The 53,651-nt window shown below is 63.5% G+C and carries 55 protein-coding genes, 1 tRNA gene and 1 pseudogene (1 of these 57 only partly in view); 29 read left to right on the top strand and 28 right to left on the bottom strand.

All coding sequences use genetic code 11. The annotated features are described in order from the left end of the window. Positions 1-617 precede the first annotated feature (617 nt). The 3 genes from BraRD5C2_RS31690 (at position 618) to gyrA (ending at position 4,710) form a co-directional block, all read left to right on the top strand. Entirely contained in the window at positions 618-1,112 is a 495-nt protein-coding gene (locus BraRD5C2_RS31690) for a single-stranded DNA-binding protein (RefSeq protein ID WP_097672149.1), read from the top strand. 257 nt (positions 1,113-1,369) lie between these two features. Continuing rightward, on the top strand, positions 1,370-1,768 hold the full coding sequence (locus tag BraRD5C2_RS31685) for a DUF2306 domain-containing protein (RefSeq protein WP_223975210.1): 399 nt from the start codon (positions 1,370-1,372) through the stop codon (positions 1,766-1,768). A 212-nt stretch (positions 1,769-1,980) separates the two neighbouring features. Then, the gene (gyrA, locus tag BraRD5C2_RS31680; RefSeq protein WP_223975208.1) at positions 1,981-4,710 is read left to right on the top strand and encodes a DNA gyrase subunit A; all 2,730 of its coding nucleotides are present in this window, start codon (positions 1,981-1,983) and stop codon (positions 4,708-4,710) included. 408 nt (positions 4,711-5,118) lie between these two features. On the opposite strand, the gene BraRD5C2_RS31675 is transcribed toward gyrA, so the two are convergent. After that, positions 5,119-5,298 (bottom strand): hypothetical protein, encoded by a 180-nt coding sequence (locus BraRD5C2_RS31675; protein ID WP_092114072.1) that lies wholly within the window; start codon positions 5,296-5,298, stop codon positions 5,119-5,121. A gap of 259 nt (positions 5,299-5,557) precedes the next feature. On the opposite strand from BraRD5C2_RS31675, the gene BraRD5C2_RS31670 reads away from it, so the two are divergent. After that, on the top strand, positions 5,558-6,367 hold the full coding sequence (locus BraRD5C2_RS31670) for a transglutaminase-like domain-containing protein (protein ID WP_223975206.1): 810 nt from the start codon (positions 5,558-5,560) through the stop codon (positions 6,365-6,367). Then, positions 6,364-6,555: a hypothetical protein gene (locus BraRD5C2_RS31665; RefSeq protein ID WP_223975205.1), complete on the top strand. Its 192-nt coding sequence runs from the start codon at positions 6,364-6,366 to the stop codon at positions 6,553-6,555. Before BraRD5C2_RS31670 ends, BraRD5C2_RS31665 begins: the two co-directional genes overlap by 4 nt. 46 nt (positions 6,556-6,601) lie before the next feature. On the opposite strand, the gene BraRD5C2_RS31660 is transcribed toward BraRD5C2_RS31665, so the two are convergent. The 3 genes from BraRD5C2_RS31660 to BraRD5C2_RS31650 form a co-directional block, all read right to left on the bottom strand. Further along, complete coding sequence (locus BraRD5C2_RS31660) at positions 6,602-7,579, bottom strand: phosphotransferase family protein (RefSeq protein ID WP_223975203.1); 978 nt, start codon at positions 7,577-7,579, stop codon at positions 6,602-6,604. Positions 7,580-7,690: 111 nt separating this feature from the next. Continuing rightward, on the bottom strand, positions 7,691-9,589 hold the full coding sequence (locus BraRD5C2_RS31655; protein ID WP_374708069.1) for a potassium transporter Kup: 1,899 nt from the start codon (positions 9,587-9,589) through the stop codon (positions 7,691-7,693). Between the two features lie 154 nt (positions 9,590-9,743). Next, a complete protein-coding gene (locus BraRD5C2_RS31650; RefSeq protein ID WP_223975201.1) occupies positions 9,744-10,001 on the bottom strand; it encodes a hypothetical protein in 258 nt (85 codons plus the stop codon). Between the two features lie 266 nt (positions 10,002-10,267). On the opposite strand from BraRD5C2_RS31650, the gene coaD reads away from it, so the two are divergent. From coaD to queA, 5 genes are all read left to right on the top strand, one after another. Beyond that, positions 10,268-10,765: a pantetheine-phosphate adenylyltransferase gene (gene coaD, locus BraRD5C2_RS31645; RefSeq protein ID WP_092114077.1), complete on the top strand. Its 498-nt coding sequence runs from the start codon at positions 10,268-10,270 to the stop codon at positions 10,763-10,765. A gap of 47 nt (positions 10,766-10,812) precedes the next feature. Beyond that, positions 10,813-11,376, top strand: a complete 564-nt coding sequence (locus BraRD5C2_RS31640; RefSeq protein WP_173643492.1) for a peptidylprolyl isomerase — start codon at positions 10,813-10,815, stop codon at positions 11,374-11,376. A gap of 6 nt (positions 11,377-11,382) precedes the next feature. Beyond that, complete coding sequence (locus BraRD5C2_RS31635) at positions 11,383-11,823, top strand: TonB C-terminal domain-containing protein (RefSeq protein WP_223975199.1); 441 nt, start codon at positions 11,383-11,385, stop codon at positions 11,821-11,823. Further along, positions 11,799-12,263, top strand: a complete 465-nt coding sequence (locus tag BraRD5C2_RS31630) for a peptidylprolyl isomerase (RefSeq protein ID WP_223975197.1) — start codon at positions 11,799-11,801, stop codon at positions 12,261-12,263. The genes BraRD5C2_RS31635 and BraRD5C2_RS31630 overlap by 25 nt, the downstream gene beginning before the upstream one ends. A gap of 112 nt (positions 12,264-12,375) precedes the next feature. Further along, the gene (gene queA, locus BraRD5C2_RS31625) at positions 12,376-13,452 is read left to right on the top strand and encodes a tRNA preQ1(34) S-adenosylmethionine ribosyltransferase-isomerase QueA (RefSeq protein WP_223975195.1); all 1,077 of its coding nucleotides are present in this window, start codon (positions 12,376-12,378) and stop codon (positions 13,450-13,452) included. Positions 13,453-13,455: 3 nt separating this feature from the next. On the opposite strand, the gene BraRD5C2_RS31620 is transcribed toward queA, so the two are convergent. The 6 genes from BraRD5C2_RS31620 to BraRD5C2_RS31595 form a co-directional block, all read right to left on the bottom strand. Beyond that, on the bottom strand, positions 13,456-13,968 hold the full coding sequence (locus BraRD5C2_RS31620; RefSeq protein WP_223975193.1) for a GNAT family N-acetyltransferase: 513 nt from the start codon (positions 13,966-13,968) through the stop codon (positions 13,456-13,458). Between the two features lie 91 nt (positions 13,969-14,059). After that, complete coding sequence (locus BraRD5C2_RS31615) at positions 14,060-14,392, bottom strand: tautomerase family protein (RefSeq protein ID WP_223975191.1); 333 nt, start codon at positions 14,390-14,392, stop codon at positions 14,060-14,062. Between the two features lie 139 nt (positions 14,393-14,531). After that, the gene (locus BraRD5C2_RS31610; RefSeq protein WP_223975189.1) at positions 14,532-15,569 is read right to left on the bottom strand and encodes an aspartate-semialdehyde dehydrogenase; all 1,038 of its coding nucleotides are present in this window, start codon (positions 15,567-15,569) and stop codon (positions 14,532-14,534) included. 249 nt (positions 15,570-15,818) lie between these two features. Then, complete coding sequence (locus BraRD5C2_RS31605; RefSeq protein WP_223975187.1) at positions 15,819-16,421, bottom strand: PepSY domain-containing protein; 603 nt, start codon at positions 16,419-16,421, stop codon at positions 15,819-15,821. Positions 16,422-16,729: 308 nt separating this feature from the next. Further along, the gene (locus BraRD5C2_RS31600) at positions 16,730-17,467 is read right to left on the bottom strand and encodes a TetR/AcrR family transcriptional regulator (protein WP_223975185.1); all 738 of its coding nucleotides are present in this window, start codon (positions 17,465-17,467) and stop codon (positions 16,730-16,732) included. Between the two features lie 98 nt (positions 17,468-17,565). Further along, the gene (locus BraRD5C2_RS31595; RefSeq protein ID WP_223975183.1) at positions 17,566-18,699 is read right to left on the bottom strand and encodes a patatin-like phospholipase family protein; all 1,134 of its coding nucleotides are present in this window, start codon (positions 18,697-18,699) and stop codon (positions 17,566-17,568) included. A gap of 255 nt (positions 18,700-18,954) precedes the next feature. Here BraRD5C2_RS31595 and tgt point away from each other — a divergent pair, with 255 nt between their 5' ends. Further along, positions 18,955-20,088 carry a tRNA guanosine(34) transglycosylase Tgt gene (tgt, locus tag BraRD5C2_RS31590; protein WP_223975181.1) on the top strand — a complete coding sequence of 378 codons (1,134 nt, stop codon included), beginning with the start codon at positions 18,955-18,957 and terminating at the stop codon, positions 20,086-20,088. Positions 20,089-20,098: 10 nt separating this feature from the next. Here tgt and BraRD5C2_RS31585 read toward each other — a convergent pair whose 3' ends face one another. Further along, positions 20,099-20,314, bottom strand: coding sequence for a hypothetical protein (locus BraRD5C2_RS31585; RefSeq protein ID WP_223975179.1), 216 nt, complete (start codon positions 20,312-20,314; stop codon positions 20,099-20,101). A gap of 229 nt (positions 20,315-20,543) precedes the next feature. Here BraRD5C2_RS31585 and cysK point away from each other — a divergent pair, with 229 nt between their 5' ends. Beyond that, a complete protein-coding gene (gene cysK, locus BraRD5C2_RS31580; protein WP_223975177.1) occupies positions 20,544-21,518 on the top strand; it encodes a cysteine synthase A in 975 nt (324 codons plus the stop codon). A gap of 3 nt (positions 21,519-21,521) precedes the next feature. After that, positions 21,522-21,767 (top strand): BrnA antitoxin family protein, encoded by a 246-nt coding sequence (locus BraRD5C2_RS31575; protein WP_092114100.1) that lies wholly within the window; start codon positions 21,522-21,524, stop codon positions 21,765-21,767. Between the two features lie 79 nt (positions 21,768-21,846). On the opposite strand, the gene BraRD5C2_RS31570 is transcribed toward BraRD5C2_RS31575, so the two are convergent. Next, positions 21,847-22,722, bottom strand: coding sequence for a DMT family transporter (locus BraRD5C2_RS31570; protein WP_223975175.1), 876 nt, complete (start codon positions 22,720-22,722; stop codon positions 21,847-21,849). A gap of 141 nt (positions 22,723-22,863) precedes the next feature. Between BraRD5C2_RS31570 and BraRD5C2_RS31565 the strand changes: the two genes are divergently transcribed. Together BraRD5C2_RS31565 and BraRD5C2_RS31560 are read left to right on the top strand one after the other, a co-directional pair. Beyond that, positions 22,864-23,262 carry a RidA family protein gene (locus BraRD5C2_RS31565; RefSeq protein ID WP_223975173.1) on the top strand — a complete coding sequence of 133 codons (399 nt, stop codon included), beginning with the start codon at positions 22,864-22,866 and terminating at the stop codon, positions 23,260-23,262. Between the two features lie 11 nt (positions 23,263-23,273). After that, on the top strand, positions 23,274-23,480 hold the full coding sequence (locus BraRD5C2_RS31560; RefSeq protein WP_223975171.1) for a hypothetical protein: 207 nt from the start codon (positions 23,274-23,276) through the stop codon (positions 23,478-23,480). Positions 23,481-23,548: 68 nt separating this feature from the next. Here BraRD5C2_RS31560 and BraRD5C2_RS31555 read toward each other — a convergent pair whose 3' ends face one another. The 6 genes from BraRD5C2_RS31555 to BraRD5C2_RS31530 all read right to left on the bottom strand — a co-directional run bounded on the left by BraRD5C2_RS31555 (position 23,549) and on the right by BraRD5C2_RS31530 (position 27,394). Further along, on the bottom strand, positions 23,549-24,103 hold the full coding sequence (locus tag BraRD5C2_RS31555) for a hypothetical protein (RefSeq protein WP_223975169.1): 555 nt from the start codon (positions 24,101-24,103) through the stop codon (positions 23,549-23,551). After that, entirely contained in the window at positions 24,048-24,407 is a 360-nt protein-coding gene (locus BraRD5C2_RS31550) for a hypothetical protein (protein WP_223975167.1), read from the bottom strand. Before BraRD5C2_RS31550 ends, BraRD5C2_RS31555 begins: the two co-directional genes overlap by 56 nt. A gap of 194 nt (positions 24,408-24,601) precedes the next feature. Beyond that, entirely contained in the window at positions 24,602-25,201 is a 600-nt protein-coding gene (locus BraRD5C2_RS31545; RefSeq protein ID WP_223975165.1) for a formyltransferase family protein, read from the bottom strand. 119 nt (positions 25,202-25,320) lie between these two features. Continuing rightward, positions 25,321-26,610, bottom strand: coding sequence for a hemolysin family protein (locus BraRD5C2_RS31540; protein ID WP_223975163.1), 1,290 nt, complete (start codon positions 26,608-26,610; stop codon positions 25,321-25,323). A gap of 206 nt (positions 26,611-26,816) precedes the next feature. After that, entirely contained in the window at positions 26,817-27,074 is a 258-nt protein-coding gene (locus tag BraRD5C2_RS31535; protein WP_223975162.1) for a hypothetical protein, read from the bottom strand. Between the two features lie 104 nt (positions 27,075-27,178). Continuing rightward, positions 27,179-27,394, bottom strand: coding sequence for a hypothetical protein (locus BraRD5C2_RS31530; RefSeq protein WP_223975160.1), 216 nt, complete (start codon positions 27,392-27,394; stop codon positions 27,179-27,181). Positions 27,395-27,930: 536 nt separating this feature from the next. On the opposite strand from BraRD5C2_RS31530, the gene BraRD5C2_RS31525 reads away from it, so the two are divergent. The 6 genes and pseudogenes from BraRD5C2_RS31525 (at position 27,931) to BraRD5C2_RS31500 (ending at position 31,231) form a co-directional block, all read left to right on the top strand. Beyond that, positions 27,931-28,122, top strand: a complete 192-nt coding sequence (locus BraRD5C2_RS31525) for a hypothetical protein (protein WP_223975158.1) — start codon at positions 27,931-27,933, stop codon at positions 28,120-28,122. Between the two features lie 120 nt (positions 28,123-28,242). Next, positions 28,243-29,115 (top strand): annotated as a pseudogene (locus BraRD5C2_RS31520) (3-hydroxybutyryl-CoA dehydrogenase); the annotation flags it as partial. A 287-nt stretch (positions 29,116-29,402) separates the two neighbouring features. Continuing rightward, a complete protein-coding gene (locus BraRD5C2_RS31515) occupies positions 29,403-29,666 on the top strand; it encodes a DUF3551 domain-containing protein (protein ID WP_223975155.1) in 264 nt (87 codons plus the stop codon). An 87-nt stretch (positions 29,667-29,753) separates the two neighbouring features. Beyond that, entirely contained in the window at positions 29,754-29,918 is a 165-nt protein-coding gene (locus BraRD5C2_RS31510) for a hypothetical protein (protein ID WP_223975154.1), read from the top strand. Positions 29,919-29,948: 30 nt separating this feature from the next. Beyond that, positions 29,949-30,431, top strand: a complete 483-nt coding sequence (locus tag BraRD5C2_RS31505) for a hypothetical protein (RefSeq protein ID WP_223975153.1) — start codon at positions 29,949-29,951, stop codon at positions 30,429-30,431. A gap of 605 nt (positions 30,432-31,036) precedes the next feature. Continuing rightward, on the top strand, positions 31,037-31,231 hold the full coding sequence (locus BraRD5C2_RS31500; RefSeq protein WP_223975152.1) for a hypothetical protein: 195 nt from the start codon (positions 31,037-31,039) through the stop codon (positions 31,229-31,231). Between the two features lies 1 nt (position 31,232). Here BraRD5C2_RS31500 and BraRD5C2_RS31495 read toward each other — a convergent pair whose 3' ends face one another. Beyond that, positions 31,233-31,682 (bottom strand): BLUF domain-containing protein, encoded by a 450-nt coding sequence (locus tag BraRD5C2_RS31495; protein WP_223975151.1) that lies wholly within the window; start codon positions 31,680-31,682, stop codon positions 31,233-31,235. A gap of 366 nt (positions 31,683-32,048) precedes the next feature. On the opposite strand from BraRD5C2_RS31495, the gene BraRD5C2_RS31490 reads away from it, so the two are divergent. Beyond that, positions 32,049-32,294 carry a hypothetical protein gene (locus BraRD5C2_RS31490; protein WP_223975150.1) on the top strand — a complete coding sequence of 82 codons (246 nt, stop codon included), beginning with the start codon at positions 32,049-32,051 and terminating at the stop codon, positions 32,292-32,294. Between the two features lie 221 nt (positions 32,295-32,515). Beyond that, positions 32,516-32,887: a hypothetical protein gene (locus tag BraRD5C2_RS31485; protein WP_223975148.1), complete on the top strand. Its 372-nt coding sequence runs from the start codon at positions 32,516-32,518 to the stop codon at positions 32,885-32,887. Positions 32,888-34,024: 1,137 nt separating this feature from the next. Here the strand turns inward: BraRD5C2_RS31485 and BraRD5C2_RS31480 are convergent. The 3 genes from BraRD5C2_RS31480 to BraRD5C2_RS31470 form a co-directional block, all read right to left on the bottom strand. Further along, a tRNA-Lys gene (locus BraRD5C2_RS31480) sits at positions 34,025-34,100 on the bottom strand. A 177-nt stretch (positions 34,101-34,277) separates the two neighbouring features. Beyond that, a complete protein-coding gene (locus BraRD5C2_RS31475) occupies positions 34,278-37,151 on the bottom strand; it encodes a glycosyltransferase (RefSeq protein WP_223975146.1) in 2,874 nt (957 codons plus the stop codon). A 194-nt stretch (positions 37,152-37,345) separates the two neighbouring features. Continuing rightward, positions 37,346-37,957: a beta-1-3, beta-1-6-glucan biosynthesis protein gene (locus tag BraRD5C2_RS31470; RefSeq protein ID WP_223975144.1), complete on the bottom strand. Its 612-nt coding sequence runs from the start codon at positions 37,955-37,957 to the stop codon at positions 37,346-37,348. A 244-nt stretch (positions 37,958-38,201) separates the two neighbouring features. On the opposite strand from BraRD5C2_RS31470, the gene BraRD5C2_RS31465 reads away from it, so the two are divergent. After that, a complete protein-coding gene (locus BraRD5C2_RS31465) occupies positions 38,202-39,830 on the top strand; it encodes a glycoside hydrolase family 17 protein (protein ID WP_223975142.1) in 1,629 nt (542 codons plus the stop codon). Here BraRD5C2_RS31465 and BraRD5C2_RS31460 read toward each other — a convergent pair. After that, positions 39,790-40,170 (bottom strand): hypothetical protein, encoded by a 381-nt coding sequence (locus BraRD5C2_RS31460; protein WP_018271584.1) that lies wholly within the window; start codon positions 40,168-40,170, stop codon positions 39,790-39,792. The genes BraRD5C2_RS31465 and BraRD5C2_RS31460 overlap by 41 nt on opposite strands. 96 nt (positions 40,171-40,266) lie before the next feature. After that, on the bottom strand, positions 40,267-41,658 hold the full coding sequence (locus tag BraRD5C2_RS31455; protein WP_223975140.1) for a hypothetical protein: 1,392 nt from the start codon (positions 41,656-41,658) through the stop codon (positions 40,267-40,269). A 183-nt stretch (positions 41,659-41,841) separates the two neighbouring features. On the opposite strand from BraRD5C2_RS31455, the gene glmU reads away from it, so the two are divergent. After that, entirely contained in the window at positions 41,842-43,200 is a 1,359-nt protein-coding gene (gene glmU / locus BraRD5C2_RS31450) for a bifunctional UDP-N-acetylglucosamine diphosphorylase/glucosamine-1-phosphate N-acetyltransferase GlmU (RefSeq protein ID WP_223975138.1), read from the top strand. Positions 43,201-43,479: 279 nt separating this feature from the next. On the opposite strand, the gene BraRD5C2_RS31445 is transcribed toward glmU, so the two are convergent. From BraRD5C2_RS31445 to BraRD5C2_RS31435, 3 genes are all read right to left on the bottom strand, one after another. Next, positions 43,480-45,063 (bottom strand): solute symporter family protein, encoded by a 1,584-nt coding sequence (locus BraRD5C2_RS31445; RefSeq protein WP_223975136.1) that lies wholly within the window; start codon positions 45,061-45,063, stop codon positions 43,480-43,482. A 14-nt stretch (positions 45,064-45,077) separates the two neighbouring features. Then, entirely contained in the window at positions 45,078-45,368 is a 291-nt protein-coding gene (locus BraRD5C2_RS31440) for a DUF485 domain-containing protein (protein ID WP_223975134.1), read from the bottom strand. A 77-nt stretch (positions 45,369-45,445) separates the two neighbouring features. After that, positions 45,446-46,396, bottom strand: a complete 951-nt coding sequence (locus BraRD5C2_RS31435; protein ID WP_223975133.1) for a LysR family transcriptional regulator — start codon at positions 46,394-46,396, stop codon at positions 45,446-45,448. A gap of 262 nt (positions 46,397-46,658) precedes the next feature. Here BraRD5C2_RS31435 and BraRD5C2_RS31430 point away from each other — a divergent pair, with 262 nt between their 5' ends. Next, the gene (locus tag BraRD5C2_RS31430; RefSeq protein ID WP_223975132.1) at positions 46,659-47,723 is read left to right on the top strand and encodes a carbon-nitrogen hydrolase family protein; all 1,065 of its coding nucleotides are present in this window, start codon (positions 46,659-46,661) and stop codon (positions 47,721-47,723) included. 140 nt (positions 47,724-47,863) lie between these two features. Then, the gene (locus BraRD5C2_RS31425; RefSeq protein ID WP_223975131.1) at positions 47,864-48,658 is read left to right on the top strand and encodes an adenylate/guanylate cyclase domain-containing protein; all 795 of its coding nucleotides are present in this window, start codon (positions 47,864-47,866) and stop codon (positions 48,656-48,658) included. A gap of 131 nt (positions 48,659-48,789) precedes the next feature. Here the strand turns inward: BraRD5C2_RS31425 and BraRD5C2_RS31420 are convergent, their stop codons facing one another. After that, positions 48,790-50,004 (bottom strand): sensor domain-containing diguanylate cyclase, encoded by a 1,215-nt coding sequence (locus tag BraRD5C2_RS31420; RefSeq protein ID WP_223975130.1) that lies wholly within the window; start codon positions 50,002-50,004, stop codon positions 48,790-48,792. Between the two features lie 261 nt (positions 50,005-50,265). Between BraRD5C2_RS31420 and BraRD5C2_RS31415 the strand changes: the two genes are divergently transcribed. Both BraRD5C2_RS31415 and glmS read left to right on the top strand, forming a co-directional pair. Next, entirely contained in the window at positions 50,266-53,286 is a 3,021-nt protein-coding gene (locus BraRD5C2_RS31415; protein WP_223975129.1) for an SIR2 family protein, read from the top strand. 207 nt (positions 53,287-53,493) lie between these two features. Next, positions 53,494-53,651, top strand: partial view of a glutamine--fructose-6-phosphate transaminase (isomerizing) gene (glmS, locus tag BraRD5C2_RS31410; RefSeq protein ID WP_223975128.1) — the 5' portion only. The gene runs 1,669 nt beyond the window's last position; the window shows 158 of its 1,827 coding nt (coding positions 1-158); its start codon is at positions 53,494-53,496; its stop codon lies off the right edge, out of view.

Below are 53,651 nucleotides of genomic sequence, written 5' to 3'. Positions count from 1 at the left end.
ATTTGGGCCCCGACCCCCAGCCGCCGTTGGCGCCGATGTAGAAGCCGCTCCAGTCATAGACGGCGGCGATCATCGGCGGCGCCTTGGTGTAGGGGCGCGCAGCGAGATCGGCAGCCGCGGCAGGCGCAGCGAACGCAATCAGGCCAACCGTAGCGAGCAAAAACTTCTTCATAATCAAACCCCCAGCTTCCCAATCGGCTTCCAACGGTCCCGAAGCGCGACTTCAGACGCGAGCGCCCGTCTGATGGGTGGTAGCTATACGCTGATTCAACCTGAAGCGCCGTCTCCCAAATGCAACACTCGCAGAAGAAGTATCGACAAGGCAAGGCATTGATTTAACTTACATTTGTGTAGGGCGTCAGAGCCCGCTGGTGGTCGGGCCGAAATCGGCGGCCACTCCATCACCACCGGCTGCTTCTACGGCTGGTTGTGGCGAACAAAACTGGAACATTGTCGGCTGCGATGCTATATCCTGAATATCGTGGATAACCGCGCGACGGCGAGGGCATCGAGCCGGTACCGGCCGTATAGGTCATTCGCGACGCCTGCGAGTAAGTGGCGATGGTTGAGAGTGGCGGCCGATGTCCGGTGCCCGGTTCTTGAGCGGAGATGATGCGATGGCGGGAAGCGTGAACAAGGTGATCCTGGTTGGAAACCTCGGCAAGGATCCGGAAATCCGGCGGACGCAGGACGGCCGACCGATCGCAAATCTTTCCATCGCCACCTCGGAAACCTGGCGCGACAAGGGCACCGGCGAGCGCAAGGAAAAGACCGAGTGGCACCGCGTCGTGATCTTCAACGAGGGCCTCTGCAAGGTCGCCGAGCAGTATCTGAAGAAGGGCGCCAAGGTGTACATCGAGGGTCAATTGCAGACCCGCAAATGGACCGACCAGAGCGGCGTCGAGAAGTACTCGACCGAGGTCGTGCTGCAGGGCTTCAACTCCAACCTCACCATGCTCGACGGGCGGGGCGGTGGAGGCGGCAGCTTCGCCGATGATGGCGGCGGCAGCGATTTCGGCTCGTCCGGTCCGGTCAGCTCGGCGCCGCGCCGTGCGGTCGCCGCCGGCGGCGGCAGCCGCAACAGCGACATGGACGACGACATCCCGTTCTGATCGCAGGTCAGGCTTTCCGAGATTCCGTCAGACGCCGTTCCGTGACGATCATTATCCCGGAGCGGCGCTGAGATTTGTCGCGGAAGTTTCCTCGTGTGGATTATGAGGATAACTCTCTAAACGCCTGCATGACCTTGTCTAACCGAGGGCGACCAGCGCGAGTTCCCCGGACTTTGACACAGACCAATGTGAATGATATTTACATTGGCCTGCGGCGAGCGACGTCTGGCCGCGAGCTTCACTCGAGGGCTGCCATCATGAGCCTCGCGCCATTGCTCGACGCTGCGCCTGCGATCCCGCTCCATGCCTTCGCCGCGATGGCCGCCTTCGTGCTCGGCTCCATCCAGTTCGCCGCACCGAAGGGCACGCTGCCGCACCGGACGCTGGGCTGGATCTGGGTGATCCTGATGCTGGTGGTCGCCGGGAGCTCGTTCTGGATCCATCAGATCAAGCTGGTGGGCCCGTGGAGCCCGATCCATCTGCTGTCGATCTTCTCGCTGGGTATGCTGGTGCTCGGCGTGACGGCCGCGCGGAGCCACAATGTCCGCCGCCACAAGTTCACGATGATGGGCATTTTCTTCGGCGCGCTGGTCATTGCCGGGATATTCACTTTCGTGCCCGGGCGGATCATGCACGCGGTGATTTTCGGCCAATAATCGGATGATCGGGGCGTTGCGAAGGCCGGTTCCACCAGGTCTTCGCGACCTTGCAACCGCCGGGCTAAGCAGGCGCGTCGCAAACCTGCAATGCGGCTGGTAAGTGCATGAAAAAACGAAGGGAAAAACGGCTTGCCGGAGCCGTGCAAGGGTGGTTATCAGGCCCTCGATGGTCTATATGATTCTCCAGCAGAACTGACCGGATTTCCCCTTTGTCCGAACCCGAAGACGACAAGCCCGGCGAGCCGCCGGTGCCCTCAGATATTCGTCCCGTTTCCATTCTCGACGAGATGAAGAAGTCCTACCTCGATTACGCGATGAGCGTGATCGTGTCGCGTGCGTTGCCCGATGCGCGCGATGGGCTCAAGCCGGTGCACCGGCGCATCCTCTATTCGATGCATGAGCAGGGACACACCCCGGACAAGAAATACGTTAAGTCCGCGCGCGTCGTCGGCGACGTGATCGGTAAGTATCACCCGCATGGCGACCAGTCGATTTACGACGCGATGGTCCGCATGGCGCAGGACTTCTCGCTGCGGGTGCCGCTGATCGACGGCCAAGGCAATTTCGGCTCAGTCGACGGCGATCCGCCGGCGGCCTACCGATATACCGAGGCTCGGCTGACGAAGGCGGCGCTTGCCGTCCTCGCCGACATCGACATGGACACCGTCGATTTCCAGCCGAACTACGACAACTCGGAGAAAGAGCCGGCGGTTCTGCCGGCCCGGTTCCCGAACCTCCTGGTCAATGGCGCCGGCGGCATCGCCGTCGGCATGGCGACCAACATCCCGCCGCACAACCTCGGCGAGGTCGTCGACGCCTGCGTGGCGCTGATCGACAATCCGGCGCTCACGATCGACGAGTTGATCGACATCATTCCCGGACCGGACTTCCCGACCGGCGGCATCATCCTGGGCCGCCAGGGCATCCGCTCGGCCTACCATCTGGGCCGCGGCTCGATCGTGATGCGCGGCAAGGTGGCGATCGACACCATCAGGAAAGATCGCGAAGCGATCATCATCACCGAGATTCCCTATCAGGTGAACAAGGCGACGATGGTCGAGCGCATCGCCGATCTCGTCAAAGAGAAGAAGATCGAGGGCATCGGCGACCTGCGCGACGAGTCCGACCGCGACGGCTATCGCGTCGTCATCGAGCTGAAGCGCGAAGCGGTGCCCGACGTGGTGCTGAACCAGCTCTACCGGTTCACGCCGCTGCAGACGAATTTCCCGGCCAACATCCTGGCGCTGGATTCCGGCCGTCCGCAGACGATGAATCTGAAGGACCTGCTCACCATCTTCGTCGCGTTCCGCGAACAGGTGGTCACCCGGCGGACCAAGTTCCTGCTCGGCAAGGCCCGCGATCGCGCCCACATCTTGGTCGGCCTCGCGATCGCGGTCGCCAACATCGATGAGATGATCCGTGTCATTCGAACCTCGCCCGATCCGAACACCGCGCGCGAGGCCCTGATGTCGCGCGACTGGCCGGCACGCGACGTCGAGGCGATGATCACGCTGATCGACGATCCCCGGCATCGCATCAACGATGACGGCACGCTCCGGCTGTCGATGGAGCAGGCCAGGGCCATCCTCGATCTCCGGCTGCAGCGCCTGACCGCACTGGGGCGGGACGAAATATCCGAGGAGCTCGACAAGCTCGCGGCCGAGATCGCCGACTATCTCGACATCCTGCGCTCGCGCGCGCGCGTGCAGGGCATCGTCAAGACCGAGCTCGCCGAGGTGAAGCAGCAGTTCGCCACCCCGCGCAAGACCGTGATCATCGAGCATGAAGGCGAGGTCGAGGACGAGGACCTGATCCAGCGCGAGGACATGGTCGTCACCGTGTCGCATGCGGGCTACGTCAAGCGCGTGCCGCTGTCGACCTACCGGGCGCAGCGCCGCGGCGGCAAGGGCCGCGCCGGCATGCAGACCCGCGACGAGGATTTCGTCGCGCGCCTGTTCGTGGCCTCGACCCACACGCCGGTGCTGTTCTTCTCGTCACGCGGCCAAGTCTACAAGGAGAAGGTCTGGCGGCTGCCGATGGCGGCGCCAAACGCGCGCGGCAAGGCGCTGATCAACATCCTGCCGCTGGAGCAGGGCGAGCGCATCACCACGATCATGCCGCTGCCGGAGGATGAATCCTCCTGGGGCAATCTCGACGTGATGTTCGCGACCACCAGCGGCACTGTTCGCCGCAACAAGCTGTCCGATTTCGTCGACGTCCGCCGCTCCGGCATCATCGCCATGAAGCTCGGCGAGGGCGAGGCGATCGTCGACGTGCAGATCTGCACCGAGCGCGACGACGTGCTGCTGACCGCCGCCGGCGGGCAATGCATCCGCTTCCCGGTCACCGATGTGCGCGTCTTCACCGGCCGCACCTCGATGGGCGTGCGCGGCATTGCGCTGGCCGAGGCGGACAAGCTGATTTCGCTGTCGATCCTACGCCATGTCGAGACCACTTCGGACGAGCGCTCGGCCTACCTGAAGATGCGCCGCGCGGTGGCCGGCGAGGCCACGACCGAAGAACCGGTCGAGGCAGAGGGCGAGGAGCCTGCGAACGATGCGATCCAGCTGTCGCAGGAGCGCTATGCCGAGCTGTCGGCGGCCGAGCAGGTGGTGCTGACCGTCTCCGTCAACGGCTTCGGCAAGCGGACCTCGTCTTACGAGTACCGCACCACCGGCCGCGGCGGCAAAGGCATCGTCGCGATGAGCGTCAACAACCGCAACGGCAATCTGGTGGCGTCGTTCCCGGTCGAGGACGCCGACCAGATCATGCTGGTCACCGACAAGGGCCAGCTGATCCGCTGCCCGGTGGCCGACATCCGCGTCGCCGGCCGCTCGACCCAGGGCGTGATCGTGTTCGACACCGCCGAGGACGAGCATGTCGTCTCGGTCGAGCACATTCCGGAGGAAGAGAACGGCGCGAATGGGAACGGCGAGTAGGGCCGTTCCCGAACGTGGTTCGTTGCAGGCGGCTCAAGGTCGGGGCGCCACGCCAGGTTGACTGATGCCTGATTGCTTGGGCGCGCAGGGCTGCGCCCATACGTCGTTTCGCCGGGCTTCGCGAACGTGCGTCTCTGTTCGTCGAAGGGCGCCCCGCTCAGGGCGTCTGGGGCGCGGATAGCATTGTGAACAGAACGCTATCGCCGTCCCGTTGCGCTGTTTCGCGTGACGTCGCGTAGCCGTGCACGAGCTCCAAACCGCCTTCGGAGACATGCCATTTCCAGCGAGTGGGCTCTTTCTGCGCACTCACGACAACCTCGAGAAGACGAACGCGGGTTTGTTTGGCCATCTTGCCGACATGCGTCTGAGTTGGCATTTGCCGATGCGCCCAATCCGGTCGCGCCGGAGCTATTTCTTCTTCCTCGGCGGTGGAGGATTGATCTCGGCGATCTTGCGCAGGCAATCGGCTTCGGTGTCATGCGGGCCGGTCACGAATGTCCCGCTGACCTTTGTGGAATACCAACCGGACGTCACGCCGAGGCGCACGGACTCTTCAGTCTTGACGTGACGAGGCGAGAGATTTTGCATGAAGCTCTTTCGGTGAGTGCGTTCGAATCTTTCTCGAACGCACGGAGGAGGCTTTCGACCATCCGACTGGAACTTCGTCGGGTTCGCCTCGCGCTGGAAAGCCGCGCCAGTCGGCAAGCGTCGTCGTTCCTGCGCGCGATTGCAGCAAATAGCCAGCACTTTCTCGCGCGATACGGGTATTTGTCCGATCAGGCAGATCGTACCTTGTATTCGACCGCATCGTCGCCATGTCGGTAGGACATAGAGGAACGTATTTCGAATGAAGCTTCGCGTCGGATTCGAAATGCACTACGAGTTCCCGCAGCCAACGCCCATGATCATGGTGCTGGGCACGCATTTCACGCGCGCATCCGATATCATCGTCCCCGACCACCTGACCACCAGCCCGGCGGTGCCGATCACGCCGTACCGCGATGGATTCGGCAATTGGTGCAGCCGTATCGTTGCGCCGGCCGGTCCAATGCGCCTGGCGGCCGATGGCGTCGTGCGCGACAGCGGCGAGCCTGATCCGGTGTTTGCTTCGGCCGGTCAGCACGCGGTCGAGGACTTGCCGGCGGACACGCTGGTCTATCTGCTGGGCAGCCGCTATTGCGAGACTGACCGGCTTTCGGAAATTGCATGGAAGTTGTTCGAGGGCACGCCGCCGGGCTGGCCGCGGGTCCAGGCCATTTGCGATTTCGTCCATCGCCACATCGCTTTCGGCTACGAGCACGCCCGCGCCACCAAGACGGCGCGGGAGGTCTTCGACGAAGGCAAGGGCGTGTGCCGCGACTACGCGCATCTGGCTATTGCGTTCTGCCGCTGCATGAACATTCCGGCGCGCTATTGCACCGGCTATCTCAGCGACATCGGCACCCCGCTGCCTTGGGCGGCTGGTGATTTCGCCGGCTGGTTCGAGGCCTATATCGGCGGCCGCTGGCATATGTTCGATCCGCGGAACAACGTGCCGAGGATTGGACGGGTTTTGATCGCACAGGGACGGGATGCCTCCGACGTTCCGATCACCCAGACGTTTGGGCCAAACACGCTGGTTTCGTTCAAGGTCTGGACCGACGAGGTCGCGTCATGACGGATGATCCCCAAGTCCTCAGTTCGGACGAGTTCGCCTCCCTGGTCGAGGTCGGCAAGGGTGAAGGGCAACGGGAGATTCCTCAGTTGCACGGGGAGCGACTTGTCGGTCTCGGTTACGCAGTCAGACGGCTCGGTGAACTCGGCCTGACCGCATCCGGCGTGCGTCGTCTCGCGGCGGGCGAATAGGCCGTCCGGCCTTTGCCAGGCCTTCGATGCCCGCGTCCGATTTCGGTCAATAAGCCACGGCCTGACTGGTCGAATTCTCGAGCTCTCTGGTGAGGCCGGCCAGCGCATCCGCTTTGCCGATCTGCGCGAACCAGCACCACAGCTCTAACATGGAGGCGAGCCGGTAGAGCGCGATCGTCGCTTTCCAGTCTGGGCGATCGAGCGCGCCATAGCCGGCGAGCAATCCTTCACGCCGCGCCGCATCCTTCGGGGTGAAGTAGTACAGCGCCTTGGCGATATCCATCAGGGGATCGCCGGCCGTCGCGTTCTCGAAATCGACGATGCAGCAGAGTTGCGACTTTCCTTCCGGCGTCACCAGCACGTTGCCGGCATGGAGATCGTAGTGGCAGAGGCGGGGCCTGTCGGCGGCGTCGAGCAGGTGCGCACGGGCGGCGATGCCGGTCCGGAGCCGCTCGGCCAGCGCCCTGTCGCCGCCGCGGGTACAAAACTCGGTCAGCTTGCGGTCGAACTGCGCGGACATGTAGGCGCGGTTGGTGGGGTGGGGCGTCCAGACCCCGCTTGGGCCGATATAGCCGAAACTGTCGAGCGTGATTTCGTTGATCCTGCGCAGCGCCGCGCCCATCTCGGCGAAGATCGCAAACTGCTCCTGATGGCTCAGCTCCGGATCGCGCCGGCTGAGCTCGACGCCGTCGAGTTTGCTCATCAGCACGAAGCTGAGATCGATCACCGAACGGGTGTCGTCGGCGAGCAGAATGCGCGGGACGGGGATATCGGCGTCGCGCAACAGCCCGTGGACATAGACCTCCTTCGCCATCTTCCAATGCAGCTGGGCGGGGTAGACCTTGAGGATGCGGTTCGGTGCATCCGCCAGCACGATCTCGAGGATCGTGCTGATCTCGCCGCCGCGCAGCTCAGTGATGCCTGCCACGCGCCTGCGTGGCGCAACACGATCAATGATCGCCTGCGCCTGGTCGATCGAAATCGCCAGCCGCGGCTTCAGCTGAAGAGGCGGATCGTCTGACATTGCCGGTTATCGTAGCCCGGATGCAGCGCAGCGAAATCCGGGGTCCTTGCGATGTGGTTTTGTTTGTCCCGGATTGCGCTGCGCTGCATCCGGGCTACGCAAGCCGCTCGATCAAATCTCGATCTCGGTGCCGAACTCCACGACCTGACCGGTCGGCACGCCAAAGAAGGCCGCGGAACGCTCGGCGTTGCGCTGCAGGAAGGCGAACAGCGATTCACGCCACACCCACATGCCCGGGATATCCTCGCTTGGAATGATGGTTTCGCGGCCGATATAGTAGGTCACGTCGGAGAGATCGATGCCGGGTAGCTTGGCCTGCAGGCAGGCGGTCTTCAGCCCCTCATAGATCGTCGGATACTGCATGAAGCCGTAATGCAGGACGATGCGGGTGATGCCGGGGCTGATCTCGAGCACATTGGCGCGTTCCTCGTCCGAGATCCGCGGGCGCTCCTCGATCAGCACGGTGACCAATAGCACGCGCTGATGCAGCACGTGATTGTGCTTGACGAACTGGGTCAGCGCGAGCGGCACGCCATTGGGGGCCGAGGCCAGGAACACCGCGGTGCCGGGCAGGCGGGCGCTGCATTTGTTGACCGCGGTCTCGATCAGATCCTCTTCCGGCTGACGCAACTTGCCGCGCGCCTTTTCGACCAGCTTGACGCCGCTGCGCCAGGTCAGCATCAGGAACGCCACCGCGGCCGCCAGCAGCAGCGGGAACCAGCCGCCCTCGAACAGTTTCTCGGTGTTCGCCGCAAAGAAGATCGCGTCGATGATGAAGAAGAAGCCGTTCACCGCGATCACGATGATCGGCGAATAGCCCCACTGGATCGCGACCAGGGCTGCGAGCAGCGTGGTGATCGCCATCAACAGCGACACGGCGATGCCGTAGGCGCCGGCCAGCGCGTCCGAGGTGCCGAAGGCGAGCACGGCGCCGAGCGTTCCCGCCGCAAGCAGCCAGTTCACCAGCGGCACGTAGATCTGTCCGATCGCATCGCTCGTGGTGTGGCGGATATGCATCCGCGGCAGGAAGCCGAGCTGGATCGACTGCTGGGTCAGCGAGAACACACCGGAGATGATGGCCTGCGAGGCGATCACGGTGGCAACGGTCGCGAGCAGGACGAGCGGGTAATGCGCCCAGTCAGGAGCGAGCTGGAAGAACGGGTTATCGATCGAGCTCGGATCGTTGATCAGCTCGCCGGCCTGGCCGAAATAGTTCAGTACCAGCGCGGGCAGGCAGATCGCGAACCAGGCGAGCCGGATCGGAAAGCGGCCGAAATGCCCCATGTCGGCATACATGGCCTCACCGCCGGTCACCGCGAGGAACGCGGCGCCGAGGATGGCAAAGCTGACGTGAAAATCCTGATGGATCAGGAAATCGAACGCATAGAACGGGCTCAGCGCGACCAGCACGCCGGGCGCCTTGACGATGCCGTGAATGCCGAGCGCTGCGAGCACGGCGAACCAGAACAGCATCACCGGGCCGAAGATCTTGCCGATGAAGCCCGTGCCCTGCTTCTGCATGAAGAACAGGCCGATCAGGATCACGACGGTGAGCGGTACCACGGCCGGCGTCAGCGACGGCGCATCGACCTTGAGGCCTTCGATCGCCGACAGCACGGAAATGGCCGGCGTGATCGCGCCGTCGCCATAGAGCAGGGCGGCGCCGATGAGGCCAACGACCAGCAGATGGGCGCGCCAGGTGCCGGGCGCCGCGTTGCGTGCGGAGAGCAGCGCCAGCAGCGCGACGATGCCGCCTTCGCCGCGGTTGTCCGCGCGCAGGATCAGCATGGCGTATTTGACGGAAATGATCAGGATCAGTGCCCACAGGATCAGCGACACCGTGCCCAGCACGGCAGCTTGGCTGAGTGGCCCACCATGCGCGGCGGCCTTGGCGGCTTCCTTCAGGGCGTAGAGGGGGCTGGTACCGATGTCGCCGTAGACAACACCCAGGGCACCGAGCGTGACGGCAAACGGGATCGGGCTGGTTGGAGGATGGCCAGAAGAAACGATGGCGGGCGTACTGGTCACGGCAATCCCCCGATGGCTTGCGCCCGCCGGGTGATCCGGTCGGGCGCCTTAGACGATAGTCTGCGACGGGACGTCGCAAATTACCATTGGGTTTTGTGTGACGGACGGAAGTGACGCCTTTACGGGTCAGAAGTGACTACGGGGTCCGATCGGCGGTGACGAGGCGGGCTTCGCGAACCACCGTCTTGTTGCCGGCACTGCGCAGGCAGGAGGCTTCGAAATTCGGCCACGCCTGCTGCGAGCACTCCTTGCCGACCGAGTGGACGTCGAGACGGTCGCTCTTGGCCAGCGGCTGCGGGGTGGAGGCTGCGACCTGAGGCGCAAAGCCCGGCAGAACGGTGAGCGCGGCGGCAATGAACGCGGCAACGGCGATAGCGGAAAGTGCCTTGATCATGACGGTCCCCATATGATCGGACCCCCCGGGCCCGTCGTTTCGTTGTCCAATCTCTACCGGCCGCAGGTTTCCTGGTGTCTTCGCCAGGGTGGAAAATGGTTTCATCGCCGGCCGGTTTTGTTTCGTCCGCCAACGGCCGACGAAACATTCACCACGTAGACGCTGGCATCCCAGGACTCGTTCACTGGGCGAGCAGGTATTTATTTCGCGCGACGGGTGGAACCCGGGCGGCTTGCCGGGACGAGCCGGGCGGGTTAGGAGGGACGATGTCCCGTATCGCGCTCTATCCCGGCTCCTTCGATCCCGTCACCAACGGCCATCTGGACGTGGTCCGGCAAGCCGTCGGCCTGTGCGACCGCCTGGTCGTCGCCGTCGCCATCCATGCCGGCAAAAAGCCGCTGTTCTCGACCGAGGAACGGCTGGACATGCTGCGCGAGGTGTGCGGCCCGATTGCCCAACAGGCGGGCTGCGCCTTCGATTGCACCACCTATGACAATCTGACCGTGACGGCGGCGCGCAAGCTCGGCGCGACCATCATGATTCGCGGCCTGCGCGACGGCACCGATCTCGACTACGAGATGCAGTTGGCCGGTATGAACGAGGCGATGGCGCCCGAGGTGCATACTGTGTTCGTTCCGGCGTCGGTCGCGGTCCGCCCGATCACCGCCACACTGGTGCGCCAAATCGCCCAGATGGGCGGCGACTTCTCTGCATTCGTGCCGTCATCAGTCGCCGCTAGCCTGAAGGCCAAGTTCGCCGGCTGATGCCGGCGGCCTGCCACATCCAGAACGCCCAGAGGTCCGGAGTTTCCATGATCCGCATTCTTGCATTCGTTGCCGCGCTGCTCTGCGTCGTGCCTGCGGTCGCGCAGCCACTGCCTGCCAATCTCGACAAGGCCAATGCGATCGTGATCGACACCACCAAGGGCCGCATCGTCATCAAGCTGCGCACCGACATCGCGCCCCAGCATGCCGAGCGCATCAAGCAGCTGGCGCGCGAGGGCTTCTACAACAACGTTCCGTTCCATCGCGTGATGGATGGCTTCATGGCGCAGACCGGCGACGGCCAGAACTTCAACGGCACCGGCGGCTCGAAATATCCGAACCTGAAGCAGGAATTCTCGCAGGTCCCGTTCAAGCGCGGCATCGTCGGCATGGCCCGGCGCGGCGACAGTGTCGACAGCGCCAATTCGCAGTTCTTCATCATGTTCGCCGACGGATCGAGCCTCAACGGCCAGTACACCGTGGTCGGCGAGGTGGTGTCGGGCATGGACGTGGTCGACAAGCTGAAGAAGGCTCCCGCGGGCTCTCCCGGCGGCGCCGTCACCGATCCCGACAAGATGGTGAAGGTGCAGGTCGCATCCGACATCAAGTGATCGGCGATGGCGGCGCGCAGCAAGCCACTTGCCTGGTTCGCCGCGCCGCTGGTGCTGTGGCTCGCGCTGACCGGATCGGCGGCGGCCGAGCCGGAGCAACTCAATACGATCCGGGACGTTGTTCTGGCGATCCATCGCTGCTGGCGGCCGCCGGCGGCGGACAAGGCCGCTCCGATCGACATTACCGTCATTGTCAGCTTCAACCGTGAGGGCGCGATCCTCGGGCATCCCAGGATCAGCTATGAATCGCAGGAAGCGACCGACAACGACCGGATCGCGTACCGGGTCGCGGTGATGGAGGCGTTGCAACGCTGCACGCCGATGCCATTTACCGAGAGCCTGGGCGGCGCGGTTGCGGGCCGTCCATTCGCGATCCCGTTCCGGAATAAGAAATATCCACCCCGAAGCCAGGAGAAGCGAGCATGGCTGCTACCGAAAATACTCTGATCCTCGAAACCACCCAGGGCCCGGTCACGATCGAGATGCGCCCGGATCTTGCGCCCGGTCACGTCGCGCGGATCAAGGAGTTGGTGCGCGAAGGCTTCTACGACGGCATCGTGTTCCATCGCGTGATCGACGGCTTCATGGCGCAGACCGGCTGCCCGCAGGGCACCGGCATGGGCGGTTCCGGCAAGAAGCTGAAGGCCGAGTTCAACAAGGAGCCGCATGTCCGCGGCACCACCTCGATGGCGCGCGCCGCCAGTCCGGATTCCGGCGACAGCCAGTTCTTCATCTGCTTCGACGACGCCTCCTTCCTCAACGGCCAGTACACGGTCTGGGGCAAGGTCACCGAGGGCATGGAGAACGTCGACAAGATCAAGCGCGGCGAGCCGGTGAAGGATCCGGACAAGATCGTCAAGGCGCGCATGGCCGCCGACGCGGCTTGAGCTATTCGCTGTCATTCCGGGGCGATGCGCAGCATCGAACCCGGAATCTCGAGATTCCGGGTTCACGCTTCGCGCGCCCCGGAATGACGGCGCTGAAGTAATAGTCACCGCCATGCGCACCGATCTCTTCGATTTCGAACTGCCGCCCGAGAGCATCGCGCTTCGCCCCGCGAGCCCGCGCGATTCCGCGCGGATGCTGGTGGTGCATCCGGACGGCGTGCTGCGCGACGCCACGATTGCCGACCTGCCGCATTGGCTGGAGGCGGGTGATCAGATCGTCGTCAACGACACCAAGGTGATCGCGGCCCAGCTCAGGGGCCGCCGCATCGGGCGCGAGACCGAGCCGAAGATCGAGGCGACCTTGATCAAACGGCTCGACGGCTCGCGCTGGCAGGCGCTGGTGAAGCCGGCGAAGAAGCTTGCGCCCGGCGACACCATCCGCTTCGGCAATGAGGGCAAGGTCTGCCTGCTCGGCAATCTCGATGCAGAGGTCGAGGCCAAGGGGCAGGAGGGCGAGGTGACGCTGTCATTCTCGTTCCATGGTCCGGTGCTCGACCAGGCCATCGCCGATGTCGGCGCCACGCCGCTGCCGCCCTACATCGCCTCCAAGCGCACGCCTGACGACCAGGACGTCAGCGACTACCAGACCATGTTCGCCACCAATGAAGGCGCAGTTGCCGCGCCGACGGCGGGGCTGCATTTCACGCCGGCGCTGGAAGCCACGCTGAAGAGCCGCGGGGTCGCGCTGCATCGCCTGACGCTGCATGTCGGGGCAGGGACATTCCTGCCGGTCAAGGCAGATGAGACTTCCGAACACAAGATGCATGCCGAATGGGGCTGCATCAGCGCCGAGACCGCGTCTGCCCTGAATGCAGCACGCGCAAAGGGTGGCCGGATCGTCGCTATCGGCACCACGTCGCTGCGGCTGCTGGAGAGTGCCGCAAATGCTGACGGCACCATCCAGCCGTTCGCGGCGGAAACCTCGATCTTCATCACGCCGGGCTATCGCTTCCGCGCGGTCGATATCCTGCTGACGAACTTCCATTTGCCGCGCTCGACGCTGTTCATGCTGGTCTCAGCATTCTCCGGCCTCGAGACGATGCAGCCCGCTTACGCGCACGCGATCAAGGACGGCTACCGGTTCTATTCGTACGGCGATGCCTGCCTGCTGTTCCGCGCAGGCGACTGAAGGTCACGCGCGAGGCTCAAGCTTCGCGCAGAGATAGCGCACCGTCTTCGCGCCGCCGTCGATCGTGGCCCGGCCGACTTCCTCGAAGCCGAGCGAACTGTGGAATGCGTCCGACGTCGGGTTCGGCGGTTCGACGTTGACCTCGCAGACGACGCGGCCGAGGTCGCGCTGTGCAGTCTGCTGGAACACCTCGCGGTAGAGCATGCGCGCCAGTCCGTACCGCCGCCACGCTGCCCCAACGACGATGCGATCGACGTAGATGAACCGGTCCATCCGGCGGCGAAACCAGCCGAAATGCGTGCCGTCGTACTCGTCGCAATGCGCAAACGCCAACAGCAGTGCGGCGGAAGGCGGCACGAACAGCGCGATCGATGCGGTATCGATCAATTGCGCGAAACGCTGCGCCGTCAGCAGCGAAGTCTCCCGCGCGCTGGCGTTGTTCAGGTGCAGGAGGTCGTCGCGCTCAGAATGAGTGTGAAGATCTCTGATCTCGAACTGTTCGGATGAGGAATGCATATCGAGAAGGGGTCCATCGGCAACGCATCGAAGTGGGTTACGGCAGCTCGCCCGATGGTGTGACTTGAGCGAGTTTCACCGGGCATGCCCGTCAGACGTCAACCTTGAACCCGAGGTCAATTTCGGACGCGGGCAAACCTCCGCGTAAACCCCAATTGTCGGATGGAACCTCGATCAGAACGGTCTTGATCTCATTGGCGGGCACCCCGAGGGCGGCGAGGTTTGCCACCACGGCGCTGTAGAGCGCTCTCTTGGCCGCCAGCGATCGTCCGGAAAACAGCAAGATCTCGATCCGTGTGTAGCGCTCCGATCGGCCGGTGGGCACGATCCGGGCGGCGTCGTCATAGAGGTCGAGCACGACATAGCGGTCGTAGTCAGGGATTTTCAGCGCCGCGAGCAGGGCGTCCTGGACGGCTTCAATCACCTCGGTCTCGATGCCGCGGGCCCAAATGCCGGTCGTGATCCGAGTGCTTGGCATGATACGTCCTGCTCTGTCTGTCGCCGAACGATGCGGCGGATCGCGGGGTGGGCTACGCTTTGCCCACCCTGCGCAGTTCATCACATCACGCCATTGCGCGTTCGGGCAATAACTCAGCGATCTGCACCGCGTTCAATGCAGCGCCCTTGAGCAGCTGATCGGCCGCGACGAACATCGAGATCGAGTGCCCGCTGGGATCGCTGAGATCCTTGCGGATGCGGCCGACCAGCACGTCGTCCTGGCCGGAGGCGTCGATCGGCATCGGGAAGTAGTTCTTCGCGCGATCGTCGACGATCTTGACGCCCGGCGCCTGCGCCATGATCGCGCGCACCTGGTCCTCGGTGATCGGCTTCTCGCACTCGAAGGTGATCGCCTCACAATGCGCGCGCAGCACCGGCACCCGCACGCAGGTGACGCCGACGGCGATCTTGTCGTCCTCGAAGATCTTGTGGGTCTCCTTGATGACCTTGGTCTCTTCGTCGTTGTAGCCGGTCTCCGGATCGATCGCCGTGTTGTGGTTGAACAGGTTGAAGGCGTAGGGGTGCGGCATCACCTTCGGGGTGTAGACCTGTCCGTTGAGATTGGCGCGGGTGGATTCGACGAGCTCCTCCATCGCGGCTGCTCCCGCGCCGCTCGCGGCCTGGTAGGTCGAGATGATCACGCGCTTGATGCGGTTCTTCTGATGGATCGGCCACAGCGGCACCAGCGCGGTGATGGCGGCGCAATTCGGGTTGGCAATGATGCCCTTGTGGTCGCGGATGCGGTTGGCGTTGATCTCGGGGATCACCAGCGGCACGTTCGGATCCATCCGGAAGGCCGACGAATTGTCGACCACGACGGCGCCCGACTTCACGGCAACCGGCGCGAACTTCTTCGAGATGCCGCTGCCGGCCGAGAACAGCGCGATGTTGACGCCCTCGAAGGCGCGCTCGGTCAGCTCCTCGATCACGACCGGCTTGCCGCGGAAGCTGACGGTCTTGCCGGCCGAGCGGGCGCTCGCCAGCGCCTTCAGCTTGCCGACGCGGAAGCCGCGCTTGTCCATGGTGGCGATGAATTCGGCGCCGACTGCGCCGGTGACGCCGACAATCGCGACGACGGGATCGTTACTCACTTTGTCCTCCATTCGAATTTGAGCATGACGCAGGCAACAAAAAAGCCCCGGACCTTCATCAGGCGGGGCTTCGGGTAGAGATGATGCTGTACGACCGACTACGCGCGCACGCCTCCCGAGGCCCCAGAGGGCTTGGTGGTTTTGGTCGTGCGTTTGGTCGCGGTGATCATGATGCGGACTTATGCGGCAGAGATCGGCGTCCGTCAACGGCTTTTGGGCGAAAACTTGGCAAGGGAGAACCGGGTATCGCCTGCGCCGCTCTCAGCGCTTGCGCGCGCCGGGCGGTTCGAGGATCACCTCTTTCAGATCGCTGCCCGTCAGCACCACGATGACGAAATTGAGCTTGCCGCGTTCGCGCATCAAGCCGCCGCTGATCGCCTTGCCCGAGGTCGTATGCTCGGCGACACGCACCGCATCGGCGAGGCGATGCCGGAGCGCCCTGAGCACGACAAGGTTGTCGCGGTCTTCAGCGCCGAGGGAGGCCAGCGGCGAAGGCGGCTCGCCGCCGATCACTTGGCCGGTCGAGGCGTCGATCGCATGCTGCCAGATCCGGTTCTGCTGCATGGTCTTGACCCGGTAGACCGCGGGTTCCGATGCGCCGTCGAAGCTGATGTCGGCGGTGATCGAGCCTGAGTGCAGCGCTTCCGCAATTGCCATCGCCTTGCGCAGCGAGATCTGGGCGGACTGGAAGCTGTCGAGCTCGCGGCGAACCGCATGCACGTCGAGCCCGCTGTCACTGTCCTGCGGGGAGAGCGCGGCGGCAGCCGAGCTCGAGATCGCATAGGCCGGCGACGCGAAGGGCAGGGCCAGCAGCGCGGTTGCAAGCAGCCGTGTTCCCAATGCCAAATGCCTCAGTGCGTGCAATCGTCCTGTCCTCATCGTCGAACCTGTATCGAATATGTGCACGCGCATGACCCGCGTTCGCAGCGCGACGGGGCGGGTCGAGAAAGATGCGGCCGACCCTTGTTAGTCAGAGGTCGGCCGCCGAACGTTCAGGCGGAGCGATGGCGGCAGCTCCGTCGTGACGGTCGAAGTTACAAGGCGACGCAGAACCCTTTGGGGGGCGATCTGGGTTCGGCGTCTCTTTGCAACTAAACAATACGGTTTCGTTCTGTTTATTCAAGGTTCATCACGGCAACGTGTAAGACGACGAAACGATCCTCTAAAAGCGGTCAGCGGGTCGGCCGGCGACGTGCCTTGGCGGCGTCGCGCAGCCGGTCCCGCGGTCCCACGGCACCGGCAAGGAACAGCCGGATCGAGACTTCCATCCGTGTCACGGCGGCCTTCATGTCGATTACAATCCCGAATGTCGCCATCCGGTGGGTGTGGCCCACCACCATGTTGAGGAAGGTCTCGGCCGCGATCGTCGTGTCCTCGAGGTCGAGGGCGCCGTTGTCGACCAGATGGTCGAAGAAATCCGCCGTGGTCGACACCGCTTTCGACCAGCCTTCGTCGACGGCAAGCTTGGCGACCTCGGGGAAATTGATCGCCTGCGCGGTCAGGATCCGGCTGAAGGCGATCGAGTCGGCGCTGCAGTTCAGCACCAGCAGCTGGCGCCCGAGCTCGATCAGCCGTTCCTCGACCGAACCATCGCAGCTGCCGCCGGCCTGCGCTTCGGCCGCCGCGGCGGCGAGCGGGGCAAGCCAGCGGGCGATCTCGCGCCGGAGCACTGCGGTGAACAGGCCGCGTTTGTCGCCGTACTGTCCGTAGACGGTCGGCTTGCTGACGCGGGCGGCCTCGGCCACGGCGTCGATCGATGTCGCATCGAAGCCGCGCTCGAGGAACAGGCGCGTGGCGACCTCGATCAGCCGCTGGTCGCGCTCGATCGCAGCATCCCGGGTCGGCCGGCCGCCGCGTGACTTGATCACGCCGCGCTTGGCCGCCTTGGCCTTGGTTGCCGTCAATCCCATTGCCCATTCATCTCGTTGTGCGTTCGGACGGGTCTGTCCGGTCTATAACCCGCGCGATGCGGATTCGTCCATTCGGCGGTACCGGGAGCTGGCCCGCTTTAGGGCGGCGTCGCGGTCCAGGCCTGCCCCGCGGCGGCCTTCTCGTAGCCGTGCTGGTAGAGCGCGCGCATATAGGCGGTGTCGAAGCCCTGGGTTTCCGGCGCCGGATAGTCGCGCTCGATGTAGGACAGATGGAAGCCGAGCCGGTTGCGGCGGGCGAAATCATAGGTCGAGAGAATGAGCGAACGCGTCTGCGCCTGGGTGATCGCGGAAATGCTGCGCGAGGCGACGTCGATCGTCGAGTTCGACACCAGCTCGAAATTGCCCTCGAGCTTCTTGTTGACGAGGATGTAGATGTTCATGTGGCCATTGGCGGGCCAGGCACGCTCGCGGAACATCAACGCGTCCGGCAGCGTCAGGACCGGCGCGGTCACGCCGCCGTCGACATGCATCTCCTGGAACCGGCGGCCCTGGCCCTCGGCGTCGATCATGATCGGCGGAAACACCAGCGGGATGCTGGCGGAGGCCGCCATCACGTCGCGAAACAGCTGCAGCGCCTCGGGCGTTCCGACGGCGGCGATCCGTCCCATGTCCCAGATCACCGTGCGCTGGGTGTCGAGATCGGTGGTGACGATCAGGAGCTTTCGGCCCTTTGCGTTTTCGCGCGCCACCTCGCTCAGGATGTCCTGGCCGACGTAACGCGCCACCAGCTCGCGCAGCCGCTTGTTGCCGAACAGGCCGGAGCCGAACAGCACCCGCATCAGGCTCGGGTCCTGCAGCAGGCTTTCGGCGATGCCGGACGTGTAGACCTCCCTCAGCGTGTCGTCATAGCGCGGGCCGAGGAATGCAAAGGGCGCGATCAGTCCGCCGGTGCTGACACCGGAAACGACCGAAAAGCTCGGGCGGTTGCCGGCCGCGGTCCAGCCGTTGAGAACGCCGACGCCATAGGCGCCGTCGGCGCCGCCGCCGGAGAGGGCGAGATAAGTCTTGATCGGGGCAACGGTGTTCTTCTCGAGCTGGAATTTGGACGCCGGCTCGTCGGCGTAACGGCGCAGCCCGTCGAGATCGAGCACCCGCGAATTGGCGGCGTCGGCAGCCGTGTAAGGCATGCGCGGCAGCGAGCTGCAGGCCGCCAGTGCGAAGGCGAGCCCGCACAGCAGCACCGCTTGCCGGATTGCATGAGCGGGTGTCATCCGATGGCGGACGCCGTCAGGCCGGGCGCTGGAGGATGGGAACATCTCGGCCAGTCAGGTTTTCGCGCGGATTGCATTCACGGGCGGGAGGATCCGCTGCCTTATTCTCGACATAAAACGATACGGTTTCGTTTTGTTTAGCGAAAGGACCGTTCCGGGGCAAGCATCGGTCCGGCCGTTGGCGTTCACGAAGTCGCGCGAAGACCGTTACCCGACGGGTTGATCGGGCATCGGCGACACGCAATAAGCAGCCGCATGACTCTTCCCAATCATTTCGAGTTGCTGGCAACTGACGGCGCCGCCCGCACCGGGCGCCTGACCACGCCCCATGGCGTCGTCCGAACGCCCGCATTCATGCCGGTCGGTACCGCCGGGGCGATGAAGGGCATGCATTGGCGCGAGGTGCGCGATGCCGGCGCGGATATCGTGCTCGGCAATACCTATCACCTGATGCTGCGGCCGGGCGCCGAGCGGATCGCAGGGCTTGGAGGCCTGCAGCGCTTTACCGGCTGGGGCGGCCCGATGCTGACGGATTCCGGCGGCTTCCAGGTGATGTCGCTCTCCGAGCTGCGCAAGGTGACCGAGAAGGCCGTGACCTTCCGCTCGCATATCGACGGCGCCAAGGTCGAACTGTCGCCGGAGCGCTCGATCGAGGTGCAGCGGCTGCTCGGCTCAGATATCGCGATGCAGATGGACGAGTGCGTGCGGTTGCCGGTCGAGCGCGCCGACATCGAGCGGGCGATGCAGTTGTCGCTGCGCTGGGCCGAACGCTCCAAGCGTGCCTTCGCGAGCGCGCCGGACGGCTACATGCTGTTCGGCATCGTCCAGGGCGGCGACATCCCTGATCTCCGTCACGCCAGCGCGCGCGGGCTGACCGACATTGGCTTTCACGGCTACGCGATCGGCGGGCTGGCGGTCGGCGAGCCGCAGGCGGTGATGCTGTCGATGATCGAGGAGACCGTGCCGGCGCTGCCGTCTGATCGGCCGCGCTATCTGATGGGCGTCGGAACGCCCGAGGACATTCTGGAGGCGGTGGCGCGCGGCGTCGACATGTTCGACTGTGTGATGCCGACACGGAATGGGCGCCACGGCATGGCATTCACCCGGTTCGGGCAGATCAACCTGCGCAACGCGCGGCACATCGACGATCCGCGTCCGCTCGATGAGGAGAGTTCGTGGCCCGCCGCGTGCAACACTTCGCGCGCCTATCTGCACCATCTGGTGCGTGCCGGCGAGACACTTGGGGCAATGCTGCTGTCCGAAATCAACGTCGCCTATTACCAGGAGCTGATGCAGGGCATCCGCGATGCGGTGGCAAACGGCACTTTCGAGGATTTCAAAACGAAAACGCGCGCCGGTTGGGCGCGCGGTGACATCGCTCCGAGGTGAGCTTAAGTGATCAGTTGCACACGATCGGTTTCACCGTGTGCTTGGTCACGAATCCGTAACCGCAATTGTCGCAGGTCCAGAGATAGCTGATCAAATTGTCGAACAGGTACGCGGACGCTTCCGCCGCTACCATGGAGTCAGCACACACAGGACAGGTCGGCAAATCGCTGCCGCGCGGATCGGGCCTGGACGCTACGGTCGACAGAACTTCAGCAAGTGCCGGCATGCGCGTCTCCCTTTACGTTCTGAGCTACACCTGACGAAAGTATATAGACGCACTTGTTTGACCTTGTCGCAACACAAATGCGTAGGTTTTACGTTATTTGCGCAGGTTCTAGTTTTTGCAATGCAACGAATCTGCACCTCGGCGGTTTCTCACTTGCGCGTCATGATGCGCTGCTTCTAATGAGAGAAGACCGCATATTTCCAGCATATCCCGCAACAGGAGCCGTTTGATGGACGCGCCGTCGACAACGAGTGCAGTGCAACCCGGACGCGGCCGCGTCTTTGACTCCATCGTTGATGCGATCGGCTCGACGCCGATCGTGCGGCTGCGCAGACTGCCGCAGGCCAGTGGCGTCAACGCGGCGATCCTCGCCAAGCTGGAATACTTCAACCCGGCGGCCAGCGTGAAGGATCGCATCGGCGCGGCGATGATCGTGGCGATGGAGAAGGCCGGCATCATCAACGCCGACACCGTGCTGATCGAACCGACCTCGGGCAATACCGGCATTGCGCTTGCCTATGTCGCGGCGTCGCGCGGCTATCGGCTGAAGCTCGTGATGCCGGAATCGATGTCGATCGAACGGCGGCGGATGCTCGCCTTCCTCGGCGCCGAGATCGTGCTGACGCCGGCGGCGCAGGGCATGAAGGGCTCGATCGCGACCGCGGAAGAACTCGTGCGCACGACCCCCAACGCCGTCATGCCGCAGCAGTTCAAGAACCTCGCCAATCCCGAAATCCATCGCCGCACCACGGCGGAGGAGATCTGGAACGACACCGGCGGCAATATCGATTATTTCGTCGCCGGTGTCGGCACCGGCGGCACCATCACCGGCGTCGGGCAGGTGCTGAAGCCGCGCAAGCCGTCATTGCGCGTTGTCGCGGTGGAGCCGGAGGAGAGCCCGGTGCTGTCGGGCGGCCAGCATACGCCGCACAAGATTCAGGGCATCGGCGCGGGCTTCATCCCTGACATCCTCGACCGCTCGGTGATCGACGAGATCGTCAAGGTCAACAGCGCCACCGCGATCGAGACCGCGCGCGCGCTGGCGCGCAACGAAGGAATTCCCGGCGGCATCTCGTCAGGGGCGGCGATCGCGGCCGCCTTGCAGATCGGCAAGCGGCCGGAGGCTGCGGGCAAGACCATCCTGGCGATTGTGCCGTCATTCTCGGAGCGCTATCTCTCGACGGTGCTGTTTGAAGGAATCTAGGACATGGCCGACCAGCCGAGACGACCGCGAACCCTGAACGATGCCCGTAGCGAAGCCGAGGCGGCGTTCAAACGGGCCACCACCAAGGTCGCGGATGCACTGCCAAAGACTGCGGCCGTCCCGGTCCCCGGCGTCCGGGAGCAGGTCACGCTGCGGATCGATCAGGACGTGCTGGCATATTTCCAGGAGGGCGGCCCTGGCTGGCAGGACCGCATCAACGCGGCGCTGCGCAAGGCCGCCGGGAAGTAACGTACTTTCGAAGCAACGAAGCCCGGGATGATCCCCGGGCTTTGTGGTCGAGCGGCAGCGGTGTAGCACTGCGCGGCGGTCATCTTGCACGCGCCGGCAGCTTTGCCCCGGGCTTCAGGTTCAGGAGGTTGCCGGCCAGAATCATGGCGGCGCCAAGCACCGTGTAGGCGTCGAGCTGCTCGGCATAAATCAGCCACCCGACGATCGCGGTGAGCGGCACCCGGACGAAATCCATCGGGATCACGACGGTCGCATCGGCATGGAGCAGGGCGCGCGCCATGCAGTAATGCGAGAAGGTGCCGCAGAATGCGATTACCGCAAGCCAGCCCCAGGTGGATAGCGGCGGCCAGGTCCAGACATAGAGCGCAGGCCCGATGCTGGCGAGCGACTGCACCACCAGCATCCAGAAGATGATCGTCAGCGCCTGCTCGGTTCGCGTCAGCGATTTGACCACGACGATCGAGACTCCGAAGCCCATGGCCGCGCCGAGCGCGATCAGCTGGCCCGGATTGATCGCACCGGTCGCCGGCCGCACGATCACGATGACGCCGACCAGACCAAGCACGATTGCGACGATCTTCCAGGATGTCATGCGTTCGCCGAGGAAGCCCGCCGCGAGGATCGCGGTCCAGATCGGCATCGTGAACTCGATCGCGACCACTTGGCCGATCGGGATCAGTGTCAGTGCATAGAACCAGCCAAGCTGCGCGCAGAAATGGATTAGGTTGCGCGCGATGTGGACGTGCACGCGTGCCGTCTTCACGATCGAAAAGCCGCCATTGATGTGGATCAACGGATACAGCATCACGAAGCCGAGCACGCCGCGCACGGCCATCAGCTGGAAGACGTTGACCTCGCGCGTCGCCTCGCGGCCTGCCACCGCCACGATCAGCATCAGCGCGAGCCAACCGGACATCCACAGTGCTGCGCGGGTCTTTGAGGGCGTGCGATCCATGACGGGAACGAGATGAGGAGGGATCCCGGTATCGGCGAGCCGCTATGAATTTGCAACGCGCAATTCTGCCGATGCGTGGTGCGCCAACCGCGTGATCTCTGCTAAGCAGGGCGGGACTAATCACATCAGGAGGATCTGCTCATGCGTGTCTTGCAACCGGCCGAGTGGTCGAAACCCCGCGGCTTCTCGCACGGTGTCGCGTTCGACGCGCCCGGCAAATGGATCGTGCTGGCAGGGCAGACGGGTGGCGACGAGAAGGGCGAGTACGCGCCCGAGATGGCTGCCCAGGTCGGCATGGCGCTGAAGCGCATCATCAAGCTGTTGAACGAAGCCGGCGCCGGTCCCGAGCACATCGTCCGCCTGACCTGGTACCTGACCAGCCGCAGCGAATACGAGGCCGCGGGCGCCGGTATCGGTGCGGCGTGGAAGGAGACGCTCGGGCGCAATTTCCCGCCGTCCACGCTGCTTTACATCGACGGGCTGGTCGATCAGCGCGCCAAGGTCGAAATCGAGGTCACGGCATTCATTCCCGCAGCATAGGACTTTCAGCGATGAACAAGAGCAACATGCGAAAGGCGCCTGAGCTCCTCACGGGGTTCGCGACTGGTTGGCCGGAGCAACAACCGGACATCATGGTGATCTCCATGACGACGGACAAAGGCGTGCACGACTTTGCGGTCACCAAGGATCAGGCGCTGTTGATCGCCCGCACCATCCAGCAGACCGCCGAGAATCTTGGCAAACCACGCACTGCGTAGCGAGCGCATGGCGAATGAAAAACGCCCCCGAGATTTGGGTCCCGGGGGCGTTGTTGTCTGAAGGCCGGTTACTTCGTCAGCGTGATGTTGGCGCCGCGGAACTGGCTGTCGGCCCGGATCGTGACGGACTGCTTGTTGCCGGCGGTGCGCATCGAGATGTCGGCGTTGAAGCCTGGCGCGCTGGCGACGACCTGGAAGTTGCCGCCGCCGCCGCGACCACGCAGATCGCCGCTGACATTGCGGCTGGACTCGCTCCAGGAGCCAGTGACCGCGCTACCCTCGGCCTCCACGTCGGCCGCCAGATTGAACTTGTAGGCGTCGCTGGCGCAGGTAAGGCTCATGGTCATCCTGGGCCCACCGACGTGGTAGGTCGCACGGCAGCGGATACGCTCGCTGGAACCGTCGTCGAGGGTGACCGAGCCGGCGCCGGACCAGGTGCCCGCCATGCCGGCAAACGGGCTGGACTGGGCATGGCCTGCGGTGCTTGCCAATGCGGTGACGAAAAACGCGGCGGCTGCAAATGCTGGCCGCCGCGCGATGGCGAAGAAATTCGATACGCTGGTGATCTTACTGACGGGACGCTTCCCATCGGCCGCTGCACGGTACGCCAGCTGATGCCCCATTCCACTTCCCCGATCCGGAGTTGCCACTGAGTTGTCCGTTCGCATATGCACCATTGATCGAGACTCGCACAAGTCCCCCGCTGCCGACGGTGCCGGAGATCGCCGCGCCCTGCGCCGAGATCTTTCCGTCGATGACATTCACCGTCGAACTGGACGACGGCTCGCAGCTGCCGGTCTTGGTGACGACAGTGACGCTCCAAAGGCCGTCATAGGGCTGCTGGGCGGAGGCGGGAGCAGCGGTGAGGGCGGCAGCCGAAGCGACCGAAGTGACCAAAATCAGGTCGCGAATGCGGATCGAACGCATGAATCAAATCCCTGTAATTTCGTGTGATGACGCGGCTTATCCTGTCACAATGTGTTCAAAATTTGCTGCGTCGCGGGAGCGTCGGATGTTCCTGTGAACTCAAACACATCATGGTGAATTCGGTTCCGGATCAGGAACGGAGAATCTGGCTCACTCTTTCGAATTTACTGGTATTTTGATACCGTAGTTGCGGATTAGTGCTTGTCGGGGCTGAGGTTAGGCGCCTTGGTCGCAAACTGCTCATCCTGGGGCTTGGCCGGCAGCGAGCCGTTGACCTTGCCGTAGTCGATGACCTCGCCGAGCAGACGTAGCCCGAGCGGCGCCAGGGCGCGCTCCCACAATTCGCGTGCCGTTTCGCCCTTCTTGACGAACACCCAGTCCTGCGCGGCGATCGCGCCGGCGTCCATGCGGTCGGCGAGGTGATAGATGCTGCCGCCGGCGATCGGATCGCCTTCCTTGATGGTCCATTCCACCGCTGCGATGCCGCGGTGACGCGGCAGCAGCGACGGGTGGTACCCGATGCCGCCAAGCTTGGCCACGGCAAGGGCTTCCTTGCTGACCCGGGCGTGGCTGTGGGCGGTCACGATCAGGTCGGTGCCCGGCGCGATCTCGGCGGCCGTCACCAGCTTGGGATCGGCCTGGACCACGACCTCGATGCCGGCCGCCCTGGCCGCTGTCGCCAGCCGGTCCTCGCCGTCATGGACGACCACCCTGACCAGCGTGACGTGGTGCTCGCGCAGCATGTTCAAGGTCGTCACGCCGAAATGGCGGGAACCGACAAGGGTGAGGCGCATGGGATCAATTCCGTGGGGGTTACGCGGGATTTGCTTGGGCTGCCGCTATGCCGATAGCACACCGCGGTCGCCTGTTTCGTTGTCCTGCCCGTTATCAACAGGCCGGCCGGCTGGCAACCTCAGGCCGCCGGCTGCTTGCTCGCCAGCACCTTGTCGATGCGCCGGCCGTCGAGATCGACGATCTCGAAGTCCCAGCCCTGCGCCGTGGTTTTCGCACCGGTGTCGGGGATCGCGCCGAACGCATGCAGCAGGAAGCCGGCGGCGGTCTGGTAGGGCCGCGGCGAGGGCAGCACGATGCCGAGCAGTTCGCTGAACTCGAGCGCCGGCATCCAGCCCGAGATCAGATAGGAGCCGTCGTCGCGCCTGACATAGGCGGGCTCGGCCGGGCCTTCCTCGGTATGGAAGGCGCCGACGATGGCCTCGAGGATGTCGGCGCTGGTCACGACGCCCTGGAAGGTGCCGTATTCGTCGTGCACCAGGCCGATATGCACCGCGGAGTCGCGCAGGATCGCGACCACGTCGCGGGCGTCGACGGTCTCCGGAATGATCGGCGCATCGCGCGTCAGCGCGCGGATGTCGGGCGTCTGGCCGGCGAGGTAGACGTCCAGCACGTCCTTGGCCTGCACGATCCCGAGCGCATGATCGCGGTTGCCGTCGAACACCACGCAGCGCGAGTGACTGCTCTTCTGCAGCGTCGCCAGGATCTCGGCCGCGGGCGCGGCGAGGTCGATCAGGCTGACCTCGTGGCGCGGCGTCATGACGGCGCCGACCGGCAGATCGCCAAGCCGCATCACGCCGGCGATCATCTCCTTTTCGCCGGGCTCCAGCACGCCGGCATTCTCGGCTTCCACCACCAGCGTCTTGATCTCGTCCTCGCTGACACGGTCCTGCGCATCCTCGCGATGGCCCAATAGCCACAGCAACGATTTGCCGGAGCGGTCGAGCAGCCACACCACCGGCAGCGACAATTTTGCCATCACCGTCATCGCCGGAGCGGCCCGCACCGCGATCGCCTCGGGATCGCGCAGCGCGATCTGCTTCGGCACAAGCTCGCCGACGATCAGCGAGGCATAGGTGATCACGCCGACCACGATGCCGACACCGGCAGCGTCGGCGACGTTGGCCGGCACGCCAACCTCGAACAGCCATTGTGAGAGGCGCTGGCCGAGTGTCGCGCCCGAGAAGGCGCCCGACAGCACGCCGATCAGCGTGATGCCTATCTGCACGGTAGACAGGAACTTTCCGGGATCGGAGGCCAGCGCAAGCGCGCGGCGCGAACCGCTGACGCCTTTCTCGACCAGCGCCGCGAGGCGCGCCGGACGGGAGGAGACGATCGCGAGCTCCGACATCGACAACAGACCGTTGACGACGATCAAGACCGCCACGATCGCAAGTTCCAGATATAACACGGGAGTCCCTGAGGTTTGGCGGCATGGGCCGCTCTGCGACGCCCTATATAGGCATACCGGAGCGGTTTTGCTGTGCCTTGTCGGGCGTCCCTGCACAAGCAGAGGGTGCGTATGGCGCGCATGCAGCAGGAGATCGCGGCATTTTGGCGCGCTGGCAATTGTGACGCCTTCACCTGAACCGGAATCCGTTCCGCTGGAAAACGCGGCTAGGCGAGGATCCGAAGCTCAGGTCTGACGAATGTCTTGCCCGCTGGCGCCGGCTGACTCAGCATTTGCTTGGAAGCGGCTTGCAGCTGCACGCGCAGATCGGCGTGGCATTGCTTCATCTGGTTGCGCAGCTCGCGGCGGGAGAAGGCGGTGAGCGAGGGATCCGCGAGCTGCTGCCATGCAGTGCGGAGCCACTCCTGCAGCTCGCGAATGTTCTGATCCAAAATCTTCTGATCCAAGACGCTGGGCTGGGTCATGCAGCCAAATCCCACGAAGTGATCAGTTGCAAAGTAACTCCGATTCGCGTCGCTTCACCTAGCGCTATGTTGCGCGGGCGCGTGAACGGCAGGGGAGATCAGCGTCAGCGCGAGTTGCTCGGGCCGGTGCGCAGCAAATCCAGCGCGATCGGCAGCGCCAGGAACAGCGCAGCCACCATCGAGAAATGGCGCGTCTGCGTGGCGGTCAGCCCGAGATCGTCCTGGGCGAGATAGGCGAGCATGATCGCAGTGTAGGCGGCGACGCAGATCGCGACGGCGATGCTCCCGAAATCGGTCTTGCTGTCGGGCTTGCAGTCCATGGCACCACCACTTCGTTGCGGGAGTGGTGTAGCGTGCCTCGCCTGCACCGACTATGAGCTGGATCACGCGCGCGAGCCTGCGGATTGGCTCCGCGCGTCGCGGCGATCAGTCAGGCCGGCTCGCGGCGCGAAGCCTAGCGAGGGAGCTTGCGTTCCGGCTGGCCTTCCTGCGGAAGCTTGACCGGGACGTGGGGCGATGTGCTCACCACACGCGGGCTTCCGTCGGAATGGGTCTGGCCGTTGAGCAATGTCTCGAGAACCAAAAAGAATTTTTCAGAAAGCATGGGCGTAGCCCTCGTCGTCTAATGTCCTTATGTCGCCGGGCGCGGCGGAAAATTCGATCAATTAAAAGCGAGTCGCGCCGCGATGGCGATGGCGATGCTGCGGCGCGGGGTCTGCCCTGTGCAATCCGGGAGAATACCGGCGCCGAAGCCTTCAGCCTGCGCGCCAATGGTTGCCAAATTCCTAATGGTGGCTGGCGCAGCGGGTGATTGCGTCACACCGTTCCTTCAAGGATCGACGTTAACGATAGCGGCATGGATCGGGACCAGGACATCGACGAGGGATTTGGGTCGGCGCTGCGCCGCAGCTACGGCCGGTTCGCGTGGTGGATCGTGCGGCTTAACCGCGTGCTCGAGCCGTCGCGCGCGGCAGAGCCGCCGCGCATCCAATTGCCGCCGCGCGCCGCCGTTCCGCCACGCCGATCCATGCCGCCGCGCCCGGAATAGACCTCACCGGAATACCGCCGTCTCCTGTATCGGCCGTTCGGCCGGACTGCTATGCATGCGCCATCTGCGGACCTCTGAGGGTCCGCCGTTTTTGACGATGCGGCCGCGCGGCGGCGCAAGCGACGAGAAGGGACAGACACAATGATCGAGACGGTTGGCATCATCGGCGCCGGAACCATGGGCAACGGTATCGCGCAAATCTGCGCGGCGGCGGGCCTTGCCGTGACCATGGTGGATATCTCGGACGCGGCGGTGCAACGCGGCCTGAAGACGGTCGGGTCCAGTCTCGATCGCCTGGTGTCCAAGGAGAAGATGACGGCGGCCGATCGCGACGCGACGCTCGCGCGGATCAACGCGACGACCGACAAGTCCAAGCTTGCCGCCTGCGATCTCGTGATCGAAGCGGCCACCGAGAACGAGGAGCTGAAGGTCAAGATCCTGAAGGATCTCTGCGTAGGGCTGAAGCCGAGCGCGCTGGTCGCGACCAACACCTCGTCGATCTCGATCACCCGCCTTGCGGCCTCGACCGATCGTCCCGACCGCTTCATCGGGATGCACTTCTTCAATCCGGTGCCGGTGATGGCGCTGCTCGAACTGATCCGCGGCCTGCAGACCTCGGACGACACGGTCGCCAAGGCCGAGGCGTTCGCCAAGCGTGTCGGCAAGGTCGCGATCACCGCGAAGAACAGCCCGGGCTTTGCCGTGAACCGCATCCTGTGCCCGATGATCAACGAGGCGATCTTCGCGCTGCAGGAAGGCATTGCGACCGCGGAAGAGATCGATGCCGGCATGAAGCTCGGCTGCAACCATCCGATCGGCCCGCTCGCGCTTGCCGATTTGATCGGGCTCGACACCATGCTGTCGGTGATGGAGGTGTTCTACACCGGCTTCAACGATCCCAAGTACCGGCCGGCGCCGCTCTTGAAGGAGATGGTCGATGCCGGTCATCTCGGCCGCAAGACCGGGCAGGGGTTCTACAGCTACCGCAAGTGAAATCTGCGCGCGCCCGACCCCGTAGTCATCCGGGATGGATCGCGCGGACAAGCTCGCGTAACCACAACGCCTGATCCGCCACTGAGGCGGGGGACATCAGACACGAGGCCCGGGCTCCTAGGCACACCGGGCCTCGTGTTTTTTGTTGGGTGCCCCGCGCCTGTCCATGGCGCCCTGGCTTCCCCCGCGCGGGTCACACCTTCTTGAGGCGGTGAGCGGAAACCTCGCAGATCTTCCCGGCGTACCTAGATCAACTGCTAGGTGTCGATCGAGAAGGAAGCAGGCTCATGCGCAGGTCAAATTTGGCAATTCTGGCGTTCGCGGCGCTCGGGACGAGCTGGATTGTCGGTTCCGCACAGCCGGCTGCGGCCGATCCCTACGATTATCCCTGGTGCATCCAGGGCAGGGATGAGGGCTATCCCGGCTATTGCGGCTACCAGACCTACGAGCAGTGCCAGGCGTCGGCGTCGGGCCGCGATGCCTATTGCGGCATCAATCCGCGTGTGGCGTTCAGCCAGCAACGGATAGCGCCGCGGGCAACCACCCGGTAAGCGCCACGAGCGTATCGGCCGGGCGGCCATCAGGCATGATGGTTGCATTGCCGATGGTCGGAGAATTCCCCCTGCGTTGGAGAGCAAATGGGCGAGATCATCAGGTTCATCTCGAAGTTTGAACGCGAGCGTGCGCGTCTGATTCGCGAGGCCCGAGCCAATTACGAGCGCATCTTTCCGTCGGCCGATTCGGCTGACGTGGAAGGCGCCGCGATCGAGGGTGACGGCGGCGAGGCGTCGTCGAAGCCGTAGCGCGGGGATTGCGCTCGAGAGGACGCGGCGATGGGGAAACGGAACTGGCGGCAGCTGTGGCAGACGTTTTGGCAGACCTGGACGATCGACAAGCCGGCCGCGCTCGGCGACTGGCTCTGGCTGGTCCTGGTGGTTGAGCTCGCTGCCTTGCTGGATCGGCTGACGTTACGGAAGCTGATCGCGCTGATCCCGGTCGTCATCGTGATCGGCGCCTATCTGCACCGGATTCCGCTTCCTCCCGAATTGATGCTGGTCGGCGATGTGCTGGCCTATATCGACGTCTTCTCGATGGTGTTCCTGATCGGCCTGTTCACGCGCGTGGCAACCGTCATGGCCGTCGTCAGACAGGCCATCGAGCTCGCTCAAAGCCTCGCGCGGCGCGTGCCGATGGCGCTGCGCCGGTTTGACACGCGTCATCGTCGCGCCAGGGACAGTGCGCGCCGCAGGCGCCTCACCGGCGCGAGGGCCGACGATGATGAGCCCGCTGTCGTCCCGGGGCTGGCGTGGGCCTAGGTCGAGGCGATGCGGCAGTGAGGAACGCAATTGCGCCATCTATCGCGGCTGTCGGGCCCGTTCGTCGCTGTCGTCGGCCGCGGGCCGAGGAGGGCCACTCGCGGAAGAGCCGTCCTGGGAGCCGTCCTGGCCACGCCAGTGCGAGCTGGAGAGATCGGTCGGGGCCTGCCGGGAGCGATGAAACGCGATGCCCATCTGGAAACTCCAGATACCGAACAGCAGCGCGCCGGCCGCACAGGCGGCCACAAAGGCACAATCGCGTTTCTTCATCTGATGTAACAATGCCAACTCAAGGATGCACCGGCCGTGGCCAGCGCCAACCAGTCCGCCAAAATGCCCACCGCGGCAATCCGCGCGAAGATGCCCCGCGCTCCCGTCAAGACGTTGCTGCGTCCGAAGCAAGACTCACGCATAGTGATGCGATCGGGCGCGCTTGTCGATCCGCGCAGCACGCACCCGCGCTGGTCACGGAGCAGTGATTATTAAATCATGCCTCCAGCAACACTCCGACCAGATCATCCCGTGTCCGCAACAATCTTGCCAAACTTTCACTAGGCCGTTGGCGCACTGAGTTCGAAGATGCAGATGAAATCGGACGAATCGCAATGACCGAACTTGAGGAGCTTCGCTACTTCGAGCACCAGTGCCTGGAGATGGCCAGGCAGTCCACGCTGCCGGATGCTCGACGCGCGCTCCAGATCCTGGCACGCAACTACGCTACAGCTGCCGAAATCCTCGAACGGCGCGCCCAATCCGCCAACACGGCGCTCGCTCAACTGTTTCGATGCCTGAGGCTCTGAACTAGGGGCCGTCGACGTCCTGCTGCCTGACCAGATCCGTCATCAGGACGAGCAGTTCGCGGCCCATCTGATCGCCGTCGATCGCGGACGGGTTTGCAAGCAGGCCTTCCATCTTGCAAGTCCAGGCCGGGCCGGCAGCGGCGCCGGCGTAAGCCATCGACCAATCGGGGAAGCGCCGCGGCGTCGCCGGCCTGAAGGTGAGCAGGGTGATGTCCCGGTGTCTCGGATCGGACTCGATCGCGCTGAATATCTCCTCGACGGCAGCCCGCTCGCCTTCGAGGACCTGGCAGAAGTAACCCTCACTGAACAGCAGGGCGCCGGTCACGCCGAGCCATGCATTCTTCGCGCGCGACTGCGCCAGGATGCTGCGAATGATCTCACTCGCGGAACTGTCGCGCAGGTTGCCGGTGCTACGACTGACGTAGATCAGGGCATGCTCGGTTGGCGACATCCTCAAATTGCCTCAGCGCGTCGAAGGAAGCAGCCGGCAACGAACACGCGGTCCAAAATGAAAAGGGGCCGCGTCACGCCAACGGCCCCTACCGGCAAATCTGAAAATTTCGATCTTGATGCAATAGCCCAAGTTCCCCGTTGGTTAGCGCGGTTCCCGATTGAAGGGGAATCCGGAGAAACACGGGACGGCAGACGGTGTCGGCGAGCTCCAGGAAGGTATGCCGCCGCCGCGCAAACAACGTTTCGTTAACCCGACTCGCCCACGCTCCTATTGGGCCGTCTGGATGGGCCGCTACGCCGAAGGCCGCCACGATGAGTTTCGTGGCGGCCTTTTGGCTTCTGACAGTGCTGAAGGAGACGACCGATGGACTACGGCGCCTTCACCGACGCCAGCCTGAAGATGATGTACGAAGCCATCCGCGGCGCGCTCAAGGCCGACGATGAATTCGAGGCACACGGCGAAGAGCCCAAATTCCGGGTCCGCGCAACGCCCGAATGGAAACGCCACGCCGGCAGTCTCGAGGCCGAGATGCTGAAGCGGGGGTTGCAGCTCGACATCATCGACTGGACGAACGGCCAGGGCGAACTGCCGCTGACGGTTGGGCCGTGAACATCTTGCTCAGATGCGGGATGCGGCGGGCACGTTGGCATGTGCTCTAGAAGCAGATGCCGGGTAGCCGCGGCGATCTCTCGCTTGAGCATTGCCAAAAGACAAGCGTTCCGCGCTGGCATTGTGAATATGGAGACGATGGCCGTAGAAACACGGGAATCTCGGGCGGGGAGAATAGGGTAAAATGCAGGTGTACGATAAGCGCTTCGAGGAGTTTTTACGTGCAAGTCATACGGAATGGATTTTTATCGCTTCTGGCCTTGGCAGCATTGACCCTGGAAGGTCACGCTCAAACCGTGGTCGCAGCATTGGAGTGCGATTTTCCACCAGCTTCAAGTGATGATTGGAACATGGCCGCGGCGACCCTGCAGTATTACGTTGATCCCGCAGGAGGCTGGAAGGTGGAGCAGGATTCTTTCTCCTTCGATGGCCCGACAAACATTACCATCGGTGGAAAAGATCGCGCAGCTTCGCTTTCGATCACTATTTCTCGACAGTCAGGCAAAGCCACCAAGACCCTGTCGTCGGACCGGAAATCCCTTACAATCAGCGGGGAGTGCAGAAAGATGGACTCTTCCGGACGTAAGTTTTAGGCGAACCCGTCGGCTCAAATGCGCGAGCCGGCGAGCGGAAAAGCCCCTAACCCGGAGCACCCTTCACGAAGTTAGTGACCTCGCCCCAGTCCAGGCAGGTATCCACCCAGCCGACCTTGCCGCACGCGGTGCACTTGAGATGCGCCGAGCGCACATTTGTGGAAGCGGTCCAGGCCTGACGAGGGAGGCCGCGAGCTAGCCGACGCGCGCGATCAACCGGGCCGAACCAATAGCGACAAGCGCACTTGCCGGCGCCAGGGCGTGCCCGAATGAACTGAATCGCACCGGAAGCGCAATCGACACAGCGGCTGTCTCACTAATCCCAAAAAGATACGCCGCCGGGCCCGAAATGATTTGTCCCGGCGGCGCCCTGTTTCAATCTGGGGACTGCAATCCCAGCGGATGAATATCAGCAATGGCTATGCCACGAGGCTCCGGCGGAGGGGCGGGGTACGGCCCTGCGCCTACTTTCTTTCCGGTGGCGTCCACACGCACACGACCCGGCGCAACACTAGCAACGGGTTTTTTCTGCCCTCAATGATAGCGCGATCGGCGTCATCGCCGCGGGATCCGTCGATCGGGTCAGGCGCGAAGGCGAGGCCCGTGTTCACCGAACTGCCTAAAAGCGTCACGGTATGATCCGCTTGAGGTATTGACGAAGCCGCGTCAGCGGTTCTGAATTTCAGCACGACGCCCACACCGCCGCTAGCTGGGGCGCCGGTCCAGGGCGAGGTGCCGAAGTCCCCAAACCCCGACGCCTCGCTTGCCCACGGCCCTGGTCTTCCCAAGACTGGGGCCGTGCCGCTTTGACCGGACCTCTAACCGCGGTTCCATATGCTCACGGCGCGAAGAGGGAAATTGGCGCCAGCACCGTCAGAGCCATAGCGAAAAGTCCAATCATGGTGATTGCTGCCGCCATGGGATCCGAACTCGACGACTATCGGCGCCTAGAGCGCATCTGCCGACAGGAAACGGAGAGGGTGGTGCTGTCCGAGAGCGGGCGCCGCTGCTCGTCATGGCGGGCCGCTATCGCGTTGCCGCCGCGGCCGTCGAGCGCGGTAATGTGTTTGCCAACACAGTGCCCACACGATGGATTTTCTGGCTGGTTAGATTTTCGTCGAAGCTATTGAATTTGATTGGTGAGCGCGGAGGGACTCGAACCCTCGACCCCATGATTAAAAGTCACGTGCTCTACCGCCTGAGCTACGCGCTCACTCACCTGAACATCGGATCCGGACGAAGGCTTCGCGCCGCTCCGGATCATGCTCCAGCCCGCGCTGTGTAGGGGGCAGGGCCCATCGGGTCAATAGCCGAGGGACGGTCAATTGTGCACCGTGGCGGCGGATTTGCCGTTCCGGCGCCTCGGGTTAGGCCGGTTTCTTGAAGTTAGTCAGCTGTCGTGGCGGATTTCCGAGCCGACTGGCTGCGACGGGGCGGCGACCGAGGGCAGGCTGACCGGGCGGAGCCCGATCAGTTCCGCGGTGCGGATCGCGCTGTTGCGCCAGAACGCGAACTCGTTGATCCTCGAATTCTCCAGGATCGCGATGGAAACCGCGGCAAGGAATGGCAGGCTTTGCAGCACCAGCACGCCGGCGAAGATGTAGATCTCGCGCACCTGCTTGTAGCCGTTGGTGACGACAAGCACGATGGCGCCGATCAGGAGCAGCACGCCGATCACGGCCTCCCAGAACGCCTGGAATTCGATCGACATCCGCGACAGGCCGCCCTTCGAGGTGCGGGCGAACGCGAGATGCTCGGTGATCAGGCCCTGCGCCACCGCGCGCGACACCGTCCACTGCACGCTCATCGCCGCGATCATGGCGCCCAGCATCTGGGCCGCCTTGATGTTCACCCGCAGCCGGTAGAGCGCGACGAAATGCACCAGCGAGACGATGAAGGAGGCAATGATCGGCAGGGTAAGGATCTTGTCGGGGATCGCGATATCGGCGAAGGCGACGATCGGCACCCAGATCAGGTTGAGGATCGCGACCACGACGCCGAGGCTTTCGGCGCCCAGCCAGTTGAGCCAGCCGAGCGAGAATTCGCGGCGCTGGTCCGGCGTCAGCCGACTAGCGCCGGGCAGGAAGCGGCGCCAGTGCTTCTTGACGATCTGGAAGCCGCCATAGGCCCAGCGGTGGCGCTGCTTCTTGAAGGCCTCATAGGTGTCGGGCAGCAGGCCTTCGCCGTAGCGCACATTGGTGTAGTGCGTGAGCCAGCCCTGCTGCTGGATCGAGAGGCCGAGATCGGTGTCCTCGCAGATCGTGTCGGACGACCAGCCGCCGGCCTTGTCCATCGCGGCGCGGCGGATCAGGCACATCGTGCCGTGCACGATGATGGCGTTGAACTCGTTGCGCTGGACCATGCCGATGTCGAAGAAGCCGGCATATTCGCCGTTCATGATGTAGTGCATCAGCGAACGATCGCCGTCGCGATGCTCCTGCGGCGCCTGCACCAGGCCGACGCGCGGATCGGCGAAGGCCGGCACCAGGTCCTTCAGCCAGTCCGGATGCACGACATAGTCGGCGTCGATGATGCCGATGATCTCGGCATCCGCCGCGGTCCGCTCCATCGCAATCCGCAGCGCGCCGGCCTTGAAGCCCTGCACCTTCTCGGCATTGATGAACTTGAAGCGCTCGCCGAGCATGCGGCAGTGATCCTGGATCGGCCGCCAGAAGTCGGGATCAGGTGTGTTGTTGATGATGCAGACGCACTCGAAATTCGGATAGTCGAGCCGCGACACTGCGTCGAGCGTCTGCTTCAGCATCTCGACCGGCTCGAAATAGGCCGGGATGTGGATCGAGACCTTCGGAAACTTGACGTCCTCGCCCATCGTGGCGGGCGCGAGTGGTTCGCTCTTGCCGATCAGCCGGCGCGGGCCGCGGCCGAATGCCACCGCCGCGATCTCCTCGATCCGCGCCATCGCGATCAGGACCAGCGGAACAAGCAGCACGAGGCCGAGGCTGAGCGCAAAGGCCGAGCCCCAGACGAAGTAGTGCGTGGTCCAGTACGAGAACACGGTTGCGGTCCAGGCGCCGACGCCGTTGGCTGCGGCCGACAGCAGCAGCGCCTGCATCACGGTCGGCTGGTCCAGCCGCAGGATCGGCAGCGACATGAACAGGCCGACCAGCACGGCGACCAGCGCGATCTTCCAGTAATTCGGATCGGTGACCGGGCCGGTCCAGGCGAACTTCGCCTCGCGGTCGGCATTGAGGATGCCCCAATAGGGACCGACGCCGCCTTCGAAGAACTTCCAGGGTTGATCGATGGCCTCGACGATGTTGTAGTCCATGCCGATGGCTTCGGCGCGTGCGACGAAGTTGCGTAGCACCGTGGCCTGCTGGAACGGGCCGGGTACGGCGCTGCGCAGATTGTAGCCCTGGCTCGGCCAGCCGAATTCGGCGATCAGGATGCGCTTGCCGGGGAAAGAGTCGCGCAGGAGGTTGTAGCGGTCGACCGCCTGATCCACCGCCTGCTTGTCGGTGAAGTTTTCCCAGTACGGCAGCACGTGCGCGGCGACAAAGTCGGACGAATTGGCGAGCTGCGGATGGTCGCGCCAGATGTTCCAGATTTCACCGGTCGTGACGGGAACGCTGACCGACTTCTTGACCGTTTGGATCACCTTAATCAGCCGGTGCACGTTGTTCTCGGCGATCGCCCACTTGATCGCCTCGGCCCGCTTGTCCTCGGGCTGCGCTTCGGCATCGTGGAGGCGTGTGTCCTCCTCCCGCTGAACGCGCGGGGCCTCGTCACGAAGGAAGCGAGCAAAATCCTCGCGAAAGCGCTCGGCCTCGTCAGGGCTGGGGTCGTCCTTGGGCAACGGTCCGAGATTCTCGATCGGAACCTGCTCGCCGCGGAACACGGTTTCGTTGCCGACCACGATCCCAATGACATTGCTGTTGCGCTTGGCGAGATTGATCGCATTGAACAGCTCGCGGCTGTTGCGGTTGGCGTCCTTGTCGATCCAGGCGCCGACCGTGACCTTCATGCCGAACTCGGCGGCGACCGGCGGTACCAACTCGTTGCCTTCGGTCGACGAGTAGAGGCGGACCGCTTTGGTGAGCGTCGAGAGCTTCCTGAGGTCGGCGCGCACCTTCTCGCTGTCGGCGGCAACGTCTGCGACGGAGTGGCCGGACTCGAACGGGGCGTAGGACAGGCTCGGCAGCGTGCCACGGAAATCGGGCGCCGACTGCTTCTCCTGGAAGAGACCCCACAGGGCAGCGTGGGCGGCGGTGACAAGCAACAGGACGGCGACGACGGCGCGCATCGCGGTTAAACCATACGGGGCCTGAGATTGAGGACTAAGCGAACCCGTCCCCTGGGTTCGGCCAACATAGCGGCGGAGGGAAAGATATCTCCGCCATCCGACTTAACAACTGGTGTGCCGCAATGGCGTTTTAAGGGCGCAAGCCGTTCCAGCTGCGAAAAAAAAACGCGGCCGGATCCGAGCGCGCGATGCGGCTATTTCGATGCCGGCGCCGGTGTCGCCGACGGGGTCGGCGCAGGCGAGGGCGACGCGGCCGGCGCAGGCGCGGCATTGCCGGCCGTCGGCGGCGCCGGGGTTGGCGCGGCGGCCGCTGCCGCCGCCTGCGGCTGGGCGCCCGGGTTGACCCAGCAGGCGTGGATGCGGCCGTCGAGGCTGCCGCGCACCTTGTCGTCGATCTGGGCGCCGAACCGGGTCAGGCAGCGGAACGCGGCCTGGACGTGACCGCCGGGGCAGCCGAACCGGTCATAGAGGTCGAGATGGCGGAACGCGGTATCGAGGTCGTCGTTCCACATCAGGCGGACCACACGGCGGCCGAGCCAGACGCATTCCGGGTTGCCGGCCGGGCCGTTGATCGCCTGCTGGGCCTCGACGAATTCCTCGACCTTGCGCTGGTTGGCCTCCCGCACAGCGTTGGCATTGGCGTCAGCCTGACCAGGCTGCTGCTTGGCCTGATCGGGCGGGTTCGGCGTGCCGCTCTGGGCGAACGCGCCGCCGGCTCCGTTCACGAGCGCGAGCGCTGTAACCAGGCCCGTTACGGCAAGATGGCGCAAAGCAGTGTTCTTCAAGTCAAGCAGCCGTCGACGCATGCATTCCCCGATATGTTCCGGCCCCTGCGGGATCATCCTAACGGCTGGCGTGATGCCGTCCAAATAGGTCTCCAGTGCGGCGGAGACTCTGGCGAAATCTGATGACTGGAATTTGGTATTTTGTCCAGCAAACTCACAACTTTATCGACCCAGCGCAAAACTGTCGCAGGACAACCATGGTATTGACCGATTCCTGGACTTGGCAGACGGGCTATGACCGGCTAATTCGACGGTCCCCCGGAGGATGGAACCGATTTCGCTTCGTACGCCGCTGGCGCTTCTCCTGATCTCGCTCGCTGTGATTGCAACCGTGTGGTGGTGGCTCGCCACGCCGATTACGCTCGCGCGTGCGCCGATCGATCCTGCCGCAAAGCTGCAATGCGTGTCCTACACGCCGTTCCGCGGCGCCCAGACACCGCTTGATCCCACCACGCAAATTCCGGTCGAGCAGATCGAGCAGGACCTCGCCGATCTCGCCAAGGTCACCGATTGCGTGCGGACCTATTCGATCGAGAACGGCCTCGACCAGGTCCCCGGCGTTGCGGCCAAGGTCGGGTTGAAGGTGATGCAGGGCATCTGGCTCAGCAGCAACCGCTTCAAGAACTTGCAGCAGATCGCGATCGCGGTCCGGCTCGCCAAGGAATATCCCGGTGTCGTCACCTCGCTGATCGTCGGCAACGAGGTGCTGCTGCGCGGTGAGATGACCGCCACCGATCTTGCCGGCAACATCCGCGCGGTGAAGGCGGCGTCGGGCAATCTCCCGGTCACCTATGCCGACGTCTGGGAATACTGGCTGAAGAACCGCGAGATCTATGACGCGGTCGATTTCGTCACCATTCACATCCTGCCGTATTGGGAGGACGTTCCGATCAAGGCGAAGTACGCCGCGGCGCATGTCGACGATATCCGCAAGCGGATGGCGGTGGCGTTCCCGGGCAAGGAGATCCTGATCGGCGAAACTGGCTGGCCGAGCGCGGGACGGATGCGGGAGGGCGCCTTGCCGTCGCGCACCAACCAGGCGCGGGTGGTGTCCGAGATCCTCGATCTCGCCAAGCGCGAGGGCTTTCGGGTCAACCTGATCGAGGCCTATGACCAGCCCTGGAAGCGCAAGCTCGAGGGCACCGTCGGCGGCAATTGGGGCCTGTTCGATGCGGTCAAGCGGCAGGTGAAGTACCCGCCCGGCGTTGCGATCAGCAATTACCCGGACTGGAAGCTGCAGATGGCTGGCGGCATGGCGCTGTCGATCGCCACCTTCCTCGCGGCCTGGCTGACGCTTCGCCGCCGGCCCTGGACGCCGCGGCCGTCGGCCTGGATCGCGGTCGCGATTTCGGCGACGACGGCGGGGACGCTGCTCGGGATCGCCGGCGACAAGATGTACTATGAGAGCTACGGCGTCGGTGGCTGGCTGCATTGGGGCGTGCTGCTCGCTGCCGCGATCGCCTCGCCCTTGTTGACTGCGCATGCACTGATCGCCGGGCGCTCGCTGCCGACCTTCCTGGAGCTGGTCGGGCCGCGCGACTATCGCGGCAAGGGCGCGATCGGCGCAGTGCTGGCGATCGTGCTGGTCATCACCACGGTGATCGCAGCCGAGACCGCGCTCGGCTTCGCCTTCGACCCTCGCTACCGCGATTTTCCGTATGCTTCGCTGACCATGGCCGTGGTGCCGTTCGCGTTGCTGACCATGCTCAATCGCCCGAAGGAAGGTATCCGCCCGCTCGCGGAATCCGTATTCGCCGGTCTGTTGGCGATCGCCGCCGTCTACACGATCTGCAACGAGGGCACGATCAACTGGCAGTCGGACTGGACCTGTGTGATGTACCTTCTGCTCGCCGCTACGCTGTGGCGGGCGCGGGCCGCGCAAAACCCAGGATGAACAGTCCGATCGCGAGCCCCGACAGCACGACGTTGTAAAGCACGATCCCGAGCCCGGCTGCGATCAAGCCGACGGTGAGCAGCACGATCGACGGCCGCGTCAGGTTGAGCACCGCAATCACCAGCGCGGTGATCCCGAACACCGAGTTCTTGAACAGCACGGTCGACAGCGCGCGGGCCTTGCAGAGCATGGTCTGCGTGCCGGCGTCGCAAGCCAGTGCAACGGGCGAGAATTCGATCGCGAGATACCGCACGTACAGCGCGTAACCGACAGTGACGAAGCCCACGACCATCAGGAACTGGACCTGATAGGGGGAGAGACGGAACGGAGGTTTTGTCATCGCGGCACTATGGTCGGGAACGGGGCTTCGGACAAGACTCGGCGAGACGCAGCGAAATTAGTTGAGAATTTGGCCGCAATCCCTTGCCGGACATGATTATTGGCTGTTCCGCCGGAACATCGAGGAGATTGTCGTCGGCTCCGGCTTCTTTTCCTCCGCAACCGGCTGCGGCGGTGGTGCGGCGGTGCGCCTCGGCGCGACCCGCCGGTGCGGCAAAGCCGGCTTGGCGCCGGCAGGCGGCTCGTTCAGGGCCAGCCGCTGGCCGTCATAGATCGCCGTCTCGCAGGTCCGCTGGACCAGGCTGAGGCCGGCGCAAATCTTGGCGGCGGTCCCGGCATCGTTCAGCGGTCCGGCGACCAGGCGCAACTGCATGCCGAGCCCGTTGCTGTTCTCCTTGATGACGATGATCGGCCGCAGCGCCGCCAGCGGCGCGTTGGCCTTCGACTTCAAGAGACCGCGCCACAGCGCGCGCAGTCCATTGACCGAATTTGCCGTGCCGAGATCGACGCCGAACTCGGTGCGCTGGACCTGCGCCTTCGGCGCATCCTCTTCAACTTCGGAGTCCGGATCCGGGGTGATCACCAGCGGCGGGATCGGCGCGGCGCTGACGTCGCTCGCGGTCGGCGGCTTGGCCGCTTCGGTTGCCCTGTTCGGCGCGGGATCGCGCGATGCCATCAGCGGCTTGTCCACCGGCGTGGCCGCGGCTGCTGGCGCGGCCGGCTTTATTTCGTCGGTATTGGCCGCGGCGGCCGCCGCGCTCATCGGACTGGCAACCGATGGGGCGGCGGCAGAAACCGGCGGCGAACTCTCGGGGGCCGACGGCTTCTCCGTGGCAACCAGCGGCCTGCTCGTGGTGGCCGTCGGCTTCTTGTCGGCCGCCATGGGCTTCTCGGTCGTAGCAACTGGCTTCTCGACCGGTGCCGGCGCCGGCGCCTTGCTGTCGATGGATGCCACCATCTTGTCGGTCGCGACCAGCTTGTCCACCGCGGCAGGTGGCGTCGTTGCGACCGCGGCAACAGCGGGTGCCGCCACCGCGGGCGCCGAATTGGCTGAAGCGGGCGGCGTGGCCGGCGCCGCTGCCGAGGATGTTGGTGCCGGCACGGCTGCCACCGGCTGTTTCGCGATCGTGCCGGTCACGGAGTCGAGACCCTGTTCCAGCGTGGTGACGCGCGAATACAGCCGGTCGCGGTCGCCGTTGAGCGTATCGATCGCGGATGCCAGCCGGCGCGTCTCGTTATGGCTCTCCTTCGCCAGCGTCTGCAACTGCTGGGCCTGTCGTGCGACATCGGATGCGGCGACCTGGTCGCGCCGCAGCGTCAGCGCCGACTGGTTGGCCATCACGGCGATGGTGACGGCGCCGACCGCAGCCACGCCCCACGACCCGAGCCGCCACAGCATGCGGCGATCGAGAGCATCCTCCTCGGCCAAAAAGCCGGTGCTGCTCTCGGCATCGAAATCCGCCGCCAGATTGTCGGGATCTTTGGCCAAAGCCCGCTTGGCCCTCCTCAAGGCCCGCCGAATCACGAGGCAAAGATTAACAGGAAATGGACCGGGAACTTGAATCTGAGGGGCCACCGAGGCGAATCGGTTTCTTCTGCCGGGGAAAACAATTAAAGACGGCCTCAAAGAAAGCGTTGCGCAGCGGATTGCGCGAACCGTCGAGGATACTGAATGACTGCGCGATCGAGCCTGACAGTGGTGCTTGCGGCCGGCGAGGGTACGCGGATGCGTTCGTCGCTGCCGAAGGTGCTGCACCCGGTGGCCGGGCAGTCGCTGCTGGCGCACGTGCTCGATGCCACAGCCTCCGGCGAGGGCTCGCAACTCGCGGTCGTGATCGGTCCCGACCACGAGGCGGTCGCCGCCGAGGCGCGCCGGGTGCGGCCCGATGCGCAGATCTTCGTGCAGCGCGAGCGGCTCGGCACGGCGCATGCGGTGCTGGCGGCGCGCGAGGCGCTCGCCCGCGGCGCCGACGACCTGCTGGTCGCGTTCGGCGACACGCCGCTGATCTCGGCCGAGACCTTTGCGCGGATGCGCGCGCCGCTGCGCGACGGCGCAGCGCTCGCGGTGCTCGGCTTCCAGGCCGCCGACCCGACCGGCTACGGCCGGCTGGTGACCGAGAACGGCAGACTGGTTGCGATCCGCGAGCATGCCGATGCCAGCGCCGAGGAGCGCAAGATCACGCTGTGTAACGCCGGCGTGATGGCGTTCGGCGGCAGCAAGGCGCTCGCGATCATCGAGAAGATCGGCAATGCCAACGCCAAGGGCGAATATTATCTGACCGATGCGGTCGGCATCGTCAGGGAACTGGGACTGGAGGCCGTCGTGATCGAGACCAGCGAAGACGAAGTGCGCGGCATCAACACCAAGGCACAGCTCGCCGAGGCGGAGGCCGTGGTGCAGGCGCGGCTGCGGAAGCAGGCGCTCGAGGCCGGCGTGACCTTGATCGCGCCGGACACGGTCTATCTCGCCGCCGACACCAAATTCGGCAAGGACGTTGTGATCGAGCCGTTTGTCGTGATCGGACCGGGCGTTACGATCGACGACGGCGCCGTGATCCATGCCTTCTCGCACATCGTCGAGGCTCGTATCGGCAAGAAGGTGTCGGTCGGTCCCTATGCGCGGCTGCGGCCCGGCACCTCGCTCGGCGACGGTGCACGGATCGGCAATTTCGTCGAGACCAAGGCCGCTGTGCTCGAGGCCGGCGTCAAGGTCAACCATCTCTCCTATGTCGGCGACGCCCATGTCGGCGCCAATTCCAATCTCGGCGCCGGCACCATCACCTGCAACTATGACGGTTTCCTCAAGCACAAGACGCTGATCGGCGAGGGCGCCTTCGTCGGCACCAACACCTCGCTGGTCGCGCCGGTGACGATCGGCAAGGGCGCCTATATCGGCTCAGGCTCCGTCATCACCAAGGACGTCCCCGACGACGCGATGGCGCTCGAGCGCAGCGAACAGTCGATCCGCGAAGGCGGCGCCGCGCGCTATCGCGCAGCCAAGCTGAAGGCGAAGGCCGCGAAGGGGAAGTGAGCGGCTGGCGTGATTGTCGTCATGCCGGCGCAACGGCTTCAACACTGTGCCGGCAGAGCGGTGATAGATTTGGTCACGCAATCTCCCCAATCGTCGTCCTAGCGAAAGCCAGGACCCATAACCACGACATGTGATTGTGAGAGGGATTGGGGCCCCAGCGTCGCGCAGCAATTGGCGTAAGGGGTAATGGGCCCTAGCTTTCGCCAGGACGACACTGAATGTGTTGCACGATATGTGAGTTACCGCGCTATCGCGACATCTCACCCTGCGCGCCGCTGTTCAGGCCGCACTCTTGGCCCGGGCAGGCTCATCGGTGTTCGGCTGAATCGGTCCGAGCAGGATGCGCCGTTGCATCTCGTCAAAGGCGCGATTTGCGTTCTTCTCCCGTGTGACCAGCGATAGCAGGATCGCGACTGCGAATGACAGCGGCATGCTGATGATCGCCGGGTTGCGCAGCGACACGAACCACCATTGGTGCTCGATCGCGGCCAGCGGCTTGCCGAGAATGTCGACCTGGATGGTCGGCGACAGATAGATCAGCACCAGCGAGCTCAGCGTGCCGACGAGGATGCTCGCCACGGCCGCAGGTGTCGTGAAGCGGCGCCAGGTGATGGCGAGCACCAGCGATGGGAAGTTGGCGGCGCAGGCGATCGAGAACGCAAGGCCCGCCATGAAGGCGACGTTCTGGCCCTCGAACGCGTTGCCGAGGAAGATGGCGAAGATCGAGATCATGACGGTCGCGACACGTGCGACCTTGAGCTGCTCGGCCTCCGAAGCGCTGCCGTTGCGGATCACATTGGTCCAGACGTCGTGGCAGAGCGTGGCGACGCCCGACAGCGTCAGCCCGGCGACGACGGCGAGCATGGTCGCGAACGCGACCGCACAGATGAAGCCGAAGAAGGCATTGCCGCCGACCGTGAGCGCCAGCAGCGGCGCTGCCATGTTGCCGCCGCCTCCGGCCTTTGCCACCGCGTCGGCGCCGACCAGCACCATGGCGCCGAAGCCGATGATGAAGACCATCAGATGAAAGACGCCGATCAAGCCGGTGGCATAGAGGATCGACAACCGCGCGGCCTTGGCATCCTTCACCGTATAGGCCCGCATCAGCACATGCGGCATCGCGGCTGTGCCGAACATCAGGCCGAGCCCGAGCGAGATGGCGTCCCATTGGCCCGAGACCACCTTCGATCCCGGCTGCAGCACCTTGGTGCCGTACTTCTCGGATGCCGCGGCGAACAGCTTGAGCGGGTTCATCTCGAAATGGGTCAGCACGAGGAAGGCGAGCAGGATGCCGCCGCCCATCAGCAGCGCAGCCTTCACCACCTGCACCCATGTCGTCGCCAACATGCCGCCGAACAGCACATAGACCAGCATGACGCTGCCGACCACGATGACCGACCAGGTGTAGGGCAGGCCGAACAGCAGCTTGATCAGCGATCCCGTCGCGACCATCTGGGCGATCAGGTAGAACAGGATGACGGCCAGTGTCCCGACGGCGCCGGCGAGGCGCACCGGGCGCTGGCGCAGCCGATAGGCCACGACGTCGGCGAAGGTGAAGCGGCCGACGTTGCGCAGCGGCTCGACGATCAGGAACAGAATGATCGGCCAGCCGACCAGCCACCCGATCGAATAGATCATGCCGTCGAAGCCGTTCGAGGTGACGATGCCGGCGATGCCGAGCAGGGCGGCGGCGCTCAGGAAGTCACCTGCGAGGGCCCAGCCGTTCTGCCACGGCGTGACCTGGCCGCCGGCGGCGAAGAAGTGTTCAGTGGTGCGCGTGCGCCGCGCGGCCCAATAGGTGATCGCCAAGGTCAACGCCATGAAGGCGAAGAAGAACCCGATCGAAAGCGTGCTGCTGCCCATCTTGCTCTGCCCCTTCAGCGAAGATTGCGGATGCCGGCATCGAACACCCGGTTCGCCCACAGCACGTAGACCAGGCAGAGCGCGAAGGAGGAGATGATGACGAGCGGGCCGAGCACAATGCAGAGCGACAGGCCGGGCATCAGGATGGTGCCGAGCAGCGGCTTGTCGAACGCGAACAGCCCCATGAAGCCGAAATAGATCACGATCATCGCGGCACTGAGCACGAGCGCGACTGTCAGCCGCTTTTTGGCCAAGGCGCTGACACTCGGCGCCGGATCGGGTTTGCCGGGAATAACCACGTTCATGCTTGCCCCTCGAAGCTTCAGCGTGCGCGACCTTGCGCCAATCGAATGAGCTTCAGCCGGGCTCCAGGGGAAGGGAACTATGGATTTTTGCAATCTGCCGTGCGCGGCTGCGGCAGGGCATCGGCCAGCGTGACCTGCATGTCGGGGTCCTGCTTCAGGGTATTTTTCAGAAACGCGCGGACAGCGCGGATGCGCGGGGCAAATTGCAGGTCGCTGTGGACGTTGAGCCAGACCTCGCGAAAGGTGCCGGCGAGGGCAGGCAGCACGGGGATCAGGTCGGGCCGGTCGTTGGTGGCAAAGCTCGGCAGCATGACGATGCCGAGGCCGCCCGCCGCGGCGTTCATCTGTGCGATCATGCTGTTGGAGTGGAAGGCGATCTTCGGCTCCTCGATGACGTCGGCAAGCCAGCGCACCGAATCGACCTGGATCAGATCCTCGATGTAGGAGACGAACCAATGATCGGCGAGGTCGCGAAGGCTTGCAGGCGTGCCGTGATGGTCGAGATAGCTCTGGCTCGCGAATAGCCCGAGCCGAAACTTGCCGATGCGCTCGGAGATCAGGCCCGGACCGGGTGGCCGGAAGAACGACACGAACAGATCGGCTTCGCGCTTGTGCACATAGACCGTCTGCGCTGATGTGACGAGCTCGACGGAGAGTTGCGGCGCGGTGCGACGCAGTTTCGCGAAGCGTTGCGCCAGATAGAGCGAGGCGATCCCCTCCATGGTGGCGAGCCGCACGGTCCCGATCAGTCCCTGGGTGTCGCTGGCGCTGGCCTCCTCACGAATGGCGATCACCGCGCTCTCGACCCGCTCGGCATGACGCAACAAGCGCTCGCCGACTTCGTTGAGCTTGAGCCCGGTGCGGTGGCGTTCGAACACCGCGATTCCGAGCGAAGCTTCCATCTGGGCGATCCGCCGGCTCACGGTGGAATGGTCCAGCCGCAGCCGCTTTGCGGTCTGACTCAAATTTCCGGCGCGAGCGGCACAGAGGAAGACCCGCAAATCGTCCCAGTTGATCGTATCGAACATGGCGTGCCTCCGGATTTACGGCCCCTGTCAGCAAAGCAATTCCCGTTCCAATGCGCCGACGGCTCCGATCCTTCGCAACCGACCTTGCGACAATTCCCATGCGTGCCGGAAAGGCAGGGATGATACCGCTTCGTCTCCCTGATCCTAGAGCTTTTCCGTTCCGATTGGATCGGAACGGAGCTCTAGATCTTGTTTTGACGCGTTTTCTTCGCGCGAACCGGTATCCACTTCGCGGGAAAACGCTCTAGCCGGAATTTTCGTCATGCTCCCTCGTTTCAAGGCTGCTTCCGTCCACGCCGCGCCCGTCTTCCTCGACAGCCGGGCGACCACCGAAAAGGCGATCGCCATCATGCGCGAGGCGGCCAGGGCCGGCGCCGAGCTGATTGCGTTTCCTGAAACCTACATTCCCGCCTTTCCGGTTTGGGCCGCGCTGTGGCCGCCGATCGACAATCACGATCTGTTCGTGCGGATGGCGGAGCAGTCGGTGCTGGTGGACGGGCCGGAAGTGGCCCGGCTGTGCGCCGAGGCGCGCGGCCTCGGCGTCACCGTCTCGATCGGCATCAGCGAGCGCTCGGCCGTCAGCGTTGGCGGCCTTTGGAACTCGAACCTGCTGATCGGCGAGACCGGCGAAATTCTGGTGCATCACCGCAAGCTAGTTCCGACCTTCTATGAGAAGCTGGTGTGGTCGTCGGGGGACGGCGCGGGCCTCAAGGTCGCGGAGACGCGGCAGGGCCGGATCGGTGGGTTGATCTGTGGCGAGAACACCAATCCGTTGGCCCGCTTCGCGCTGATGGCGCAGGGCGAACAGGTGCACATCTCGAGCTGGCCGCCGATGTGGCCCACAAGGCGCCCGGCAGGCGGCGGCAATTTCGACAACGTCGCCGCCAACCGCATCCGGGCCAGCGCCCACTGCTTCGAAGCCAAGGTATTCGGCATCGTCACCGCCGGCTACATGGACCAGCCGATGCGGGCCTTCCTGATTGAACGCGACAGGACCATCGCCGACGTGATCGACCAGACGCCGCGTGCGGCGAGCTTCTTCGTCGATCCGACGGGTGGTGTCTTTGGCGATGAATTGCAGGACCAGGAAGGGATCGCCTACGCGGAGATCGATCTCAATCGCTGCGTCGAGCCGAAGCAGTTTCACGACGTCGTCGGCTACTACAACCGCTTCGACATCTTTGGCATCACCGTCGACCGCAGCCGGCTGACCCCGGCGCGATTTCGCGATGAAGAACAGCCGATAGCGAAAGCGCAGGACGAGGCAATTCTGTCGGTCGTCGCTGACGTCGTATCGAATGGGCAGAGGCGCGAATACCGGAGCTGACCAAGAGCTGGATATCGGACATCGCAGAGCCCGGCGCTTTTGATCGGTGCGGAGACGAGCACCGTTGCCAATGCGGAAATCTATGGCTACGTTTTACCTTAGGTTAGCCCCCAAGCGCTCGTTCGATCGGCCGGACGCTCATGCCCAAATTCCTTCGCATCGGAGTCCATCAGTCGAACGTGTCCGGATACACATCGAAGGCATGGTGCATTCGACGGGCCGGCTCGACGGTCTTCCTGAAATGGGGCGCCGTGGAGGTTCAGGGCGCCGGAGCCGGGCGAAAGGTCTATTGGACGTTTCCGCCGCAGGAAAAAACCGTTCGCTGCCGCACGGTGCAGCGTGCGCAGGACTACACCAAGGCGGCCGTCGGGCGGCGGCGCAGCCATAGCTATGAACCGCTGACGGGAAATATTGCGAACCGGCGCCGGACCGCGGACCGAGGCTCGGAGCTCAAACAGGCGCTCGCCACGATCCTCTTTGTCGACATCGTCCGATCCACCGAAAAAGCCGCGCGGCTGGGTGACTCGCGCTGGGCAACGGTGATGAATCACTACTACGCCGCCGTTCGCCGCGAACTGAAGGCCTTGCGCGGCAAGGAGGTCGTGACGACGGGAGACGGTGTGCTGGCGACGTTCCGCGCGCCCGCTGCCGGGATCAATTGCGCGACCGCGATCGTCAAGGCCGTGCGCACGCTCGGGCTCGAGATCAGGGTGGGACTGCACGCCGGCGAGTACAAGGTGAGCGGCGCGGAGGTCATCGGTCTTGCGTTTCACATCGGTGCGCGTGTCGCCGCCAAGGCGCGCGCCGGCGAGGTGCTGGTCTCGAGCGCGGTCAAGGACCTGATGCCAGGGTCAGCCATTCAGTTCAGGGATCGCGGCGCGCATCAGCTCAAGGGCGTGCCGGAGCGATGGCGGCTCTACCGGGTCGAACAATAAGGGCGTCTTGAACGGACGCCTGGGTTGCAATCAATGCCGACCGCTGATCGCTCGTCATTCCCCGGTGCGCAATTGCGCACCGGGGAATGACGATTGGAGATTGACCTGTGGAGATAATTCCGCGCCGCCGCTCAGGTGAAGGCGACCTCGATCCGGTTGTCGGCCTTCGCGGTGATGCGGCAGGCCCGCGACAGCGCGTCGGCGGCGATCGCGAGCTTGAACTGATCGGGAATGCCTGAGATCGACAGCACCTCGATCGTCGCGGTGTCGCGCGACAGGCCGCGCACCGTGCAGTCGATCGTGGAATGGCCGGCGTTGAAGCTGATCTTGCCGGCCTTGAATACACGACGCGCGGTCGGCGCGATCGACGGCGCCCGCTCGACCCAGGCCAGCGCCTGATTGCGGCCGGCCTGCTTGGCGCCGTACATCGCAAGGTCGGCGTTGCGCAGCATGTCGTCGAAGCAGTTGCCGGGCGAGAGCACCGCGCCGCCAAGGCTGCAGGTGACACGGATCGTGCCGGCCGGCGTCTCGATCCGGGTCGCTGCGACGGCGGCGCGCACCTTCTCGAGCACGCCCATAGCCTGGTCCAGTGGGGTGTGCGGCAGCAGGATGCCGAATTCCTCGCCGCCGAGCCGGCCGATCACGTCGGAACTGCGCAGCGCACATCGCGCGGCGTCCGTGACGGCCGCCAGCACCATGTCGCCGACGGCATGCCCATAGGTATCGTTGACCTGTTTGAAGTGATCTACATCGAGCACGGCGCAGGCAAGCGGACTGAGATGCCGTGCGGCCAGCGCGGTCAGCCGTTCCCCTTCGCCGCGGAAGGCGCGCCGCGAGGAGCAGCCGGTGAGGCCATCCTGCATGCTCAAATTCCGCAGCATCATCTCGTCGACAGCGATCGCGGCGAGGTCGGTCAGCATGCTGACCGCATCGGCATCGAACTCGCGGGGGCGCGTGTCCATTGCGCACAGGGTTCCGACGATCGCGCCTGAGATCTTGAGCTGCGCGCCGGCATAGAAGCGGATGAATGGCTTGCCGCGCACGAAAATGTTGTCGGCGAGGCGCGGGTCGCGTTCCGTGTCGGGAATGATGAGGGGATGGTCCTGCGCGATCGCAAAGTTGCACAGCGCAGGTCCGCGTGCGGTCTCGCGATCCGCCATGCCCTCAGAGGCCTTGAACCATTGCCGATGGCCGTCGATCAGCGTCAGCGTCGACATCGGCACGCGAAAGATCTTGCGGCACAGCCCGGTCAGGCGATCAAAGGCGAGCTCGCGCGGCGTATCGAGGATGTCGAGTTCGGCCAAAACATCGAGGCGCTGCGTCTCACGTTCGTGCGTGGCTTGCATCAGGGTACCTCCGGCGGCGGCACCCTCTCCGAAAGCCGTTAATGACTGGTTTCGACGTGAATAAGCTGGGTTGCAGGACGGGCAATCAGCTATCGATCTTGGGAAATAGTGATGCGAATTCAGCCGCTTGGTTCATGACACGCGGGCGCATCGCGCAGTTTGCCACCCCCAACGAACTATCAACAACTTGCGCGTGCGAACCTCGTTCTTTCAGAGCGGTCTTCAGGTACGAATAAATCGAGACACATTACGGGTTGCCAAATGTCGTTACCGCACTTCGAGTATTATGATCAAAGCGCCTTACTTGAACGACTTACCACTGGCATTGCGCGATCAGAGCAGTCAGTCGTTTTTCTCGTCGGATCAGCTTTGAATGCTCCGATTGATGATGCACTTGGTGTTCCCAACGTCACGGGCGTAATCGACCTGATCAGGGAGGAGTTTCCTTCAGATCAACTGCAGGCCTTTGAGCGCGAAATGCAAGGGAGCGCGCAGCCTTACCAAGCCGCATTTTCCTATCTTATTGGTCGACGTGGTCAGAATGCCGCGAACGATGTGATCAAACGCGCCGTGATGATGGCAAGACCGGCACGCTCGTTCTCCAGAGTTCCGACAGACACGGAGTGTGAGGGTCTCGATCAAGAAAACGGAAGCTGGTTCACTAGCCAAGCTACGCGAGCGCTCGGACGATTGGCTGTTCTTGAGCCTCGCAAATTTGGTCAAACATTGCTCACGACCAATTTTGATCCCCTTCTCCAAGTGTCAATAAGAGAGGCCGGCGGCCTGGCATTTCGGACCGTCCTTCACAGAGACGGCAATCTGAGTCAAACGCACTCGTCCGGGTGCCACATTGTCCATTTGCACGGATATTGGCATGGAGCGGACACGCTTCACACATCGCGTCAGCTAACCCAGTCACGTCCACGGCTCAAAGCTTCGCTGAAATCTTTGATTGGTTCGAACGTCTTAGTTGTCATTGGCTACGGCGGTTGGGACGACACATTCACGGAAGCTTTGAGCGAAATTATCGAAGACGATATTGCTCGTCCCGAGATTATATGGACTTTCTTTTCAGGCGCGCCACCACAAGATAATCCTCTCAGCAAACGACTATCTGCTGGCCTCGATCGAGGTCGAGTAACGTTCTACGCGGGAGTGGATTGCCACTCGTTCTTTCCGGCATTGCTCGAAAATTGGCAGTCGACACAGAAAGAGAACCGAAATTTCGGGCCGGCAGGTGGCGAAAAGGCGCAAAATAGCAGCATTGATCGCGATGAGGACCGGCCACCGCGTGCCGAAGTGTTCGTGGGCCGTGACAGAGAGATAGATCAGCTCCGCCATATGCCTCAGCGCGCCTGCTTCATCACAGGTTTCGGCGGGCAAGGAAAGTCAACGATCGCTGCTAGATTCTTTGAAGTTGCAAAGGAGCATGGACTCTTTGATACCTACGTTTGGAGGGATTGCAAAGAAGAGGGCGAGCGGTTTGAGAATCAAGTAATCAGCATCATTGGGCGTTTATCGGGCGGTCATTCGTCCGCAAATTATCTTGCTCAACAGACTATGGAGTCACTCGCTGAACTGCTGGCGGGCTTGACAAGGAGCCGGAGAGTTCTCTTTGTTTTCGACAATGTCGATCATTACGTAGATCTCGAAAAGAACAGTTTAGTTGGAAACGCCGCTCGGTTCTTGGCTGCTTACCTAAGTCATGGGACGAATTGTCGTCTCATTTTTACGTGTCGCCCGGATATCCAATATCTGGATGTCAACGTGTTGACGTTCAGCGTTTCGGGCTTGGACGTTGTCGCTACAGCACAGCTATTTGAAAGGCGTGGTGCCGTCAGGTCCAGTATCGAGATTGAGGAGGTGCACCGATTCACTGGTGGGCACGCGTTCTGGCTTGATCTGATAGCTGCTCAATCTGCCAAGAAACCTGCGGTATTTCGCGGGATTTTAGATCAGATGACCAGCAAAAGCGGAACGGTTCCTGCTACCGTCGTTTCGTTTCTTGAGCTGATTTGGCGAACCCTCGACGAAAATCAAAAGTTCGTTCTGCAGACGATGGCGGAAGCAGTGCGACCGGAGACAGCTCAAACGCTAGGGGATTACCTAGCGCACCAAATCAGATTCAATAAAGTCAGTCGAGCACTGCGTGCGCTTAGAGATCAGAATCTGATTGTTATCAAGCCGAGTCCTCCAACAGACGATCTCTTTGATCTGCACCCGCTTGTTCGCGAGTTCATTCGACGCACGTTTCCTCTTGAGGATCGAGTTCGTTTCATCGATTCTATCATTGCTGTTTATGTAAAAGTCATAAGTTTGTTCGCAAAGGACATCACAGTTAGGCCAGTGCGCGATCTTCAAAATTGGACGGAGAACGCGGAATTGCTGATCGAGGCAGAGAAGTATGAGCAAGCCTTCGATACGCTATCCGATGTTGCATATGCATTTTATGCGAGCGACGCGCCCGGTGAATTCTCTCGCGTAGCAAGGCTCCTTTTTCGGAGGATCGATTGGAAAAATCATCCCGCCTATGGTCGTTTTGATCGCGTGCTCGGAAGGCATTTTCGAATTTTGGTGAATTTGGGTCGCGAAAGCGAGTACGTGGAGCTGCTCAAGGACTATAAGGGAACAATGCCGGCCAAAGACGCGCGATATATCAATTATTGCGCGCTCCGCTCCCACATGCATTGGACTAGGCTTGAGCACACCGAGGCTGTGAAATGGGCGGAAGCTGGCAAGGCGCTTAAGGATCGCACGAATGTTGATACGCGATTTAATACAGACCATGAGCTAGCTCTGGCCCGACGTGATGCTGGTTACCCAGAGTTGGCTATCGACTATTTTCTCAACGGCATTTCGGTCGATGAGATACTTGATCCTGACGAGTTTGATGAAAGTAAAGGCGAGTCGTTCTATGGCAATACGGGCCGTTGTTTGCACCTGATGGGAAAGATTGACGAAGCGCTAGTTTGCTACCGAAAGTCGGCGCTAGTTCTTCATCGATCTCCTCGGGGGCATGCCGAGAACAAAGCCTTCGTCCGGAATTGGATTGGCGAACTGCTTATCGCCAAGGGAGAGTTTTGCAACGCCAAAACGTTCTTAGAGGCCGCGGAGGCGATTTGGAACTTGGTGGCGCCGACGCGAGCTAGGGCGGTGAAGGAGAAGCTTGAAGAAATAACGCCGCTTACTCGGGACTGCGCCCAGATCAGTGCCCTCGATGCGGAACGATACGTGGTGGCTTGGGTAAACGATCGCGCAAGGTACTTCGTCGGTCTGGGATAGTCCAATCGTGAGGGCCGCCTTCCTCCCGCTCCCGCGCTCTTGCCAAAATAGTTAGCCCCGATTAACCAGCCGGTCGCATCAACGTTGCCGTTTAAGACTGTCGCAATCGGCAATAATTATTGAGTATCTTGCGACCGGCGATTCCCGTTAAGGGACCATGTCGCTGCTTTGGCAAATTTTCGGCGATTTTTGGGGACATTGAACCGCATGTGCGGCATCGTCGGCATTCTTGGACGCGCTCCGGTCGCGGAGCAACTGGTGGATTCGCTGAAGCGGCTGGAGTATCGCGGCTATGATTCAGCCGGTGTCGCCACGCTGGAGAACGGCTTGCTGGCGCGGCGCCGCGCCGAGGGCAAGCTGAAGAA

The sequence above is a fragment of the Bradyrhizobium sp. RD5-C2 genome, assembly GCF_019972155.1.
Classification (GTDB): Bacteria; Pseudomonadota; Alphaproteobacteria; order Rhizobiales; family Xanthobacteraceae; genus Bradyrhizobium.
Note: the sequence above shows the minus strand (reverse complement) of the source record. Positions and strands in the feature narration are given on the sequence as shown.

Bases quoted from the DNA above. Each gene is read 5' to 3' on its own strand.
- BraRD5C2_RS31435 (WP_223975133.1), bottom strand. From the start codon at position 46,396: ATGTTCGATACGATCAACTGGGACGATTTGCGGGTCTTCCTCTGTGCC.
- BraRD5C2_RS31570 (WP_223975175.1), bottom strand. From the start codon at position 22,722: ATGGATCGCACGCCCTCAAAGACCCGCGCAGCACTGTGGATGTCCGGT.
- BraRD5C2_RS31475 (WP_223975146.1), bottom strand. From the start codon at position 37,151: ATGCGCGCCGTCGTCGCCGTCCTGTTGCTTGTCACCGCCGCCCACGCT.
- BraRD5C2_RS31505 (WP_223975153.1), top strand. From the start codon at position 29,949: ATGGGGAAACGGAACTGGCGGCAGCTGTGGCAGACGTTTTGGCAGACC.
- BraRD5C2_RS31525 (WP_223975158.1), top strand. From the start codon at position 27,931: ATGGATCGGGACCAGGACATCGACGAGGGATTTGGGTCGGCGCTGCGC.
- BraRD5C2_RS31620 (WP_223975193.1), bottom strand. From the start codon at position 13,968: ATGCATTCCTCATCCGAACAGTTCGAGATCAGAGATCTTCACACTCAT.
- BraRD5C2_RS31670 (WP_223975206.1), top strand. From the start codon at position 5,558: ATGAAGCTTCGCGTCGGATTCGAAATGCACTACGAGTTCCCGCAGCCA.
- queA (WP_223975195.1), top strand. From the start codon at position 12,376: ATGCGCACCGATCTCTTCGATTTCGAACTGCCGCCCGAGAGCATCGCG.
- BraRD5C2_RS31440 (WP_223975134.1), bottom strand. From the start codon at position 45,368: ATGAACGTGGTTATTCCCGGCAAACCCGATCCGGCGCCGAGTGTCAGC.
- BraRD5C2_RS31470 (WP_223975144.1), bottom strand. From the start codon at position 37,957: ATGCGTCGACGGCTGCTTGACTTGAAGAACACTGCTTTGCGCCATCTT.
- BraRD5C2_RS31635 (WP_223975199.1), top strand. From the start codon at position 11,383: ATGGCGGCGCGCAGCAAGCCACTTGCCTGGTTCGCCGCGCCGCTGGTG.
- BraRD5C2_RS31545 (WP_223975165.1), bottom strand. From the start codon at position 25,201: ATGCGCCTCACCCTTGTCGGTTCCCGCCATTTCGGCGTGACGACCTTG.
- BraRD5C2_RS31685 (WP_223975210.1), top strand. From the start codon at position 1,370: ATGAGCCTCGCGCCATTGCTCGACGCTGCGCCTGCGATCCCGCTCCAT.
- BraRD5C2_RS31425 (WP_223975131.1), top strand. From the start codon at position 47,864: ATGCCCAAATTCCTTCGCATCGGAGTCCATCAGTCGAACGTGTCCGGA.
- BraRD5C2_RS31660 (WP_223975203.1), bottom strand. From the start codon at position 7,579: ATGTCAGACGATCCGCCTCTTCAGCTGAAGCCGCGGCTGGCGATTTCG.
- BraRD5C2_RS31420 (WP_223975130.1), bottom strand. From the start codon at position 50,004: ATGCAAGCCACGCACGAACGTGAGACGCAGCGCCTCGATGTTTTGGCC.
- BraRD5C2_RS31560 (WP_223975171.1), top strand. From the start codon at position 23,274: ATGAACAAGAGCAACATGCGAAAGGCGCCTGAGCTCCTCACGGGGTTC.
- BraRD5C2_RS31430 (WP_223975132.1), top strand. From the start codon at position 46,659: ATGCTCCCTCGTTTCAAGGCTGCTTCCGTCCACGCCGCGCCCGTCTTC.
- BraRD5C2_RS31575 (WP_092114100.1), top strand. From the start codon at position 21,522: ATGGCCGACCAGCCGAGACGACCGCGAACCCTGAACGATGCCCGTAGC.
- BraRD5C2_RS31500 (WP_223975152.1), top strand. From the start codon at position 31,037: ATGACCGAACTTGAGGAGCTTCGCTACTTCGAGCACCAGTGCCTGGAG.
- BraRD5C2_RS31565 (WP_223975173.1), top strand. From the start codon at position 22,864: ATGCGTGTCTTGCAACCGGCCGAGTGGTCGAAACCCCGCGGCTTCTCG.
- BraRD5C2_RS31690 (WP_097672149.1), top strand. From the start codon at position 618: ATGGCGGGAAGCGTGAACAAGGTGATCCTGGTTGGAAACCTCGGCAAG.
- BraRD5C2_RS31535 (WP_223975162.1), bottom strand. From the start codon at position 27,074: ATGACCCAGCCCAGCGTCTTGGATCAGAAGATTTTGGATCAGAACATT.
- BraRD5C2_RS31595 (WP_223975183.1), bottom strand. From the start codon at position 18,699: ATGACACCCGCTCATGCAATCCGGCAAGCGGTGCTGCTGTGCGGGCTC.
- BraRD5C2_RS31465 (WP_223975142.1), top strand. From the start codon at position 38,202: ATGGAACCGATTTCGCTTCGTACGCCGCTGGCGCTTCTCCTGATCTCG.
- BraRD5C2_RS31650 (WP_223975201.1), bottom strand. From the start codon at position 10,001: ATGATCAAGGCACTTTCCGCTATCGCCGTTGCCGCGTTCATTGCCGCC.
- coaD (WP_092114077.1), top strand. From the start codon at position 10,268: ATGTCCCGTATCGCGCTCTATCCCGGCTCCTTCGATCCCGTCACCAAC.
- glmU (WP_223975138.1), top strand. From the start codon at position 41,842: ATGACTGCGCGATCGAGCCTGACAGTGGTGCTTGCGGCCGGCGAGGGT.
- BraRD5C2_RS31555 (WP_223975169.1), bottom strand. From the start codon at position 24,103: ATGGGGCATCAGCTGGCGTACCGTGCAGCGGCCGATGGGAAGCGTCCC.
- BraRD5C2_RS31630 (WP_223975197.1), top strand. From the start codon at position 11,799: ATGGCTGCTACCGAAAATACTCTGATCCTCGAAACCACCCAGGGCCCG.
- BraRD5C2_RS31460 (WP_018271584.1), bottom strand. From the start codon at position 40,170: ATGACAAAACCTCCGTTCCGTCTCTCCCCCTATCAGGTCCAGTTCCTG.
- BraRD5C2_RS31610 (WP_223975189.1), bottom strand. From the start codon at position 15,569: ATGGAGGACAAAGTGAGTAACGATCCCGTCGTCGCGATTGTCGGCGTC.
- BraRD5C2_RS31515 (WP_223975155.1), top strand. From the start codon at position 29,403: ATGCGCAGGTCAAATTTGGCAATTCTGGCGTTCGCGGCGCTCGGGACG.
- BraRD5C2_RS31510 (WP_223975154.1), top strand. From the start codon at position 29,754: ATGGGCGAGATCATCAGGTTCATCTCGAAGTTTGAACGCGAGCGTGCG.
- cysK (WP_223975177.1), top strand. From the start codon at position 20,544: ATGGACGCGCCGTCGACAACGAGTGCAGTGCAACCCGGACGCGGCCGC.
- BraRD5C2_RS31640 (WP_173643492.1), top strand. From the start codon at position 10,813: ATGATCCGCATTCTTGCATTCGTTGCCGCGCTGCTCTGCGTCGTGCCT.
- BraRD5C2_RS31445 (WP_223975136.1), bottom strand. From the start codon at position 45,063: ATGGGCAGCAGCACGCTTTCGATCGGGTTCTTCTTCGCCTTCATGGCG.
- BraRD5C2_RS31665 (WP_223975205.1), top strand. From the start codon at position 6,364: ATGACGGATGATCCCCAAGTCCTCAGTTCGGACGAGTTCGCCTCCCTG.
- BraRD5C2_RS31550 (WP_223975167.1), bottom strand. From the start codon at position 24,407: ATGCGTTCGATCCGCATTCGCGACCTGATTTTGGTCACTTCGGTCGCT.
- BraRD5C2_RS31495 (WP_223975151.1), bottom strand. From the start codon at position 31,682: ATGTCGCCAACCGAGCATGCCCTGATCTACGTCAGTCGTAGCACCGGC.
- BraRD5C2_RS31675 (WP_092114072.1), bottom strand. From the start codon at position 5,298: ATGCAAAATCTCTCGCCTCGTCACGTCAAGACTGAAGAGTCCGTGCGC.
- BraRD5C2_RS31585 (WP_223975179.1), bottom strand. From the start codon at position 20,314: ATGCCGGCACTTGCTGAAGTTCTGTCGACCGTAGCGTCCAGGCCCGAT.
- BraRD5C2_RS31530 (WP_223975160.1), bottom strand. From the start codon at position 27,394: ATGGACTGCAAGCCCGACAGCAAGACCGATTTCGGGAGCATCGCCGTC.
- BraRD5C2_RS31490 (WP_223975150.1), top strand. From the start codon at position 32,049: ATGGACTACGGCGCCTTCACCGACGCCAGCCTGAAGATGATGTACGAA.
- tgt (WP_223975181.1), top strand. From the start codon at position 18,955: ATGACTCTTCCCAATCATTTCGAGTTGCTGGCAACTGACGGCGCCGCC.
- BraRD5C2_RS31415 (WP_223975129.1), top strand. From the start codon at position 50,266: ATGTCGTTACCGCACTTCGAGTATTATGATCAAAGCGCCTTACTTGAA.
- BraRD5C2_RS31600 (WP_223975185.1), bottom strand. From the start codon at position 17,467: ATGGGATTGACGGCAACCAAGGCCAAGGCGGCCAAGCGCGGCGTGATC.